We start from the raw sequence: 57,406 nt of genomic DNA on the forward strand, positions 1-57,406 counted from the left end.
CCTCTCCCCCGGGCAGGGGGAGAGGTGGCCCGAAGGGCCGGTGAGGGGGTGCTCACAAGCTGAATTCGCAACAACTACCTGGGTCGGTGACAGCAGATGCTGACGATCTCCGATCTCCACGTGAATTACGGCAACATCGTCGCCCTGCGCGGCATCTCGCTGGACGTCGCCGAGGGCCAGATCGTCGCGGTCATCGGCCCCAACGGCGCCGGCAAGTCGACGCTGCTCTTGACCGCCGCCGGCATGGTGCGGTCGCGCTCCGGCAGCGTCACCTTCGCCGGCCACAATTCGGGCCAGATGCAGCCGGAGGCGCTGGTCGCCGCCGGCCTGTCGCTGGTGCCGGAGGGACGGCACATTTTTGGCTCGCTCAGCGTCGCGGAAAATCTCGCGCTCGGCGCCACGGTGCGGCGCGACCGCGCGGAAATCGCCCACGACATCGACCGCGTGCTGACCATGTTCCCGGTGCTGAAGGACCGCTATCGCCAGCGCTCCAACAAGCTCTCCGGCGGCGAGCAGCAGATGCTGGCCATCGGCCGCGCCATGCTGGCCCGCCCTCGCCTGCTGCTTCTCGACGAGCCGTCGCTCGGCCTTGCGCCGATCGTCGTCGCCCAGGTCTACCAGGCGATCCTCGACCTCCGGGCCTCCGGCGTTACCGTGCTCGTCGTCGAGCAGAACGCCTCGCGCGCGCTGTCGGTCGCCGACCGCACTTATGTGCTGAATTCCGGCGTCATCGCCATGTCAGGAACCTCCGGCGAGTTGAAGGGCACGGCGGCCTTCGACGCCGCCTATTTCGGCGTGTCCGCCGGAGCAGGCGCGCCATGAATTTCCTGCAGAACGCCATCGACGCCATCAGCCTCGGCGCGGTCTACGCGCTGGCCGCCCTCGGCATCGGCCTGATCTTCTCGATCATGCGGCTGATCAATTTCGCCCATGGCGAGCTGATCATGGCCGGCGGCTTCACGCTCTACACGCTGGCCGGCCAGCCGCTGCTGGTGCTGATCCTCGCGGCACTGATCGTCACCTCCATCCTGGCACTTGGCATGGAGCGCGTCGCCTTCCGGCCGCTGCGAAACGCCAACCCGGCGACGCTGCTGATCGCCTCCTTCGCCGTCTCCTATTTCGTCCAGCATGTCGTGCTGATGGCGTTCGGCTCGCGCGCCATGGGCGTGCCGTTCCTGGCCGACCTCGCGACCAGCGTCGAATTCGGCGGGCTCAGGGTGCCGCGCCTGCAGATCGTCACCATCGTCGTCACGCTGCTCCTGATGGGCGGCCTCGTCGCCTTCTTCCGGCTGTCGCGCATCGGCCTGCAGATGCGCGCCGCTGCGGAAGACTTCAACATGGCCCGGCTAGTCGGTGTGAAGGCCAACCGCGTCATCGCCTTCGCCTTCGCCATTTCCGGCGTGCTCGCCTGCATGGTCTCGTTCTACCTCGTCGCCCAGACCGGCAGCGTCTCCTACAAGATGGGCGTGTCGATGGTGCTGATCGCCTTCGTGTCGTCGGTCGTCGGCGGCATGGGCTCGATCGCCGGAGCCGCGCTCGGCGGCTTCCTCGTCGGCATCATATCGGTCTCGCTCCAAGCCTACCTGCCGGTCGACCTGCGGCCCTACCGCGACGCCTTCGTGTTTCTCATCTTCATCCTGTTCCTGTTCTGGCGGCCCGACGGCCTGCTCAAGAGCCGCGCCGACCGGGAGCGCGTATAGCCCATGCTCCACAATCCCGCCTTCCGCCCACTGCAAACGGCCGCCGTCCTCATTCTTGTCCTTCTTACTGTTGCACTGCTCGCAATGCTCACGCCGCCCGCCATGCAGCGCACCATCGTCGAAGGCATGATCAAGCTGGTCGTCGTCGTCGGCCTGTTCGTCTTCGTCGGCAATTCCGGCGTGTTCTCCTTCGGCCACGTCGCCTTCATGGCGATCGGCGGCTACATGTCGGCGATCCTGACGCTGACCCCTGCGCGCAAGGAGACGCTGCTCGACCTGCCCGGCTTCCTTGAGACGCTGCAACTGCCATGGCCAGTGGCGCTTCTCGTCGTCATCGCCGCGGTCGGCCTGCTGGCCCTGCTGATCGGGTGGCCGCTCTGCCGTCTACGCGGTATCGCCTTGCCGATGGCGACCTTCGCCGTGCTGATCATCACCTATGTCATCGCCTCCAACCTGAAGGAGGTAACCGGCGGCCGGCAGGCGCTGGTCGGGCTTCCCCGCTACACCGGCCTGTGGGTCGCCTTCGGCGGCGCGTCACTGGCGATCCTCGCCGCGGCACTCTACGGCATGACACGTCATAGTCTCCTGCTCAGATGCTCGCGCGAGAACGAGGTGGCCGCCGCCGCGACCGGCATCGACCTGGAGCGCGAGCGGCTGATCGCCTTCGTGCTCAGCGCCATGATCGTGGCAGCCGGCGGCGTGCTGTTCAGCCATTTCATCGGCACGATCACCGCCAACACATTTTATCTCGACCTCACCTTCGTCACGCTGACGATGCTGGTCGCCGGCGGCATGCGCAGCCTCACCGGCGCTTTCGTCGGCGTGGCGCTGGTCTCGATCGTGTCCGAACTGTTTCGCGGCATCGAGCGCGGCTTCACCGTCGGCGACACGACAATTGCCGCGCCGCCGGGCCTTCAGGAAATCGCGCTGGCTGTCATATTATTGGCGATCCTCGTCCGGCGGCCGGCCGGCCTGCTCGGAGACTTCGAGATCGGCCTGCCGCGCCGTCGCGCATCGGGCGCGGCCGAATCCGTCGCACAACAAGGATAACGAGAAAAATGTTCGTCGCCTGCATCGATATCGGCGGAACCTTCACCGACCTCGTGCTCCATCGCGAGGGCGCGGATCTCGAGATCCACAAATCGCCGACCACGCCCGGCAAATTCGAGCGCGGTTTTCTCGACGTGCTGGAGGTCGCCGCGAAAAGCCACGGCCTGACGCTCGCCGATTTTCTAGCCAGGACCGACATGATCGTCCATGGAACGACCGTGTCGACCAATGCGCTTGTGGAAGGAAAAGTCGCGCCGACCGGGCTGATCTGCAATGCCGGCCACCCCGACATCCTGACCCTGCGCGAATCCCCGCGAAAACGCGCCTTCAACATCAAGATCGATTTTCCGCCGCCCTACATCCACCGCAGCCGCACCTGCGAGGTGCGCGGCCGCATCGATTCCATGGGCAACGAGATCGAGCCGATTTCCGACGAGGACGTGCGCGCCGCCGCGAAACACCTGAAAGCGTGCGGCGTCGAGGCCGTCGCGGTCTGCCTGCTGTGGTCGATCGTCAACCCGTCGCACGAGCGGCGGGTGCGCGAGATCCTTGCCCAGGAATTGCCAGGCATCCCGGTGACGCTCAGCCACGAGCTCAATCCGATCCCGCGCGAATACCGACGCACCATCTCGACCGCCATCAACGCCTCGCTCTATCCGATCGTCAGCGATTATGTCGGCAAGCTCACCAAGGCGCTGAAGGGCGCCGGCTACGGCGGCGAACTGCTCATCGCCAACTGCGTCGGCGGCATGATGCCGCCCGAAGAAATCGTGGCGCGGCCGATCTACAGCGTCATGTCCGGCCCGACACTGGCGCCGATCGCCGCGATAAGCCTGACCACGGCGCCGAACGTCATCGTCGTCGACATGGGCGGCACCACTTTCGACGTGTCGGCGCTGCGCAACCGCCATCTGGTCGTCACGCCGGAAGCGACCTTCGGAATGGAGATGCTGGGCATCCCGAAGATCGACGTACGCTCGGTCGGCGCCGGCGGCGGCTCGATCGCCTGGGTCGATGCCGGCGGCCTGCTGCGCGTCGGCCCGCACAGCGCCAGCGCCGTTCCCGGTCCCGCCTGCTACGGGCGCGGCGGCACGGAGCCGACGGTCACCGACGCCAATGTCGTGCTCGGCATCATCGACCCGGACTATTTCCTCGGCGGCCGCATAAAACTCGACCGCGCCAAGGCCGAGGCGGCGATCGGCAAGATCGCGAAAAAGCTGGGACTCAGCCTGCTCGAAGCCGCCTACGCCATCTACACCACCACCAACCACAACATGATCGGCGCGATCGAGGACATCACCGTCAACGAAGGCATCGACCCGCGCGACAGTTTTGTCGTCAGCGGCGGCGGCGCGACCGCCTGCCACATCAGCGACATGGCGCGCATCCTGGGCGTCAAGAGTTTCATGATCCCGCGCTTCGCGGCCGGCCTCAGCGCCTATGGCGGCCTGATCTCCGACGTGCGCTGGGAAGAGACGGGCACGCTGAACACCACCGACAAGAATTTCGACCTGGCCGGCGTCAACAGGCTGCTCGCATCGCTGAAAAAACGCGGCGCGGCTTTTTTGAAACGCTCGGGCGTGGCGCCCGCCGCGCAGCGTTTCGAATTCGCTTTCCAGGGCCGCTATCTCTACCAGTCCTGGGACATTGAGGTGCCGTTCGACATGGCGGACGGCAAGCTCGGCAAATTCTCTTTACCGAGGCTGACGACGGCTTTCCACGACCAGCACGAGCGCATCTACACGATCAAGGACGAGGCCGACACGGTCGAGTTCACCACCTGGAAGGTGCGCGCCATCGGCGACACCGGCGGCAGTTTTCGCCAGGGCGCGGTCCTCGAAGGCAAGCGCGCAAAACCGCGCGAAAAAGCGCGGCGAAAGGTGTATCTTGGACGGCAACTTCGCGACCTGCCGGTCTATGACATCGACGGCCTCGGAGCCGGCAGCGAGATTGCCGGCCCTGCCCTGCTCGAAATGCCGACGACGACGATCCTCCTCGTCGAGGGCCAGCGCGGGCAGATGGACACCAAGGGAAATCTGCTCGTCGAAGTCGGCGGTTGACGGCGACGGGCATCAGGAGGGCAGTCAGCGACTGATGCATTCGGACAGCGCGTATCGCGGCTCGGCCGCGGAAAATACGCGCCGGCCATCTCGGCCGTAGTGGCTTAAACGCCGGGGAACCTTCATCGCCGCCACGCCCGTATGCTTTTCCGGTTGGCCGCTAACATTCTGGAATGTTTGGCTTTTCGAGACCGGCAGGGCCGGCCGCCGCGCATCATGACGTGTCGCGGCGCCTCGGCGGCTCCAGCGCGTAGTACGCCATCGCATTGGCATGCGCCAGAATCTCGTCGACCTCGCGGATGTTCTTGCGTTTCGGAACATCCGGGTCGAAGCGCGGCAATCTTCCGCCCGGCGGACGCCCGCGCCGCAGCGGCGAAAAACGCCGGAACCGGACCGGACCCGGCTCGCCGCCTGCTGCCGCGGCGTCACGGGCCGCCCTATCGCGCGCAAGGCCTGCGTCGTTGCGCGCCTTCCAGCGGGCGAAGCGTTGTGCCTGGCCGGGAAGATCGTCGAGCGCCCGGCCGAGCGCATCCAGCCTGAGCGTCAGCTTTGCCGCGCCGATTGGATCGTTCTGCGACGGCGGCGGCAGGGGGATGCGTGGCGCATCGTCGTCGAGCGACCGGATGCGCGGCACGGCACGCGCCGGAACATATTTGCGGCGGATGCGGAACGGGTATTTCAGAGGATCGAGCAGCGAAAGGTTTTGTCCACGCGGCCTGGCAGTGCGCCGTTCGGCGGCTTTCCGCTCGGCCTCAAAGCGAGCAAAGTCTTCTCTCGACAGGGTGACGGCAAGGCCAAGGCGGCGCATGGCGGCCACCGTGTCGGAAATTTTTGGTTTGAGCTTTCGCGGGCGGAACGGCGGCAGTACCACCACGATGCCTTGCGTCGCCGCGATGATCAGCCGCCGCGCGGCGGATTCGGCGGGGCGCAGCATAAGAAGAATGGCGCGGTAGAGGTGGCGGGGCAGGCAGAGCGCCGCGGGCGGTTTGTTCCGCCCCGTCCTCCCCGCTCGTCCTGGCCTTGGCGCGACAGCGGCTTCCCCGAGCACCAGCGACAATGGCCTGCCAAACCCCATCTCGGCCATGCCGACCAGCATCAAGAGGATATGCTTCAGCGCGTCCCGGTATCCCTCGATTATCGTACTCGCGTCTCCAAACTCCACCGATGCCACCTCCAGACAAGGCCGGCATCCAATATGGAACATATCGTGAACATATGCAAGGACCCTAAGAAAATAATCCTTGACGACCGCGCCGCAGCGAGGCTGACATCACGCCCCTTGCACAACACGTTGAAAAGGCTTGAGTTTTTTGGAAGCAGCGGTCCGCATCAGGGCTTTCCAGCCTGGGCGCAGGGCCGGCCGAAAACAATGTCATGCTTGCAAAGCCAGGCGAAAACAGAGACTTAATCGGAACCAGCGTGGATTTTCGCGCAACAAGCATGACCAAGCGGGCTGACAAAAGCCGCGATCGGGACAACCCGTGGCGCCGGGCATCGCGTATGACAAGCGGCGGCTTCCGTCGCCTCTTACCATCCCCGCCCTTGCCCCGGTCATGTTCACGCATCCTGGATTTTGGCTGCGGCTCGCCGGTCGGTAGATTCCGCACCGGTTTTGTAGCTTCGAGTGCGAGGCAAGGATTCCCGACGCTCTCTGCTCGCCCTCCGGCCCTTCGCTTTCGCTCCGGGCGTTCGTCGCTCGAAAAGCCAGGTCATTGGCTTTTCGTTCGCTTCGCGAACCGCTCCTCACCGCTCACGAGGTCGAAAATGACGACATCATGAGCCGTTTCAGCCAATCGTCGACGTCTTGTCTCAGCCAATCGTCAACGTTGGAGATCAGCCGAAGCAGACATCTTCATTCGTAAAGCGGGAGAAGAATCGCTGCCGATTTCTCCAACAATGCCGAAACAGCGCCGTCATCGCGGCCACGGGGCGATCCATGCCCGGCTCCCGCCGTCAGCACGCCACCAGCCGGCGCGCCTCGCGGACAAGCGACGACCATTCGGCGCCCATGGCCACGACGAGATTGCGCGCATCGTTTTCTCCAATGCCGGTTTCGCGAACCAGGCGACGAATTGCGTGCGAAAGTCGGGAAACATCAAATTCGCGGTACATCTGCCCCATCTCCGTTTGATGCCGATGTATTTGCTCAGCGTATCGGGAACATGCCGCGCGGCGGTTTTTGTGAAACAACGAACACAACCTGTTGTACCCTGCGCAGTTCCGATCGAGGAGACGCCTTGACAATGCGGCGTCGGCGCATGCCGCGACCGACCTCAGGTGAAAAGCGACCCGGCGAGGGCAGATCATTCACCAAGTCGCGTTATAGTTGACTGCGGCTCGTATGATAAAATGTAGATCAAAATGCCTTGTGGTCGTTCGGCGAATGGAACTGAGCGGGGCTCACAAGATTTTATCCCATATCCTATTATAATAGTACGCTATAGCCGTGATTGAGGATGCCGAATGGGAAATCGAATAGCGATCGATCCGCGTACCGCGCAACGCATCAACCAGCTCTTGTTCGACGGGCTGGGAGATGAGTTGTTCCTAACCCTGGCCAAGCATGTCCGCGAATCCGGACTCGAAGTCAGCGAAGTAGCGCTCGGGGAACTCGACGCTGCTGTCAGGAAAGCACGGAATCCGCAACGGGACGGGACAGCCACTTCGTTGAAACCCCACGGCAAGCTCTAGGGACCGTCACCCGGCGAATTCAACCGCCGCAGCACGTCGCCGGATTCAAGATAAGCCATTTCAAGGAGATGAGCGAGGAACTCACAGCGCTCCCCTTTTGCGATCTGACCGAGTTCCCGAACAATACCGTGCAGGTGAAGCATCTTGCTTTTCAAGCGTTCCCTGGCTGCCGTTTGGGTCGCTGGGGCCACGATAGATTCTCCCAAGTTAAACCTTGCCCTAACCGGAATGTCTCAGAGGGAAAGACGTTCCGCTCAGTCGCAGGTTCGCTGATCCAGGTTACTCAATACTTTATATCATGCGCGAAAGCTCTAGGACTCAAGTGCAATTTAAAATATAAACTCGGTTGATGTTTGCATATGTCAGCCGCATTGGAGAAGGTTATTGCTTTAGCCGCGACGAAATTCATCAGCGGCATTTGTCTTCGCGAATGAAGCATCCTTCCAACGAGCGCGCCACGCGAAGAAACCTCGCAGGGACCAGATTATTGACGATCGACGGCAGCTTGAAAGCGGAAATTCAAATCGAGCCATCATTCGCCCTTGACTGCCCGCGCCCGGACGATAGGCTGAATTTCGAAAATACCGGCCCCGGATGCCGGACGGCAATCGCGCCTCGTTAGCCCTGCCCCGTTCGGGCGGCCGGCTCGCGGGGCGTTTTCATTTTTGGAATTGGTCTTGAAGCGTCGCGTCGAAATCGGCCTGCTTTATTCCCGGTCGGGCACCTACCGGCTGATCTCGGAATCCTGCCGCCTCGGCGCCTTGCGAGCCATCGCCGATCGCAACGCCGATCCGGCGTCCTCAATCGAACTGGTGCCCGTCGAGCGCGATCCGCAGGGGAACACCGACCGCTACGCCGTGCTTTGCGAGGACATTCTCCGCAACAGCAAGGCTCGCCACGTCCTGGGCTGCACTACCTCGTGGAGCCGCAAGGAGACCATTCCGGTCCTGGAAAAACTCGGCGGCACGCTGTGGTACGGCTGCCCCTATGAAGGTTTCGAGGCCAACGACCATGTCGTCTACATGCATGCCTGCCCGAACCAGCATCTGGTTCCGCTGCTGGCGCATGTGGTACCGCGCTTCGGCGCCAACGGTTTCCTGCTCGGTTCCAACTACATCTGGGGCTGGGAGACCAACCGCGTCGCCCGCGACCTGATCGCCGACGCCAGCGGCAAGGTGCTGGGAGAACGCTATTTGCCGATCGGCGAGACCGACGTGGCGCGGCTGATCGACGAGATCCGCGCCACGCGGCCGGATTTCGTGCTGAACAATCTGATCGGCACCTCGTCCTACGCCTTCATCGCCGCTTATGCCGAGCTTGGGCTCGAGGATCCGCATTTCCGCCCCGATCGCTGCCCGCTGCTGTCCTGCAACCTCACCGAATGCGAGTTGCCGGCGATCGGCGAGGCTGGCGATGGGCATATTTCGGCGGGGCCGTATTTTCGGCGTCGCGCCGGTCGTGTCGAACTGGGAACTCCGCAGCCATTCAGCCATCCCGCCTCCTCCTTCGAAGCCTCCGCCTATGCCTCCGTGCAGGTGCTGGCGAAAGTGCTCGCGATCAACCCGGACGCGACCTTCGGCGATCTGCCTACCATCTTCGCGGCTCGAAAATTCGAGACCATCCTCGGCGAGATCGCCATCGATCCGCGCACCCAGCATGCGACCTTGCCGGTCGAGATCGGCCGTATCGCTTCCGGCAACAGCTTCGAGGTGATCAGCCGCAGCGAGGGCGTGGCGCCCGATCCCTATCTGTCGCATTACGACCGCGCCGCGACCTTCAGCCATCCGCGCCTGAAGGTGGTGTCGTGAGCCGCGCCTTGCGCATCCCCAATCTCGGCGGCGCGAAAGCCTTCGTGCTGCACCGGCCGCATGCGACGGTGACGGCCATCGCCCGCCAGCTTGCGGCGATCGGTCTGGACACCGTCGAGTGCTGGCCCGAACTGCCGCCCGAGGCGCTGGCCGCCGACTTCGTCTTCTTCGACGCCGATCTCGGCTTCGACCAGCAATTTCCATGGCCGCCCGGCGCGGCGCCGATGCCGACCGTGGCGCTGATCGGTTCGGAGGCTCCCGGCCGTATCGAATGGGCGCTGTCGCAGAACGCCGACGCGCAATTGCTGAAACCGGTCGGCAATGCCGGCGTCTACAGCGCCTTGCTGATCGCCCGCCAGAGTTTTGAGGCGCGCCGCCGGCTGACCAGCGAGATTTCCGCCCTGCAGGCGCGCGTGGCGGAGCGGCAGACGATCGTGCGGGCGGTAGCGGCTTTGTCGGCGCAGGGCATCGACGACGACCGCGCCTACGAACAGCTTCGCTCGCTGGCCATGAGCTGGCAGATCAGCATCGAAGAGGCGGCGCGCCGTGTCATGGCAATGATGGGCGAGGAGAACGATGACCGTTCCCATCGCGCCTGATCTCGCGGCACCCGCCATCATGCCGGCAAGGCCGCGCGCCGGCGTCTGGCGCAGGCTGCTCAAGCGCAGGCTGGCCGTGCTCGGCCTGGTCATCATCGTGCTGACGGTCGCCGGCGCGATCCTCGCACCCTGGCTCACCGCCTACGACCCGAACGAGCAGATGTTCGACGGGCTCACGCTTGAAGGCGCGCCGCTGCCGCCCGACGCAAAATTCTGGCTGGGGACGGACCTGCTCGGCCGCGATCTCGCGACCCGCATCCTCTATGGCGCGCGCACCTCGCTGGTGATCGGCATCGTCGCCAATGGCGCGGCACTGCTGATCGGTACGCTGGTCGGCATGATCGCAGGTTATTTCAAGGGCTGGATCGGCAGCGCGCTGATGCGCTTCACCGATTTGATGATGGCCTTCCCCGCCCTGCTGCTCGCCATCTGCCTTGCCGCCATATTGCAGCCCAGCCTGTGGATCGTCGCGCTGGTGATCGCGCTGGTGAACTGGGTGCAGACGGCCCGCGTCATCTACACCGAGACCAGTTCGCTGGCCGAGCGCGAGTTCATCGACGCCGAGCGCACCATCGGCGCCGGCACCGGGCGCATCTTGTTCCGCCACATCCTGCCGCATCTGCTGCCGACCATCATCGTCTGGGGCACGCTGGGCATTTCGACCACGGTGCTGCTGGAGGCGACTCTCAGCTATCTCGGCATCGGCGTGCAGCCGCCGACGGCGTCGTGGGGCAATATCATCTTCGAGAACCAGACCTATTTCCAGGCGGCGCCCTGGCTGGTGTTCTTCCCCGGCGTCTCCATCCTGGCGCTGGCGCTCGCCTTCAATCTCGTCGGCGACGCGCTGCGCGACATATTGGACCCGACGCAGCGGGGGCGGGCATGATCGCCTATCTCGGCCGCCGCCTGATCCAATCCGCGCTGATCCTGCTCGGCGTCTCGATCATCACCTTCGCCCTGCTCTATTTGCTGCCGGCCGATCCGGTGCGCCAGATCGCCGGGCGGAGTGCTACGCCGGAGACAGTGGAGAACATCCGCCGCCAGCTCGGCCTCGACCAGCCCTTCTTTGTCCAGTACTGGCGCTACCTGGTGAACCTTCTGTCCGGCGATCTCGGCCGCTCCTACATCCAGCGCTCCGAGGTCACCGAGCTGATCGTCTCGCGCCTGCCCGCAAGCCTGCTGCTGATGCTGGGTGCCATTTTGTGCGAGGTGTTGATCGGGCTTACCATGGGCATCATCGCCGCCGTCAGGCGCGGCAGCAGGACCGACCAGGCGCTGATGGTCGGCTCCTTCATCGGCGTCTCGGCGCCGCAATTCGTCGTCGGCCTGCTCCTGCTCTACGTCTTTGCGGTCAGGCTCGGCTGGTTCCCAATCGGCGGCTACGGCACCTGGCGGCACATGGTGCTGCCGTCGCTGACGCTCGGCATCCTGGGCGCCGGCTGGTATTCGCGCATGATGCGCTCGTCGATGATCGACGTGCTGCGCCAGGACTATATCCGCACCGCCCGCGCGAAGGGTCTGGCGCGCGGCGCGATCCTGTTCCGCCACGCGTTGCCCAACGCCATCCTGCCGGTCATCGCCATGATCGGCATCGACGTCGGCATCTTCATGGGCGGCATCGTCGTGGTCGAGAGCGTGTTCGGCTGGCCGGGCATCGGCCAACTCGCCTGGCAGGCGATCCAGCGCGTCGACATTCCGATCATCATGGGCGTCACGCTGGTCTCGGCCTGCGCCATCGTCATCGGCAACCTGCTGGCCGACATCGTAGCGCCATTCGTCGATCCCCGCATAAAACTGCGGTGAGCAAAGAGAAGTATAATGAGAAAGGGAACACTGGCATGAAGAACTATCTGGCATCCACCGTGGCGGCATCGGCGCTGGCGCTGATGCTTGCCCTGTCGCCGGCCGCCGCGCAGGAGGAAAAACTCGATCCCAACGCCAAGCCGGGCGGCGAGATCACCATCACCTACAAGGACGACGTGGCGACGCTCGATCCGGCCATCGGCTACGACTGGCAGAACTGGTCGATGATCAAGAGCTTGTATGACGGGCTGATGGACTACGAGCCGGGCACCACCAACCTCCGCCCCGAACTCGCCGAGAGCTACGAGATCTCGCCCGACGGCAAGACTTTTACCTTCAAGCTGCGCAAGGGCGTGAAATTCCACAACGGCCGCGAGATGACGGCCGAGGACGTCAAATATTCGCTCGACCGCGTCACCAATCCGAAGACACAGTCGCCCGGCGCCGGCTTCTTCGCCTCCATCGCCGGCTATGACGACGTCGCCGCCGGCAAGTCGGAAAGCCTGTCGGGCGTCACCGTCGTCGACCCGTCCACCGTCAAGATCGAGCTGTCGCGACCCGATGCCACCTTCCTGCACGTCATGGCGATCAATTTCAGCCACGTCGTCCCGAAGGAAGCGGTCGAGCAGTACGGCGCCGATTTCGGCAAGAACCCGGTCGGCACCGGCGCCTACAAGATGGCGGAATGGACGCTCGGCCAGCGCCTCGTCTTCGAGAAGAACCCCGACTACTGGCGCAAGGGCCTGCCCTACCTCAACAAGATCACCTTCGAGATCGGCCAGGAGCCGATCGTGGCGCTGCTGCGCCTGCAAAAGGGCGAGGTCGACGTGCCCGGCGACGGCATTCCGCCGGCGAAATTCCAGGAAGTGATGAACGATCCGGAGCAGAAGGCGCGCGTCGTGGTCGGCGGCCAGTTGCACACCGGCTACGTCACCATGAACACCACCATGGCGCCCTTCGACAACGTCAAGGTGCGGCAGGCCGTCAACATGGCGATCAACAAGGACCGCATCGTCCAGTTGATCAACAATCGCGCCGTGCCCGCCAACCAGCCGCTGCCGCCGTCCATGCCGGGCTATGACAAGGCCTACAAGGGTTATGCCTACGATCCGGGGAAGGCCAAGGCGCTGCTCGCGGAGGCCGGCCATGCCGACGGCTTCGAGACCGAACTGTTCGTCATGAACACCGATCCCAACCCGCGCATCGCCCAGGCGATCCAGCAGGATCTTGCCGCGATCGGCGTCAAGGCGAACCTGCAATCGCTGGCGCAGGCCAATGTGATCGCCGCCGGCGGCGACAAGGCCGGCGCGCCGATGATCTGGTCGGGCGGCATGGCCTGGATCGCCGACTTCCCCGATCCGTCCAACTTCTACGGCCCGATCCTCGGCTGCGGCGGCGCGGTGCCGGGCGGCTGGAACTGGGCGTGGTACTGCAACGAGGACCTGGACAAGAAGGCTGCCGAGGCCGACTCCATCGTCGATCCCGCCAAAGCCGAGGAGCGCTACAAAATGTGGAGCGCGATCTACGGTAAGATCATGGAGGACGCGCCCTGGGCGCCGGTGTTCAACGAGCAGCGCTTCACCATGAAGTCGCCCCGCATGGGCGGCGCCGACAACCTCTATGTCGATCCCGTCCATATCCCGATCAACTACGATTATGTGTACGTGACCGATGTGCAGTAACTGCGACTACACCATCCACGGACGCCACCATCATTTCGGCTGGGACAATTCGTTTGTCCCGGCCGAGCGGGTGGCGCCCGGCTCGACTATCGCGTTCAACTGCCTCGATTCGTCCGGCGGGCATTTCGATGCGGAGAGCCACGTCGGCGATGTGGCGACCCTCGACTTCTCGAAGGTCAATCCGGTCACCGGGCCGATATTCGTGGAGGGCGCGGAGCCCGGTGACGCGCTGAAGGTGACGATCGAGCAGTTCAAACCGTCCGGCTTCGGCTGGACGGCGAACATTCCGGGCTTCGGCCTGCTGGCGGACGATTTTCAGACGCCCGCGCTGAACGTCTGGAAATACGACGCGTCGTCGCTGGAGCCTGCCCTGTTTGGCAAGAACGCGCGGGTGCCGCTGAAACCGTTCGCCGGGACGATCGGCAACGCGCCGGCCGAGCCGGGGCTGCACTCAGTGGTACCGCCGCGGCGCGTCGGCGGCAATCTCGACATCCGCGACCTCGCGGCGGGAACGGTGCTTTATCTGCCGGTCGAGGTGGCGGGCGCGCTGTTCTCGGTCGGCGACACGCACGCCGCGCAAGGCGACGGCGAGGTCTGCGGCACGGCGATCGAGAGCCCGATGGATGTCGTGCTGAAGCTTGACCTGGTCAAGGACGCTCGGCTGAAAATGCCGCGCTTCACCACGCCAGGGCCGGTGACGCGCCACCTCGACGCGAAGGGTTACGAGGTGACCACCGGCGTCGGCCCGGACCTGATGACGGGGGCAAAGGAAGCGGTGTCGCAGATGGTCGATCTGCTCGCCGGGCGTTACAACATGGATGCCATCGAGGCCTACATGCTGTGCTCGGTCTGCGGCGATCTCCGGATCAGCGAGATCGTCGACATGCCCAACTGGGTGGTGTCGTTCTATTTCCCGCGCGTCGTGTTCGAGTGATGGCGGTGGCGTCGGACGTGAATCGTCATCAATGATTGACCAACCGCGATCCTTCGCACCCCCCTCTGTCCTGTCGGACATCTCCCCCTCAAGGGGGGAGATTCGCCGGCCGCTTGGGCTTCGCCAATCACCAACGTCGACGGAGAGGCGAGCCAAGCGAAGCTGCCAATCTCCCCCCTTGAGGGGGGTGAGTAGCGGTCCGCGCAGCGGACGAAAAGCCAAAGATTTGGCTTTTCGAGCGACGAACGCCCGGAGCGAAAGCGAAGGGCGGACGACAGGACAGAGGGGGGTGCGAAGGAACTCCATCCTCGACGGCCGGCCTTCACGATGACCGCCTCCCCTATCCTCACCGTCTCCAGCCTCGCCGTCTCCGTCCATGGCGAGGACGGCGAGAGCGAAGTCGTGTCCGATCTCTCCTTCGCACTTCGAAAGGGCGAGACACTGTGCATCGCCGGCGAGTCCGGCTCAGGCAAATCGATGACGGCGCTGGCCATCATGGGCCTGCTGCCGCAGCCAGGTGCGCGCATTTCGGCCGGCTCGATAAAACTCGACGACCTCAACCTCGCCACCCTTTCCGAAAACCGGATGCGGACGATCCGAGGCGACCGCATCGCCATGATCTTTCAGGAGCCGATGACCTCGCTCAATCCGGTCCTGTCGATCGGCCGCCAGCTCGTCGAGGCGATCGAGGCGCATACGACGCTGTCGGGCGGCGAGGCCCGCCGGCGCGCGGTCGAAGCGCTGAAGGCCGTACGCATCCCCGAGGCGGAAAGCCGGCTAAAGCAGTATCCGCACGAGCTTTCCGGCGGCATGCGCCAGCGCGTCATGATCGCTATGGCGCTGGCGCTGAAACCCGACGTGCTGATCGCCGACGAGCCGACCACGGCGCTGGACGTCACCGTGCAGGGAGAGGTTCTGGAACTGCTGCGCGATCTCCAGCGCCAGACCGGCACCAGCGTCATCCTCATCACCCACGACATGGGTGTCGTCGCCGAGATGGCCGACCGCGTCATCGTCATGCGCCACGGCCGCATGGTGGAGGAAGGTTTTACCTCCGCCATTTTCGCCAGCCCGCGCGACGACTACACGCGCGAGCTTCTGGCGGCGGTGCCGAGGATGGGCGCCGGGCGAACCGAAGTTTCCAAAGCGAACTCAGCGGATGCCCCCTCACCCGCCCTCCGCTTCGCTCGGGCGACCTCTCCCCAGAGGGGAGAGGAGATCGGCGAGGCAGGCGCTGCGCTGGATATCAAACACGAGCTTGGCGCGAGCGTCGGCAAACCTCCTCTCCCCTCTGGGGAGAGGTCGCCCGAGCGAAGCGGAGGGCTGGTGAGGGGGCAAGACGATAGCCCCACCACAGCGCCCGTCGCCCTCGTCCGCAACCTCACCGTCCGCTTCGACCTCACCGGTGGTTTCTTCGGCCGCGTCGACCGTCGCGTGCATGCGGTCGAAGGTGTCAGCTTCTCGATCGCACCGAACGAGACGCTCTCACTGGTGGGCGAATCCGGCTGCGGAAAATCGACCACGGCGAAGGCGATTGCCGGCCTCGTGCCCTACACCGGCACGATTGCGATCGGCGGCCGAGACCTCGCTGCCCTGAACCGCAACGACCGCAAGACAATCCGCCGCGACGTGCAGATGATCTTTCAGGATCCCTACGCCTCGCTCGACCCACGCATGCGCGTAGGCGAGCTGGTCGCCGAACCGCTGTTGATCCACGGGGTATCCTCTGCCAGGGAGCGCCGTGACCGCGTCGCCGCCCTGTTCGAGCGCGTCGGTCTCTCCGCCGACCAGATGGAACGCTACCCGCACGAATTCTCCGGCGGCCAGCGGCAAAGAATCTGCATCGCCCGGGCCTTGGCGCTTAGGCCAAAACTCATCATCGCCGACGAGAGCGTCTCGGCGCTCGACGTTTCCGTCCAGGCCCGCGTGCTGAAACTGCTGAAGGACCTGCAGCGGGAGTTCGGCGTCGCCTACCTGTTCATCTCTCACGACATGGCGGTGGTGGAGAACATCTCCGACCGGGTGGCCGTCATGTATCTCGGCCGCATCGTCGAGATCGGAACGCGCGACCAGATTTTCTCCAGTCCGACGCATCCCTATACGCGGCGGCTGATCGAGGCGGTGCCGGTTCCCGATCCGAGCCGGCGGCGGCCACGCTTCGCGCGGCTGGACAGCGAAATCCCCAGTGCGGTCCGCCGCGTCGGCGACGAGCCTACAACTGTCCATCTCCGCGATGTCGGAAACGGCCACCTGGTGTCCGAACTCGCCCTATGACTTCGCTTGCGGCGCCGCGACGCCAGCACCACTTTCCGGCACCCGCCGACGCGAGCTACCGCGTATGGCGAGCGTCACCGGAAGCGTGATATCGGGCGGCGGCGTGCCGTTTTCGATTGCGTCGAAGAGCGCGCCGGCCGCCGTCTCGCCGAGCAGGTCGGCCGGCTGGATGACAGTGGTCAGCCGCGGATTGGAGATCGCGGCGAAAGGAATCCCGTCGAAGCCGGTGACCGCCAGATCGTCCGGCACCGAAACCTCTTCACGGCGCAGCGCATCCAGCATGTTGAGCGCCATCTTGTCGTCGTAGCACAGCAGCGCGTCGGGCCTCTCACGCGCCACCAGACGCGCCACGGTCTCGAAATCGGCCTGCTCCTCTCCCGTCGAATATTCGCGGATGCGCGGCTCGATGCCGAGCGCCTCCAGCGACCGCAGGATTGCGTTGCGGCGCAGGCGGTTGGAGGCGATGTCTGGCCCGTTGACATAGGAGAACCGCTGCTTGCCGAGAGCGAGCAGGTGCTCGATCATCAACCGGATACCGTGTTCGTCGTCGGCACGCATGCGCCCCAGCGGCGTCTCGCTCGGCGATAAGGCGTCGGCGCCTTCATGCATGATGAACACCGCGTGGGCCGGACGGATCTCTTCGATCGCCTCGCGCATTGGTATCGGCGTGCTGCAGAAGGCGATGCCTTCCGCCTGATGCTCGATCAGCGTGCGCAGGCTCCGGGCGCGCCGCGCCTCGTCGCGCGAGCCGTCCATGACGATCACCGTATAACCCCGGCTGTCGGCGGCGCGGCCGAAGCCTGCGACGATGAGCGCGTGGATCGGGTCGGTCACGTCGGGCACCAGCAGACCCAATGTCCTGCTGGTCTGCCGCGCCAGGCTGCGCGCCGCCGCGTTCGGCACATAGCCCAGTTCGCGCGCCACCCGGCGGATCGCCGCCCGCGTCTGCTCGCTGATCTCCGGACTGCCGCGCAACGCCCGCGAAACCGTGGCTTCCGACACGCCGAGCGCCCTGGCGATATCCGCCAGCGTCGGCCGTCCGGTTCGCCTGAGGTCAGGCTGCTCGATCATGATCTGCGCATCCCGATCGGCCCTGACGTTCTCATATCCAACCCCCCGCCCCAGCAGACAGACGTCTATAGGGCCTACGCTACCGGCCAGCGCAACCGCTTGCAAGGTTTGCGCTCGTCACCCAATGACCCACGATTACATCAGTTCGGGGTATTGGACACGAGAGCCAATCGCTGGGGACAGTTTACTTAATTCCGCCTGCATCAACCTTGAAACGCCGCATCTTTCTGCGGAATTAAGTAAACTGTCCCCTGTGGTTCCCCTTCCGGCATCCGCCTCGTGCCAACAAATTTCGGATTCCGGTGAGTTGAGCATAAACCGCAAAAAATCAATTGGCCTTAGGCGAAACAAATAGGATCACGAGAGGTCTCCGCCATCTGTGCAAGCGATTACGGATAGAAGGCGCCAGGTTTCATTACCCCTGCAAGGTGGGGGAAGTGACCCGAAGTTCCGAAGCGGCGCTGCCGAATAGAGCCGCTTGCCGGGAACGATTTGGACGCGCTTGCGGCATCTGGCGGAAATTGCCACCATCGGCGGATGCAACTCGACCTGGAAAACTTTCTTCCCTACCGGCTGCATCGCATCGCCGGCACGCTGTCGAAGCAGGCACGCGACGTTTATCGGCGCAAGCATCGGCTGACGGTGCCGGAATGGCGCGTGCTGGCCACCATCGGCCAGTTCGGGAAGATCACCGCCAGTGGCATCGGCGCGCATTCGGACATGCACAAGACCAAGGTGAGCCGCGCGGTGGCGGCACTTGAGGAGAGACGCTGGCTGGTTCGAGAGACCAACGAGGCGGATCGCCGCGAGGAATTTTTGACACTGACCCGACAGGGCCGGCGCGCCTATGAGGAGATCGTGCCCGACCTGACCGGCTTCGAGGACCGGCTGAAGAAAGAATTGGGAGCGGCTGCCTCCGGGCAATTGCTGTCAGCCCTGGCAAGGCTGGAGGCGGTGCTGCTCGATCGGGGCGGAAAGTGAGCGGGCAACGTTCGTCGACCGATCGAGGATGACGGCCGCGCCTCAGGCAAAATCCTCTCACTCCGCGTCCGGCTGGTTTTCCGGCGCGGCGTCGCGGAAGGCGGGCAGCGCGGCGCAGGCATCGGCCACTGAAACGATTTTTGGAAAGGCGTCGAGCGGCACCGAGAAGCGGCGAGCGTTGTAGACCTGCGGCACGATGAAGAGGTCGGCAAGGCTGATGGCTTCGCCCATGGCGAAGGGTTTTGGATCGATCATCGTTTCGATTGCTGAAAAGCCTTCGCTGATCCAGTGCGTGTACCAGGCGTCGATGGCCGGCTGGTCGCAGCCGAGGGTCTGGCGCAGATATTTTATCGTGCTCGTATTGTTGAGCGGGTGGATGTCGCAGCCGACGATCGAAGCGACGGCGCGGCAGCGTACCCGGCTAAACGGATCGGCTGGCAGCAGCGACGGTTTGGGAAAAGTCTCCTCCAGCCATTCGAGGATGGCCACCGACTGGATGAGGATTGTTCGATCCTCCCCGACCGCCAGCGCCGGCACGCGGCGCTGCGGATTGATGGCACGGTAGTCTTCCGACAGATGTTCGCCGCCGCCGCGCACGAGGTGGATGGGGACCTGGTCGTAGGAGAGGCCCTTCAGCCTGAGCGCGATGCGGACGCGATAGGCGGCGGAGGAGCGGAAATAGTCGTAGAGGGTGAGTGTGGGCTGCGCGGGCATTGATCTATTTCCTTTGTGCTTGCAGGGGGGTGGCAGTGGCGATCCAGTTCCCTCTTTCACACCCCCAGATACCGGTCCTGCAGTTCGGCCGTCAGCGCGGCGGGCGAGCCGGAAAACACGGTGGCGCCTTTTTCCAGCACGAAGCAGCGGTCGGCGACCGGCAACAGTTCGGACAGGGTCTTGTCGACCACCAGGATGGATTGCCCCCTGCCCTTCAGCGTACGGATCGCCGCCCAGATATCCTGGCGGATGACCGGCGCGAGACCCTCTGTCGCCTCATCGAGGATGAGCAGGCGCGGGTTGGTCATGAGTGCCCGGCCGATGGCCAGCATCTGCTGTTCGCCGCCCGACAGGGTGCTGGCGTATTGGCCACGCCGCTCGCCGAGGCGCGGGAAGAGATCGACGATGCGAGGGACCGTCCAGTCGCCGGGACGGGCGGCCGCGACGAGGTTTTCCAGCACGGTGAGGTTGGGGAAGCAGCGGCGGCCTTCCGGCACGAGACCGATGCCGAGCCGCGCGATGCGATGCGGCCGCATGCCGGTGATCTGCCGGCCGTCGAAGTGGATCGTGCCGGCGCGCGGCCGCTCCAGGCCAAGGATGGAGCGGATGGTGGTGGTCTTGCCCATTCCGTTGCGGCCCATCAGGGCCACGACCTCACCCTCCTGAACCTCTAGCGCGACGCCGAACAGCGCCTGCGAGGCGCCGTAAAAAGTTTCGAGACCGACGACGCTGAGCAATATCATGCCGCGTCCCCGAGATAGGCGCGGCGCACTTCCGGATCGCGTCTGATATCGTCGACCGAACCAGTGGCGATGACGCGGCCATAAACCAGCACCGACACGCGGTCGGCGAGCGCGAAGACGGCATCCATGTCGTGCTCGACCAGCAGGATCGGCGCTTCATGGCGCAGGCCGTCGAGGAACCTCGTCAGGCTCTTCGATCCCTCGGGACCCATGCCAGCCATCGGCTCGTCGAGCAGAAAAATCTTCGGCTCGAGCGCCAGCGCGACGGCGATCTCCAGTTGCCGGCGCTCGCCATGCGACAGTTCTGCGGCGGGCACGTCGGCGCGGGCACCAAGCCCGACACGCTCCAGCATGGCGCGGGCCGGTTCGATCAGCGTCCGGTCGCCCATCACCGACCGGAAGAAGCGGAAGCTCGAGCCCTGCCGCGCCTGCACCGCCAGCATGACATTGCGCAGCGCCGAGAATTCCGGGGCAAGCGAAGAGATCTGGAAGCTGCGGCCGAGGCCGAGCCGCGCCCGCCCGGCCATGCCGATGCCGAAAAGATCCTTGCTGAGCAGACGGATCGTGCCGTCGTCGGGCGGGATCGAGCCGCAGATCTGATGGATCAGCGTGCTTTTGCCGGCGCCGTTGGGGCCGATGAGGGCGTGTATCTCGCCGGGCCGCACGTCGAGCGTAACGCCGTCGGTGGCCTTCAGCGCGCCGAAATTTTTGCGCAGGTCGTGGATTTCCAGCACTGGCTCAGCCATTGCGTGGCCTCCCCGCCAGCAAGCCGAGCAGCCCGCCGCGTGCGAACAGCACGACGCCGAGCAGGATCAGGCCGAGGAAGAACTGCCAGCGCTCGGTGAGCCCGCCCAGCGTGTATTCGAGGAAGACATAGAGCATCGCGCCGGCGAGCGGCCCCAGCAGCCGGTCCTTGCCGCCGAGCACGATCAGGACGATGAGCTCTCCCGACATCTGCCAGGACAGCATGGACGGGCTGGCGAAGCGGTTGAGATTGGCGAACAGCACGCCAGCCAGCGCCGCAACCGCCGCCGAGATGACGAAGGCGGCGAGCCTTATGCCGAAGGGCGAGATGCCAACGGCGGCGAGCCGCGTCGCGTTCTGCCGGCCGGCCTGCAAGGCAGCGCCGAAACGCGAGCCGCGGATCAGCCAGAACAGGACAAGGGCAGCGGCCAGCACCGCGAGGCAGACGAGGAAGAACGGTAGCGGTTTTGCCGTGTTGACCAGCGGAAAAGCATTGCGCAGCGCCATCGGCAGGCCGTCCTCGCCGCCATAGGCCGGCCACGAGACTGCGAAGAAATAGATCATCTGCGCGAAGGCAAGCGTGATCATGATAAAATAGACGCCGGAGGTGCGCAGGCTGATGGCGCTGATCGGCAGCGCCACAAGCGCCGCGACGGCCACGGCCACCACAGCGATGACCGGCATGGATTGCGTGGCCGGCAGGCCGAAGACAAGCGGCTCCATGTTGAGCGCATGCGCGGCAAAAATGCCGACGGTGTAGCCGCCGAGGCCGAAGAAAGCGGCATGGCCGAACGACACCAGCCCGCCGAGGCCGAGCGCGATGTTGAGCCCGGTCGCCGCCAGCGCCAGGATGACGATGCGGGTGGCGAGCGTCAGGTGGAAAGGCTCGTCTAACAGCACTGCCCCCAGCGGAATCGCCAGGAACAGCGCGACGATAAGCACGTTGGCGAGAACCTCGCGGATAGACACGGCGGTGGACATGGCGGCGCTCATGCGCGGGCCGGAAACAGGCCGCTCGGCCTGAGCGCGAGGATCAGCGCCATGACGATGTAGATCAGCATCGATGCGAGCGCCGCTCTCGCCATGCCGGCCTGCGCGGCGGGTAGCATCAGCGCGAGCAGTTGTGGCAGCAGGAAGCGGCCCATCGTGTCCACCACACCGACCAGAATCGCGCCGACCAGCGCGCCCTTGATCGAGCCTATGCCGCCGATGACGATGACCACGAAGGCGAGGATCAGCACGGGCTCGCCCATGCCGACCTGCACGGATTGCAGAGCGCCGACCAGCGCCCCGGCGAAGCCGGCAAGTGCGGCCCCCAGCGCGAACACCACGGTGTAGAGTGTCGAGATGTCGACGCCGAGCGCGCCGATCATCTCGCGGTCCGACTCGCCGGCGCGGATGCGCATGCCGAGCCGGGTGCGGGCGATCAGCCAGTAGAGGCCGATGGCCACCAGCACGCCGACGCCGATGATGGCCAGCCGATAAAGCTGGTACTGGCCGCCGCCCGGCAGCGGCACCGCACCCTGCAGAAGCGGCGGGATATCGAGATAGAGCGGGAACGAGCCGAACAGCCAGCGCGTGCCTTCCGACAGGATGAGGATCAGCGCGAAGGTGGCGAGCACCTGGTCGAGGTGGTCGCGGTCGTAGAGCCTTCGGATGACGGCGACCTCCAGCAGCGCGCCGGCGGCGGCCGCGGCGGCGAGGCTGGCGGCAAGCCCGATCCAGAACGAACCGGTGGCGGCCGCGACCGAGGCGCAGGCAAAGGCGCCGATCATGTAGAGCGAGCCGTGGGCGAGGTTGATGAGGCCCATGACGCCAAAAATCAGCGTCAGCCCCGCCGCCATCAAAAACAGCATGACGCCGAGCTGCAGCCCGTTGAGGAGTTGTTCGAGAAGGAGGGCGAGGGACAAGGGCGCGGCTATCTCAGAGCGCCTTGCCGCGAAGGCGGCCATTTCTGCGCGCCATGGAGCACGCGCAGGAGAACGACAACGCCGTTCGGGGAGTAGACGACGATGTAAGGCGTATTCGCAATCACCAACTCTCTCGTTCCTGCCAGGCGACCGGCGCGCCCCAACATTGGAAATTCCTCCAGCCGCCGAACCTGGCGCTCGATTTCAAGACCGGTGTTCTTCGCAGCCTGGGGACTTTGCCGTGCAATGTGTTCGAAAATGTTGTCGAAATCGTCCCGATATTGACTGCCGCGGATCAGACGCACGCTCTACCGACCACTGTTCGCGGCACGGCGTTCGAGAGAAGCGATTTTCTCCGAGAACCAATCGTCCCATTCAGCTTCCTCGATCGGTCGGTTCGTCCCATCCTTGATCCCGTCCAACGCCTCCTGGACCTGAGCCCGGAACCATGCATCGTGCTCCGCCGCTTCGCGCAACTGGCGCTGGCGTTCGGCGGTATCGGGACGGGCGCGATCCATCGCGGCGGGATCGTGCTCAGCCATGTCGATCTCGAAACGCTGCACGCCGAGTTCGTCGCGAACATAAGCGGCGGCCGTATTTAGGTTGCGCCAAAGCCGGACACGCCGCGAGCGTTGGGCCGCGATGGCGCGTTCCTGAGAGCCATAGCGCACAACCACCGCGAAGCCTCCGGGCTGCCCCAGCACCAGTGCGCTGCGGATTTCCTTGGCCTCGACCAAATCTTTGACGGCCCTGCCGTTGATGATGCCGTGCGATTCCTTTGGAGCATTTGCCATGGTGCGACCCCAGCCAGCGATGCGCGATTATCAGATAATCGCGCATCGCTGTCCAGCCTGGAAACTCACATCTTGCACTGCTCGGCGTAGGCGTCGCCGTGTTTCTCGAAGGCGGTGGCGATGATCTTGTTGGTGAGCGTGTCGCCCTCTTTCACCACCTCGCGCACATAGATGTTCTGGATCGGGTGGTTGTTGGTGTTGAAGGAGAACTCGCCGCGCACCGATTTGAAGTCGGCGGATTTCAGCGCGGCGCGGAAGGCTTCCTTGTCCTTGACGCTGGCTTTTGCGAGCGCCGACAGGATGAGGTTGGCCGTATCCCAGCTCTGCGCCGCGTAGATCGACGGCAGGCGATTGTATTCGGCGGTGAAGGCCGTGACGAACGCCTTGTTGGCCTCGTTGTCGAGATCTTTTGCCCAGCTGGCGGAGTTCTTCACGCCGACAGCCGCGTCGCCGATCGCCGGCAGCACGTCCTGGCTGAAGGAGAAGCCTGGCCCCATCACCGGGATGCCGACGCCGGACTGGGCATATTGCTTCATGAAGGCGATGCCCATGCCGCCGGGCAGGAAGAAGAACACGGAATCGGCGCCCGAGGCGCGGATCTGGGCGATCTCGGCGGCGTAGTCGGTCTGGCCGACCTGGGTGTAGAGTTCGCCGGCCAGCTCACCCTTGTAGTAGCGCTTGAAGCCGGTCAGCGCGTCCTTGCCGGCAGGGTAGTTGGGGGCGAGGATAAAAATCTTCTTGTAGTCCTGGTTGGCGTACTGACCCATCGCCTCATGAAAATTGTCGTTCTGATAGGCGACGTTGAAATAATTGGCATTGCAGCCGGCGCCGGCCAGCGCCGAGGGGCCAGCGTTGGGCGACAGGTAGATGACGTCCTGCGCCACCGCGTTGGGCACAACGGCCATCGCCAGGTTCGACCAGATGATGCCGGTCAGCAGGTCGACCTTGTCGCTCTGGATCATCTTGTCGGCGATCTGCACGGCCAGTTCCGGCTTCTGCGCGTCATCCTCGACGACCAGCTCGACGTCCTTGTTGCCGGACTGTTTTATCGCCAGCGTGAAGGCATCGCGCATGTCGTTGCCAAGGCCCGCGCCTCCGCCCGACAGCGTGGTGATGACGCCGATCTTCACCGGCTCGGCCTGCGCCGCCACGGACAGCGAGAGGCCGAGAAGACCGGCCGCCAGGATTCTTTTCATCAAATGCTCCTTCCGAAATGTTCCCCGCGCGCGTTCGGCGCGTCTTGGTGAGGTGAATTTTTCAGAGAACGGGCGGGAGTTCAACCGGGAGCGACGAACCTTTCAGGTCGCATCACCCACTCACCCTCACCGTTCCGGCCGCGCCACCGGGGGCACATAATTCTCAAGATCAGGAATCGGGAAATGCACCGTCTGGCCGATCTCGGCGGATCGGTAGAGGCCGATCAGCATCTCGATAACGGCGAGCCCGTCATGAAAGGTCTCCAGCGGCGTCTCGCCCTTGCGGAAACATTCGACCATGTGGCGGTTCTCGTCGGTGTAGCCGTAGACACCGGCCTCGTCCTCCAGCACCGGCATCAGGCCCTGCTCGGCGTTCTGCTTCTCGACGAGGTCCTCGCCTTCGGAGCCGGTCACCGCGCGCGACATGAAAATCTTCAGACCGGTGCCGAGCGAATTGAACTCCATTGCGTATTCGGGGCCGAGCAGTTCGAGCTGGATGCGCAGCCCCGCGCCGACATAGGCCCAGGAGGTGGTTGCCTCGATCATCAACTCCTCGCCGTTCTCGTCCTCCAGCGTGATCGTGCCGCGCGCAAAGTCCTCGGACGGGCGCTTCAGATAGTCGACTTCAGCGCCGAAGCGCTCCCTGAGCTGGGCCGCATAGGCGGGCCGCGTCCATTTGAGGTTGGCGACGGTGCCGTTGACCGACTTGATCTTCAGCGAGTTGCGCGCCGCGCCCGGCGCGGTGAGCAGGTGCCGCGCCACCTCGACCGAATGGCACATCATGTCGGAGAGCACGCCGCCGCCCTGCTTGTCGCCCTGCCAGAACCAGGGCTCGTGCGGGCCGGAATGCTCTTCCGCCGCGCGCGCCAGATAGGGCCGGCCGGTGGTCGAGGCGGCGCGCCGCCAGACGATCTCCTTGCCGCGCAGCACCGGCGTCGAAAACACCTGGTTTTCGAGATAGCCATGGTTCAGCCCCGCGTCCTCGGCCAGCCGCAGCATCTCGCGCGCCTCGCCAATGGTGCGCGCCAACGGCTTTTCGCAGGCGACCGCGAAGACCTTGCTGCGGCCTGCCTTCACCTCGGCATGGATGACGCGCATCGTGTCGAGGCGGGTGTAGTTGGGCGAAAGGACCCAGATGGCGTCGACGTCATCAGCCTGGAGCAGCGATTCCAGGCTGTCATGGGTGCGGCATGAGCCGAGGCCGAGATCGGCGACGGCGGCGGCGAAACGTTCGCGCTTTTCAGCGCTGCGGCTGAACACGCCGGTGACGTCCGCATTGCGCACGCCGACCAGCGACTTCAGATGGAAATGCGCGATGAAGCCGCTGCCGACGAAGCCGATGCGCAGGCGCTGTTTTGGCGGATTTGTCATGGCTTCCTCCCCATATGATATTGAAACTGCAAATCTTGACTGTCCGCGCCGCCCCTCATCCCCCTGTCGGGACCTTCTCCCCGTAAAACGGCGAGAAGGAAGGCTAACGGTCCTCGATGATGCGCAGATAGGCGGCGGTGACAAGCAGCACGATCGCGCCGAAGAGGATGCGGCGGGCGCCTTCCGGCATCTGCAGGATAGTGAGCAGCGTCGTCAGCACGGTGAGGATCAGCGCACCGATGATGGTGCCGGTATAGCCGCCGCGTCCCCCGAAGATCGACGTGCCGCCGATGACGGCGGCGGCGACCGATGGCAGCACGAGCGGTTCGGCCAGCGACAGCGACGGGGCGCGGATCAGGCCCATGTAGAGCAGGCCCATGATGCCCGCCAGCACGCTGGAGAACATGTAGAGGGCGAGGATGACCTGCCAGTACTGCACGCCGGAGAGCCGCGTCGCGCGTTCGTTGTCGCCGACGGCGTAGAGAAGGCGGCCGAAGCCGGTGCGGCGCTGGATGAAGATGAGCAGCGCGGCGACGGGGATGAAGAGCAGCAGCGCGTTGGGAAAACCCGCGGTCACGCCGGTGCCGAGCCAGATCAAAAAGTCCGGGACCTTGGCGCCGGAGCCGATGACGGTGCGCTGGTAGACCTGGAGACAACCGACGCCGATCAGGCTGGTGCCCAGTGTCATGATGAGTGGGTGGACGCGGAAGACGCCAACGCCGATGCCGTTGGCGAAGCCGATGACGATTGCGGGGATCAGCGCGATCAGCATGGCGACGGGCGCCGGATTGTCGACGCCCTGCGTAGCGACGATGAAGGCCGCCATCGTGGCGACGGTACCGACCGACAGGTCAATGCCGCCGGTCAGCATGGTCATGGTCTGGCAGCCGGCGAGCAGCGCGAGCGGGATGGCGAATTTGATGGTGTTGGCGATCCAGCGCTGGTTGACGATGCCCGGCTGCATGATCTGCAGCACGACGACCAGCAGGGCGAGCAGGATGAGCAGCGGCACGAGCGGGTAATCGCCCATGAAACGCTTGATGCGGCGGCCTATGGAGACCGGCTGAGGTGCTGTTGCGCTGATGCTCATGACGAGCGGCTCCGCATGACGATGAAGGCGCCGAACATGACGACCGCGACCATGATCGTGCCTTCCACGATCGCCGTGACGTTCGGATCGATGGCGAGCAGCGTGAGGTCGGTGCGCACGAGGCGGAGCACGAAGACGGCGACGATCGGGCCGAGCAGGCCGCCCTTGCCGCCGCCGAGCGCGACGCCGCCCAGCACCACGGCGGCAACGCTGGCCAGCAGATAGGGACCTGGGATCGGCGCACCGATTCCCGTGCTCATCGTCAGCGACAGGCCACCCATGGCGCCGAACAGGCCGGCAATGGCGTAGGCGAGTATCTTCGTGCGGGCAACCGGAACGCCGCTGCGGAAGGCGGCGAGCTGGTTCGAACCGATCGCGTAGATGGAGAGGCCAAGGCGCGAGCGCATCAGCGGGACCCAGACGATGCAGAGAAGCACGACCATCAGCACAAGTGCTTTGGGTATCCAGGCAGTGAAGCCGCCCGGAACGCCCGGCAACGGCACTGTGCCAATGATGAGGTTCTTCAGCCATTCGGCGGCGCCGCCGCCCGGCGCGCCGAGCACGAGAAGTGCGGCGCCCTGCAGCATGAACAGCGTCGCCAGCGTCACGACGATGTCGGGCACGCGCGTGACGACGATCAGGATGCCGTTGAGAGCGCCGAGCGCGAAGCCGAGCGCCAGCACGAAGGGCACGACGAACAGCGCATATTCCTCGCTGGCGCCCGCCATCATCGAGGCGGCGGTGACGCTGGTCAGGGCCATCATCGAGGCGACCGACAGGTCGATGCCGCCGGCGATCACCACCACCGTCTGCGCGGCGACCGCAAAGGCGTAAGGCAGCACGGCGCGAACCAGCGAGCCGAAATCGCCGGCGCCGTAGCTGGGCTGGATGATCTTGGTCAGGATGAAGAGCATGACGAGCAGCGCAAACAGGCCCGCGACCCAGCCCTGCTGGCGAAGGAGGCGCATCACGGGCGGGCTCCCTCGCTCGACGCGGTCTCCGCCAGGATGCCGACATCGGCCTTGGCGTCGCGCGACAGGCCATAAGCCGCCCGCGTCAGCGCCGGCTCGTCGGCGATTTCGACCGGAAGGATGTCCACGACCTTGCCGCCGAAGATGACGATGGCGCGGTCGCAGGCGAGCTGAATCTCCTCGAGCTCGGAGGTGTAGAAGAGCACGGATTTTCCCTGCGCGGCGAGTTGGCGCAGCAGCCTGTAGATCTCCTGCTTGGTGCCGACGTCGATGCCGCGCGTCGGATCGAAGCACAGGATGGTGCGCGCATCGGCGGCGATCCAGCGGGCGATCGTCACCTTCTGCTGGTTGCCGCCGGACAGCCGCTGCACCTCGCGCTGGGCGCGGGTGTCGATCTGCAGCCGCTCGATGGCGCTCTGCACCGTCGCGCGCTCCTGCTTCATGCGGATCGGCCCCCAGTTGCGGAAGGCCGCGCTGAACGGCAGGGCGATGTTTTCCCGCACCGACTGCTGCATGGCCAGCGCTTCCGAACGGTCGCCGGGCACATAGGCGATGCCGGCCCGCACCGCGTCAACGGGGTGCGAGAACCGGACCTGCCGGCCATCGACCTCGATCGTGCCGCCGGAGGGTTTTGTCGAACCCGCGAGTGCCGCGAACAGCTCGTCCTGGCCTTGCCCCTCAAGTGCCACGACGCCGGCCACCTCGCCATTTTTCAGATCGAAGGACACGTCCTGGAGTTTCGTGCCGACGCGCAGATTGCGCACGGCGATGCGGGTGCCGGCCTCGCCATGCGCGCTGGCTTCGGTGGCCTGCCGCTGCGCGGCGCGCGCCTTCTCGATCTTGGCGCCCAGCATCAATTCGACGATGCGCTCCTCGACGCCCGGGCCGATGTCGACCACGCCGACAGTCTCGCCGTCGCGCAGCACCGTGGCACGGTCGCAGAGCGCGGAAATCTCGACAAAACGGTGGGAGATGAAGATGACCGAACGGCCCGTCCGGCTCTGCCGCTTGACGACGTCCAGCACACGCTCGGCCAGATTTGCCGGAAGTGCCGCGGTCATCTCGTCGAGCAAGAGCACGTCAGGTTCGATCGCCAGCGCACGGGCGAGATCGAGCACGCGCTGGATTGCCAGCGGCACGTCACGCGCATTGTCGCGCATGTCGAGGTCGGGCACGCCGAGTTCGCGCACCCAGTTGCGGAAGGGTTCCACCGGCGTCTGGGTGAGGCGCAGATTGGCCAGCACGTCGAGGTCGGGGATGAGCGACGGCTCCTGATAGACCGAGACCAGCCCGGCGCGCCGCGCATCGGCCGGCGAGCGCACCAGATGCGCCTTGCCGCGCACCAGGATCGTGCCGCGGTCATGCCGGATCGCACCGGTCAGGATTTTGACCAGCGTCGACTTGCCGGCACCGTTCGCGCCCATGAGCGCGTGCACCTCGCCCGGCAGAACCGACAGCGACGCGTTCTTCAACGCGGCGACCGCGCCGTAATTCTTGGCCACACCGGTGGCTTCGAGGAGAGATGAGGCGCTCAATGTCTACCGCGACGGAAATTGGTATTCGAATGGCGGCCCCGGGTTTGGATCGATATGTCTTCGATCCCGCTCCGCCGCGCTTGATGCGCCCCCTCCACCACGCTTCGCGTGGTCCCCCTCCCCCGCTTCGCAGGGGAGGAACCAGCGTCGCGGCCGGCCGCGCCGTTGATCCTCCCCCGTTTACGGGGGAGGGGGACCGCCGAAGGCGGTGGAGGGGGCGATCCAGAGATCATCAGGACGAAAACTTATTCGCCCGGCCCCTTGCAGGCGACGATCTGGTCCTTGGTGTAGGTGGTCCAGTCCGGAATCGAGATGGAGACCGGCCATTCCGGCGACAGCGACGGATCGGCGGCCGCCTTGAGCTGTGCCTTGCCGGCGTCGGTCACGTTTTCCCACAGCGACGGCTCGACCAGCACGGTCTGCTGCGCCGGTTTCTTGCCGTCGAGGATCTGCAGCGCAAGCGTCACACCTGCGCCGCCGATCGAGCCGGGGTTGGTGACGGCGGCGCCCTTCAGGCCTTCGACCGAGTTGAGCTGGCCGACGAAGCCGGCATTGTCGGCACCGACGACCGGGACCAGCGTCGCCTGGCTCTCGACCAGGGCGTCGACGATGACGTTGTCGATACCCGAGGTCCAGATGCCGTCGAACGGCACGCCGGTGGCGATGTAGTCGAGGATCTGCTGCTTGCCCTGGTCCTGCTGCCAGCCGGTGAACGTCTCCTGGGCGACCTTCACATCCGGGAATTCGGCGAGGGCCTTCTTGAAACCCTTGTCACGGTCGCTGTCGGCGGAAGCGCCGGCGGCGCCGCGCATGTAGACGACGTTGCCCTTGCCGCCCATCTGCTCGAACAGCCATTTTGCGCCGAGATAGGCATACTGCTCCTGGTTGTTGGAGATGATGTAGGCCGATGGCTCGGTGACGGCCTGATCGACGGCCACCACGGTGATGCCGGCGGCGGTGGCTTCCGCGAGTGCGGCCTGGATGCCGGCCGGATCGGCCGGGTTGACGACGATGGCGTTGACCTTGGCGCTGATCAGGTTGCGGATGTCTTCCGACTGGCCGGCGGCGTCGGTGTTGCGGTGGGCGATGTTGAGCTTCGCCACCTTGCCGGAGGCAAGCGCTTGCGCCTTGATCGCGCAGATCATCTCTTCACGCCAGCCATTGCCCTGCACGGTGTTGGATACGCCGATCGTATAGGTGCCCTGCGCCATCGCGGTGCCGGCGAACAGGCCGGCGGCCATGGCGGCGAGGCCGAATTTGGCAAACATTCTCATGAAACTCCTCCTGGTTGTGCTTCTGCCTGTTTGTAGTGCTTCTGCATACAGCACGGATGGCAATCCGTAGCTGATCGGGTGCTCACGCCGCAAGCGTTATCCATGTGCCGTCTGCCTTGTGCGAATCCACAGCGGCCTCGATGAAGCGCATGCCCTTGAGGCCGTCATGGACGTTGGGGACCGAGGCGACGAGTGCTGCGTCCGGCGTCTGGCCGGCGCGCCGCGCCGCAATCAGCGCGGCGGCGTCGCGGTAGAGATTGGCGAAACCCTCGACATAACCTTCCGGATGCTCGGCCGGCATGCGCGACACGGCCGCCGCGGCAGCGCCGACGCCCGGCCCGCCGCGGACCAGCGTGCGGGTCGGCTCGCCGAAGGGCGTGAAATGCAGCACTTCCGGCTCATGCGCGAACCATTCCAGGCCGGCTTTCTCGCCATAGATTTTCAGCGACAACCGGTTGAGGTTGCCGGGCGACACCTGGCTGGCGATCAGCACGCCGCGCGCTCCGCCGGCATAGCGCATCAGCACATGGGCGTTGTCGTCCAGCCGGCGGCCGGGCACGAAGGTCGTGAGATCGGCAGCGATCCTTTCCGGCACCATGCCGGTGACGAACTGTGCCAAGCTGTAGGCATGGACGCCGATGTCGGCGAGGCAGGCCGAGCGGCCGGCGCGTGCCGGGTCGGTGCGCCATTCGGCCTGCTTGTGGCCGTCCGCATCGATCGGCAGCGTCAGCCAGTCCTGGATATATTCGGCCCGCACGATGCGGATCTTTCCGAGCGCACCCGAGGCAACCATGGCGCGCGCCTCGCGCACCATGGCGTAACCGGTATTGTTGAGCGTCACGGCGAAGACCAGACCGGATCGATCCGCCAAATCGGCCAGTTCCTCGGCCTCGGCCAGCGTCGCCGACAGCGGCTTGTCGCAGATCACATCGATGCCGGCCTTCAGGAAGGCGCGCGCGACCGGCGCATGCAGATGGTTCGGCGTGACGATGATGACCGCCTCGATGCCGTCGGCGCGGCTTGACTCGGCGTCGGCCATTTCCTGGTAGCTCGAATAGGCGCGGTCCGGATCGATGCCGAGATCGGTTGCCGAGAGCTTTGCCCGTTCCGGATCGGATGACAGCGCGCCGGCGACCAGTTCGATGCGGTCGTCCAGCCTGAGCGCCAGACGGTGCACGGCGCCGATGAAGGCGTCACGCCCGCCCCCGATCATGCCAACCCGCAGTTTTCGCGCGCCGACGCCGTCGCTGGTTGCATAGACCATGGCGTCAGCCCTTCATGCCGAGCAGTTGCCGGCTCATCGTCAAGTCTACGCCGGTCGCCATGAAATCGTCGAACACCCGGTCGGTGACCTCGATGATGTGGTCGGATATGAATTTCGCACCGTTGCGGGCGGCGACCTCAGGATGCTCCAGGCAGCATTCCCACTCATAGACCGCCCAGCCCGCGAAATCGTACTGCGCGAGTTTGGAAAAGATCGCACCAAAATTCACCTGACCGTGGCCGAGCGAGCGGTCGCGCGCGGCGCGCTCCAGCCAGCCCTTGTAGCCGCCGAAAACGCCCTGTTTGGCGGTGGGGTTGAACTCGGCATCCTTGACGTGAAACATCTTTATCCGCTCGTGATACACGTCGATGAAGCCGAGATAGTCCATGCCCTGCTTGATGAAGTGCGACGCGTCGTAGTTGATGTTGCAGCGCCTGTGGCCGGCGACGGCGTCCAGAAACATGTCGAACGTGTCGCCGTCGAAAACGTCCTCGGTCGGATGGATCTCGAAGCAGAGGTCGACGCCTTCGTCCTCATAGGCGTCGAGGATCGGCTTCCAGCGCCGACCCTGCTCGGCGAAAGCTTCCTCGATCAGGCCGGCGGGGCGCTGCGGATAGGGATAGATGTATGGCCATGCGAGGCTGCCGGTGAAGCTGACATGCTCGGTCAGGCCGAGCTTTCGCGAGACCTTTGCGCATTTGCGTACCTGATCGGCGGCCCAGTGGCGGCGGCCCTCCGGATTGCCCTTGAACTCGGGCGGGCACTGGCCGTCGAACATCAGATCGTAGGCCGGATGCACCGAGACCATCTGGCCCTGGAAATGGCTGGACAGTTCGGTGATGACGATGCCGATATCCTTCAGTCTGCCGTTGATCTCATCGCAGTAGGTGTCGCTCTCATAAGCGAGATCGAGGTCGAAGAACCGCTTGTCGACGCTCGGCACCTGGATGCCGGCATAACCGTAGTTCTTCGCCCAGCGAGCAATCGATTCCAGCGAGTTGTGAGGCGCGGTATCGCGCGCGAACTGCGCCAAGAACAGGCCCGGTCCCTTGATAGTGCGCATTGTTCCCCTCCCTGCTGCCGCTCTCCCGGAGCGGATACTGCACGACAATTTCCACTAGTCAAATTCTGAAATTCTCTGTCTCAACTTCGTGATCACGCCGCCTCCGAAGCGAGGAAATCACGTACCACCTCGCGCGACGGGCGCCTGCCGAGATCGGCGACGAGGTCGGCCAGCCTATCCTTGACGAAGCCGTTCTGGGCAAGATCAGTCCCGAAGATCGGCTCGATGGAAAGCATGCCGCCGACCAGCCGCGCCGCATCGCCGCCGCTTGCCGCGGCGATGGTTTTCGTGCGCTCCGCGAAGGGGTCGAGCACCTCCAGCGCGGTGCCGGCGCTGTCGACGCCGCTGGCATATTTCATCCAGCCGGCGATGCCGATCAGCAAACCGTCCCGAGGCGTGTCCGCCTTCAACGCGGCCCGCAGCGGCTCCAGCAGCCGCTGCCTGATCTTTTGGGAACCGTCGGTGGAAATCTGCGAGGTCCGATGTTTTAACGCAGGGTTCTTCAGCCGGCTAATGGTCTCGGCAACATAGGCGGAAACGTCGATGCCGGGCACGGCAGGCAGGTGCGGCACGACCTCCCGCGAAATCGTGCGCAAGGCGAAGTCGCTGAACACATCCTCGGCCATCACGTCGGCCATGAAATCGATGCCGGACAGCACGCCAAGCTGGCAAAGGTTCGACTGGATGCCGTTGACGACGCGCATCTTGAGGATCTCGTAGGGCGCGACATCCCTCACGAACATCGCGCCGGCGCGGTCCCAGGCCGGCAGCGGGCCGCCAAAACGGTCCTCCAGCACCCACATGCGGAACGGCTCGCCGACGACGAGGCCCAGATCTTCGACACCGGTCGCGGCGGCGAAGGCGGAAATATCCTCGGGGCGCGTCGCCGGCACGATGCGGTCGACCGTGGTGTTGACAAAACACGCCTCGCGTTCGAGGCGCTCATGCAGGGCCGGATCGATCTTTTCCGCCAGACCGAGCACCGAACGGCGCAGCGTGCTGCCATTGTCGGGAACATTGTCGCAACTGATCAGCGCCGGCAGCGATTGGCCTGCGGCAAGGCGAATTGCCAGCGCACGCAGCACAAAACCTGGCGCCGAGACTGGCTTCTCGGGATTGGCGATATCGTGGCTTATGTCTGGGTGGTCGAGGTCGAGTTCGCCTGTCGCCGGAATGTGGCAATAGCCCTTTTCCGTCACCGTCAGCGTGATTGCGCCGATGGTCGGGCTCGAAGCGATGCCCAACGCCGTGGTGAGCACGAGCCGTTGCGGGTCCCCGTCCTCGGGAACCACCGAAATCGTCTCGACCAGCGCGCCGATCAGTCGGCGCTCGACGTTACGGTGGTTGCGCAGTTCGCGGCAGTAAAGATTTTGCTGCACGCCGAGCGTCGGGGAAAGGTCGGGCGCCCGCAGGTTCACGCCGACGATGCCCCAGGGGCCGAACGCCGCCTCCAGCGCGTCGTCGGTGTATTCGGCCTGGTGGCAGCGATGGAAGGCGCCGACGCCGAGATGCAAAATGCCGGGCGTCAGTTGCGTCCGATCGTAGCCGCAGCGGCGGACGTTTGCCGGCAAACGGTCTATCGTGGCGAGGCCGAGGCGAGCGGCCGTCGCGATGGTCTCGCTTTCGCCCATCAGCCCATTCCGCGTGGCGGCGCGCCGAGCACGACCTGTTCGAGATCGGTGAGCGTGCCGGTCATCAGGCCGGAGGCGTCGCTGAGCAGGAAAAGCGTGAACCGCGCGACCTCGTCCATGGTGAGCAGCCGGCCAAGCGGCATGCCGGCGGCCGCCTTCCGATCCCAGTCGGCTCCCTTACCGAGAATCTCGCCCTGCATGATGTTTTCGCTCGGGGTGGCCACCCAGCCCATATTGATGCCGTTGACGCGGATGCGGTCGGCGACATGGGCGTTGGCAGCATTGCGGGTCAGTGTCGACAGTGCGCCCTTAGTGGCGGAATAGATGGCGAGTTCGGGCGCGCCGCAATGCGCGTTGATAGACAGGATGTTGACGATGGAGCCCGGCGCGCGCCGCGCCTTCATGTCGGCAGCCGCCGCCTGCATCAGGAAGAAAGGCGCGCGCGCATTGACGGCGAACAGCCGCTCCCAATCCGCCAGCGTGCCGTCGATGAGCGCCGCGCGGTCCGTGAGAGCGGCAGCGTTGACGAGGCAATCGACCCGCCCGAGTTTTACGATGGCCTCGGCCATGACGGTCACCGGCGCATCGGGCTCGCCGAGTTCGGCCTGGATGAAATGCGCCGGGCAGCCCAGCGCCTCGATCGCTTTGGCGACGCCCGCTCCGCGCTCGGCATTGCGCCCGACGAATGCGATGCCCCCCGCGCCGCTTGCCGCCGCCAGCCGGCAAATGGTTTCGCCGAGCCCCAACGTACCGCCGGTCACCACCAGGGTCTTGCCGTCCAGACCAACGTTCAATTCATCCTCCCGAAACTGAAATTTTCAGTTTCTAAATATTAGAATTGCATTTCCAGTTTGGGCTTGTCAATCGACGCCGAAGCGCAGTTGCGCCACTTTCCGCCGCTACCGGCCAATATGGCTGCCGAGGCTGACGATGATCGACTGGCAGAGCACCATGGCCGGCACCTGCGAGCGGAAATGGCCAAGCCGCGCTTCCTTGACGTAGAGCGTGTGCCGGCCGAGCTTTGCCACCGGGCTGAGTTCGTTGTCGGTGATGACCAAAAGCGTTCGCCCGCGCTTGTGTGCGGCTGACGCCAGTTCGATGGTTTCCGGCGTATAATCGTCGAAGGTCAGCACCATCAGCACATCGTCCGTCGCCATTGCGGCAAGCTGCTGTTCGCGCATGGCGCCGAGATTGTCGATCAGATGCGCGCGTTTGCCGATGCGCGAAAATCCGTAATAGGAATAGGCGCCGACCCCGAAGGCGCCGCGCGCCGCCGCGATATGCACCGCCCCGGATTGCCGCAGCGTCTCGACAAAGCCGCTCAGCGCTTCCGGCTGCACGTCTTCCCGCAGGCGCAGCAGCGCATCCATCGCGGCCAGCACGAATGTGTCGAAGACGACATGCGGTTCGTCGAGTTCCAGCCCGGGGGCAGGCGCCTTGCCCGGCCCTTCCGACAGCGCCTTCATGCGGTCGGCATAGGTCATTTTCGGCCCAACCAACCGCTGCCGGAACACGCCTTGGAGTTCGGCAAACCCCTCGAAGCCGAGTTCCTTGGCGAAGCGCGAGATGGTGGAAGGGTGCGTGCCCGCCTGCTTGGCGAGTTCGACGATCGTATAGATCGCCACGTCCTCGGGATTGTTCAGGAAGAACTGCGCTACCTGCTGTAGCCGCTTGCTGAGTTTTGCCTTGCGCACGGTGAGCATCGCGACAAGGCTGCCATAGTCCTCGGCCTGACCTGACGCCATGTGCTCTCCTCTCGGGCAGCAAGCCGGCCGGTTCGCCGCGGAAGCACAATTGCATATTCGAAATTCTGGAAAACTCAATTGCAAGGGCGCGTCGCATCGTCCTGCCGTCCAGCCGCCCAGTCGGTGGAGCTCAGCCATTCTCGGCCTCGGAAGCAGCAAAAACTTCATTTTGATGCTTCATTTTGAAGCTAGTGCCGAAGAGCAGTTCAAATCAATGTCGAAGACATAGAACAATGCCTCTCCTGCGCGGGAAATACCAAACACCGAGTCACGAAACGCGCAAACCGACATCTCAACAACGACAGAAAACCTCATTTTGAGGTTTTCTCATTGACCGGCTCGCTGCTCGGTCCTACTGTCAGCCCGCGATGGGCCAATCCGAGGGGGACTGTTGAGCGACGCGCGGCCGAAGATGGAGCAGATCGCCCGCGCCGCCGGCGTGTCCAAGGCGACGGTCGACCGCGTGCTCAACAATCGTCCCGGCGTGCAGGAACACACGCGCAAGCATGTGCTGGCAATCGTCGCCGGCCTTGCCGGTACGCATTCCTCCGACGCTGGTCCAAGCCGGATCCGCCTGGATTTCGTGCTGCCCGGCGGCGACAACGCTTTCATCAGCGATCTGGCGAGCGAGATCGAACGGCAGGTCGAGCTTCGCGGCGACGTCGATATCGAGATCCACCGGCTGAGCGGCATCACCCCGGAGGAGATCGCCGCAAAACTCGGCAGCCTGCGCCCGCAAACGCAAGGCGTCGGCCTGATCGGGTTGGATAGTCCGTCGGTGCGCGAAGCGGTGCGCAGGCTGGTGGCGGCGGGCGTTCCGGTGCTGACGTTGGTTTCCGACATCAGCCATGTCGGCCGGGTAAATTATGTCGGCATCGACAACCGCGCGGCCGGTCGGCTGGCGGGTTATCTGATCGGCCGCTTCCTGCCCGGCTCCGCCGGCAAGGTGGCGCTGATTGCCGGCGCACTCGCCTACCGCGGCCACGAGGAGCGCGAAATGGGTTTCCGCCACGTGCTGCAGGAGAGTTTTCCGCGCCTCAACATCGTCGCGGCACGCGAGGTGCAAGAGGATGCCGGCCGCGCCTATGACGAAGTGCAGACTCTGCTCACCGAACACGCCGACCTTGTCGCCATCTACTGCATCGGCGCCGGCCACGAGGGCATCGCCCGCGCCCTGACCGAGGCAGGCCGCGAAAACTCGATCATCTTCATCGGCCACGACCTGACCGAGGACACACGCCAGTTTCTTCTAAGCGGCGTAATGGACGCTGCTATCGACCAGAATGCCCGTGTCGAGGCGCGCGAGGCGGTGGACCGGCTGGTCCGCGCCATCCGCAACGAGAGCAACATCTCCACCGCCACGGTTCGCATCCAGTCTGTGTTCCGTGAAAACATCCCCAACGACCCCTGAGTCACATTTCCGAACGGAAGAGATCATCCGATGGACAGAATCGCCGCCGACGGCATCACGGTCGCCTTCAACCCCCAGGGCGGCGTTATCGACGACCTGCTGATCGAGCCGGCGGGCGGCGCGCCGTTGCGGCCGCTGCACAAGGCGCCCTGGGTGCGCGACGGCGAGGTGCTGCCCGACCACGTCGCGCCGGTGGAGCGACGGCTGGCCGGCGATTTCTTCTGCGCGCCGTTCGGGCGGCGCGGCGACGGCCTGCCGATCCATGGCTGGGCGGCCAATGGCGAGTGGGAGAGCGCAGGCATGGAGACCGCCGCGGGCGGCACGGTGACGGCGACGTACCGCCTGCAGCAGGATGTCGACGGGGCGCGGCTGACCAAACGCATCAGCCTGCATCCCGGCCACCCGGTCGTCTATCAGGAGCATATGTTCGAGGGCGGCAGCGGCCGCCTGCCAGTCGCCCACCACGCCATGCTCCATGTGCCCGGCGGCGCGCAATTAAGTTTTTCGCCGAAGGTCGGCGGCGGCACGCCCGCCGCGGCTCTCGAACCGGACCCTGCAAGAGGCCGGTCGGTGCTGGCCTATCCGCAGACATTTGAAAACCTGTCGGCGGTGCGCCGGGCCGACGGGAGAAACGTCGATGCGAGTTTCTATCCCTTCGACCAATCGCACGAGGATCTGGTCGTGATGTCCGAGACGGCAGGCGCAAAACTCGGCTGGTCGGCGGCGCTTGCGGCAAAGGACGGCTTTCTGTTCTTCGCGGTGAAGGATGCGGCGCTGCTGCCGCAGACGGTTCTGTGGATGAGCAATGGCGGCCGCAATTATGCGCCGTGGAACGGCAGGCACCGCGCCGTTGTCGGCATCGAGGAGGGCGCCGCGGATGTGGGGGTTCCCTTCGGCGCGAAAGGCAGCGAGCCGTCCGGCGTGACGCTCGAGCCCGGCAAGATGACCGCCATCCGTTACGCCTTCGGCGCGATTTCCGCTCCGCCCGGCTGGACGCGCATAGGCGACATTGCGGTCAAGGTGGGCAAGATCACGCTGACGGACGAGAGCGGCGACAGCCGGACGCTGGCGTTCCTCGGCGATCACTTTTCCGATGCCGTATAGCATTGATCGGGCTGGTGTCCGGAGTGGTTCGATCGAGAGCACCTCAAAATGAGGTTTTCTACCGTGCGCTGCTTAAAAATCGTTCACGGCAGCGGATGTCGCAAGCTTCGTGCAGTCGACCCGGCCTCACGAAACACGACCGGATGCGGCTTGACTCCCCTTCCCGCTTCCTAATAGCATTCCGAAGCATCAAAATGAGGATAGAACCAATATCATTTTGAGCAAACCGACAACGAAAATGCGCCGACGACGCCTTGCGCGGCGCTCGACCGGTCGAGCTGGAGGAGCGCGGCCGGTACACGAATTTCGGGTAGTGGATTGGAGGGGCCGAACCGATCGGTCCCGTTTGAGGAGGAGGATTAGAAGTGCTGAGACGTACATTCATGTTCCTGTCGGCGGCGCTGGTGGCGGCAAGCCTCGGCTCGGTGTCGACCGCCTATGCGCAGGCGAAGAAAACCTACTACTGGATTTCGCATGGCGGACCGGCCGATCCGGTCTGGACCTACTTCCTCGCCGGCGCCAAGCAGTGGGCCGACGACACAGGCAACGCCGTCAACACCTCGTTCCACAATGGCGATGTGGCGTCCCAGCAGGAGGCCGTCCGCGCCGCGATTGCCGCCAAGGCAGACGGCATCGTCACCACCAGCCCCGATCCGGGCAGCCTGATCGAGATTGCCGCGGAGGCCAACGCCGCCAAGATTCCGATCATCAACTTCAACACCCCCGACCCGAAGGCCAGCTTCGACGCCTATGTCGGCGGCGACAACGTCACCTTTGGCAGGAACTGGGCGCAATATCTGGTCGACAAGGGTCTGGTGAAGAAGGGCGATTTCGTCTGGATGCCCGTCGAAATCCCTGGCGCCACTTACGGCGTCCAGGAGGAAGAAGGCATCAAGAGCGTCTTCGAGCCGCTCGGCATCACTTATGAAATCACCGAAGCCACGCTCGACCAGGCCGAAGCCATCAACCGCATGGTCGACTACGTCACCGCCAACCGCACCAAGATCAAGGCGATGATCGGGCTCGGCGATCTAGTCACCGGCTCGGTCAAGCGCGTCTGGGATCAGGTCGGCATCAAGCCGGGCGAAATCCCGGTGGTGGGCTGGGGCAATTCGCTCGACACGACGCAGGAAGTGCTGAACGGCTACGTCAATGCCGGCCAGTGGCAGGACCCGCAAGCAACCAGCTACATGGCGCTGTCCATGGCGGCGATGGCCTCCAGCAAGATCCCGCCGGGCTTCAACATCATCACCGGCGCGCTCTACGAGAAGGACACCGCCCAGATCTACGACGACATCCTGTCGGGCAAATAATCCTCGTCCGGACTTTCATCTCGATCCTTCACCCGGCTTGAGCCAGATGCTCGAGCCGGGTGATTTCCTCTGACGGCGGCTTTTCATGCAGCAACACTCCATTCTGCAGCGCTTCATCGCAAAACCTGAATTCGGCCCGCTGGTCCTGCTTGTGCTGGAACTCGTGGTGTTCTGGTCGCTGAACCCGAGCTTCCTGTCGCCCCAGAACATCGGCAACACGCTGGCCTTCACGGTCGAGCTTGGCCTCATCGCGCTGGCGATGACGTTGCTTATGACCTCAGGCGAATTCGACCTGTCGGTCGGCTCGGTCTTCGGTTTCTCAGCGGTGCTGATGTGGACGCTCTTCAACGCCGGCCTCGTCTCGCTGGAGATCGCATTCCTCATCGCCATCGCCGTCAGCATGGTCATCGGCTACGTGAACGGCTGGTTCGTCACCCGGCTGAACATACCGTCCTTCCTGGTCACGCTCGGCATGCTGCTGGTCGTGCGCGGCACGGCGCTCTACGTTACCGACGGCTTTCCGCAGCGCACCTGGAGCGCCGAGGGTTCGTGGCTGGCCAGCGCGCTTGTCGGCAGCGTCACGATAGGCGGCCTGCGGCTCTACATGTCGGTGGTCTGGTTCGTGCTTGCCGCGATCGGCACCCACTATCTGCTCACCCAGACCAAGGCCGGCAACTGGATCCAGGCCTCCGGCGGCAACCCGAACGCGGCGCGCGCCCGCGGCGTCAATGTCAGCCGCACCAAGGTCGCGCTGTTCATGTTCTCGTCGGCCATGGCGGCGCTTGCCGGCATCATCAGTTCGATACGCACCTCCGCCGCCAACCCCAACAGCGGCACAGGCTACGAGCTTGAAGTCATCGCCATGGTAGTCATCGGCGGCACGGTGCTGACTGGCGGGCGCGGCACCATCATCGGCACGGTGATCGGCATCTTCATCCTGCGCATCATGCGCAACGGCATCGTCATGATCGGCGTGCCGGGGCTCGCTTACAACATCTTCATCGGCGCGATCATTCTGGGCATGATGGCGCTGCATTCCTGGCTCGAACGCCGCCACAATGCGGGGACCTGAGGTCATGACCGAAGAACTCGTCCGCATGGAGAACATCAACAAATTCTACGGCCGCATCCATGCGCTGCGCGACGTGAGCTTGCGGATAAATCGCCACGAGGTCGTCGGCCTGCTCGGCGACAACGGCGCCGGAAAATCGACGCTGATCAAGGTGTTGTCGGGTGCCGTGCCTTTGACCAGCGGCGAAATTTTCGTCAAGGGCAAGAAGGTCGAGATCAAGCGCACGACCGACGCCATCGCCAACGGCATCGAAACGATCTACCAGGATTCGGCGCTGGTGCCGCAACTCTCCATCGCCCGCAACCTGTTCCTCGGCCGCGAGCCGGTGAAGGGGCCGGCCTTCCTCAACCGGCTCGACCACGAGACGATGGGCGCGGTGGCGCGGGAACTCTTGAAGAAGGTCGGCATCACAAAAGACATTCCGCCGGAGACACCGATCACCGCGCTGTCGGGCGGTGAGCGCCAGGCCGTGGCGATAGCGCGGGCCATGCAGTTCGACAGCGACCTGATCATTCTGGACGAACCGACCAACAATCTGGGCGTCGCCGAGACGCAGGGCGTGCTGCGCTTCGTACGCGAGGCGCGCGACACAGGGCACTCCTGCATCTTCATCGCTCACAACATCCACCATGTCTTTCAGGTAGTGGACCGCATCATGGTGATGCGCGGCGGAAAACTGGTAGCCGATGACATCGATCCGAAGCAGACCACGATCGAGCAGGTCGAGCGCGTGATTACCGGAGAGCATCTGCTACATTAAGAGTTTGAGGTCTCAAGCCGCCTTGCACTGCGCGCAGGTGCCGCGCATTTCAATGATCGTCTTTGACAGCTTGAAGGCGTGATCCCTAGACCAGCCGCTCAGCCGGGCCTCGACCGTCTCGTCGGAGAACTCGTCCACTTGCCCGCATTTTTCGCAGATGGCGAAGGCGATCATGCCATGGGCGTGGTGGTCATGCGGATGGGCGCACGCAACGAAGGAGTTGAGGCTCTCCAACCTGTGCACAAGCCCATAGTCGATCAGCTTTTCCAGTGCACGATATACCTGCAAGGGTGCGCGGAACCCATGCTCGCGCAACTGGTCGAGCAGCGAATAGGCGCTGAGCGGCCCGTCCTCGCGCGACAGCGCGTCCAGCACCAGCCGCTGGTTTTTCGTCAATTCCGGCGCATGCATCATCTCGGCATTCCAGTTTCCGGCCGATTTTCATTTGCCATCTTGCGGCCATCATCGATGTAGATGTAATAACATCACACAACGATCCCATTCAAGGATCGGCGGACCCTATCACGGAATCATCATCGCCGATGGCCGAGGCCTGCATCACATTTAGCGACTTCACGCTGGGCTACAACAGCCATCCGGCCGTCCACCATTTGAACGGCGCGGTGAAGAAGGGCTCGCTGACCGCGGTGGTGGGCGCCAACGGTTCTGGAAAATCGACGCTGATGAAAGGCATCGTCGGCGTACTTAAGCCGATGGCCGGCGCCTGCGCGGTGGCAAGCGGCACGCGCATCGCCTACCTGCCGCAGCAGTCGGAACTCGACCGTTCCTTTCCGGCGCGCGTCGTAGACCTGGTCTCGCTCGGCCTCTGGCCGAAGCGCGGCCTGCTCGGCCGGCACCGGCAGGAAGACCGCGAGGCGGTCGCAAAAGCGATCCAGGCGGTCGGGCTGGAGGGGTTCGAGAAGCGCCCGCTCGACACGCTCTCCGGCGGTCAGTTGCAGCGCGCCCTGTTCGCCCGCGTGCTGGTGCAGGACGCCGACCTGATCCTGCTCGACGAGCCTTTTAACGCCATCGACGCCAAGACGGTCACTGATCTCGTCGCGCTGATAAAACGCTGGCAGGGCGAGAACCGCACGGTCATGGTGGTCGTGCACGACCTCGACCTGGTGCGCGCGCATTTTCCGGAAGCGCTGCTGCTGGCGCGCCGGCCAATCGCCTGGGGCGACGCGCGGGCGACGCTGGCACCCGAAAACCTGCTGCGCGCCCGCCAGTTCCACGAGGCCTGGGACGAAAACGCCCCCTGGTGCAGTCCCGAGGCGGAAGCCGGCGGCCACGACCCTGACCACGCGCATGGGCACAATCATCACCACCACGACGATGACATTCACGATCACCAGCTTGGTCATCACAGCCACGGCGATCACAGTCACGCGCACCATCATACGCATCCCCACGCCAAGCCGGCGGTCGCCGATGCCCGTCAAGCCCACGGGGACGCCGCCTGATGGATTTTTTCTATCAGTGGCTGGTCGCCCCCTTCGCCGAATTCGGCTTCATGCAGCGCGCGCTGGCGGGCTCGCTGCTCTTGTCGGTCAGTTCCTGTCCGGTCGGTGTCTTCCTGATGCTGCGGCGCATGAGCCTTGCCGGAGACGCCATGGCGCACGCCATCCTGCCGGGCGCCGCGGTAGGTTTCCTGCTGTTCGGGCTGGAGATCGTACCGATGACCGTCGGCGGGCTGATCGCCGGTATCGTTGTGGCGCTCGGCGCGGGCGCCGTGTCGCGCCTGACGGTGCAGCGGGAAGACGCCTCGATGGCCGCCTTCTATCTGATCTCGCTGGCGCTCGGCGTGCTGATCGTGTCGCTGCGCGGCTCCAGCGTCGACCTGATGCATGTGCTGTTTGGGACCGTACTGGCGCTGAATGACGAGGCGCTGGGGCTGATCGCGTTGATCGCCGCCGTCACGCTGGCCGGGCTGGGCATCTTCTGGCGCGCGCTGGTCGCCGAATGCCTCGACCCGCTGTTCCTGCGCTCGGTGTCGCGGCTTGGCTCGCCGGTGCATTTCGTTTTCCTGGCGCTGGTGGTGCTCAATCTCGTCGGCGGCTTCCAGGCGCTCGGCACGCTTCTGTCGGTCGGGCTGATGATGCTGCCCGCCGCCGCCGCCCGTTTCTGGACGGTACGGGTCGAGCCGATGTGCCTGCTCGCCATCGCCATCGGCGCGGCCTCCTGCGTGGCCGGGCTGCTGCTCTCCTACCACGCCGCCCTGCCCTCCGGCCCGTCCATCATCCTGTCGGCCGGCGTCGTCTACGCGGCCTCGATCATCGTCGGCACACGCGGCATCATCGCCACGCGCCTGCGCCCTGCCTCCCACAGAACCGCCTGATTTCAAAGGAGTTTTGAGCAATGCTGAAGACAATGAAACTCGCCACCGCGATGATTGTTATAACATTAACCTCGGCGGTAACCGCGCCAGCTTGGGCAGACCCGCTAAAGGTGGTTGCCAGTTTTTCGATCATCACCGACTTCGCCAAGAACGTCGGCGGCGACAGGATAGAGATCACCACGCTAGTCGGACCAAACGGCGACGCGCATGTCTACGATCCGAAACCGACCGACGCGGTGGCCATGTCCAAGGCAGACGTGGTGCTGGTCAACGGCTTGCATTTCGAAGGGTTTTTGACCCGTCTGGTCGAGACCAGCGGGAGCAAAGCCGCGGTGGTTGAGCTGACCAAAGGTGTCAAACCATTGAAGATGAAAGCGGAATTCGCCGAGGAAGAGGAAGGCGAAGGTCATGCAGCCGAGGCATCGGAAGCAGATCACGATCACACGGCGGAAGCGGTAGGTGACCACGACCACGGCAACATCGACCCGCATGCCTTCCAGTCAGTCGCCAACGCGGAAATCTATGTGAAGAATATCGCCGACGCCTTCTGCCAGGCCGACGCAGCCTCGTGCGAAACCTATAAATCCAACGCGGCCAGCTACTTAGCGACGCTGCACGCGCTGGACGCGGAAGTGAAAGCAGCAGTAGCGTCAATCCCGCAGGACAAGCGGACGATCATCACCTCGCACGACGCCTTCGGCTATTTCGAGCATGAATACGGCCTGACCTTCCATGCGCCGGAAGGCATTTCGACGGAGGCCGACCCGTCGGCGGCCGACGTGGCGAAACTGATCCAGCAGATAAAACAGGACAAGGCTTCGGCTATCTTCGTGGAAAACATCACCAATCCGCGCCTGATCGAGCAGATTGCCGGTGAGACCGGGCTGAAAGTCGGCGGCGAACTCTATTCCGACGCGCTTTCGGACGAAGGCGGTCCGGCGGCAACCTATGTCGACCTGATGCGGCACAACATCGCCACCATCAAGGGCGCCATCGGTGGAAGCTGAGCGCGTATTGCAGGCAGGTTTAGCCCCGTTCTTGCCTGTTATGATGCCCTCGGGCTCGCCACCGACCGGCGCTCGACGATGTGGCAGGCAAGTTCCACTCGGCGGGGCGGCATCGAGAGGCCGCCGAGGTCGTCGAGCAGCAGGTTGAGCGCGGCGGCACCGATCTCGCGCATCGGGATGTGCATGGCGGTCAGCGGCGGATTGTGAAAAGCCGCCTGCGGCAGGTCGTCCATGCCCATCACCGAGACGTCGTCCGGCACGCTGTAGCCCAGCCGCTCCAGCCCGATTGCGGCGCCGACGGCGAGGCTGTCGCCGGCGGCGAGGATAGCGGTGAAGTCGAGTCCGTTTCTGCGCACTCGCTTCTCGATCGCCTCGGCACCGAGTTCCGGCAGCCAGTCTTCGACCTCGACGGCGAGGATTTCCGGCTCGAAGGCGCCCAGCCTGCGCATGGCGTCCTGCCAGCCCTCGAAGCGCCGCTCGATGGTGCGCCGGCCGCGCCGCATCAGGAACAGGATGCGGCGGTGGCCGTGGCCGATCAGATGCTCGGTCGCCAGACGCGCGGCGGAACGGTTGCAGGGCGTGACGCTGGAGAGCCGCATCGACGGGTCGTCGCCGTTCACCAGCACGATCGGCTTCGGGAAGGACGAGGTGAGCGTCAGCATGTCCTCGTCGTCCAGCGTCAGGAACAGGCAGCCGGCGACCTCGTCATTGTCGTGCGCCTCCTCCAGCACACGGATTTCCTCGGCGCGGCTGGAGATCGGCCGCGTGAGAATCTCGACGCCAAGCGACTGGGCGCGGGCGTTCAGCCCCTCCAGAACGTAGAAAGTGAACTGGTTGCGGATATAGTCGACCATGGCGACGCTGCTTGCCGCCAGGATCACCTTTCGGTCGGCGATCGAGGCGGGAATGGCATAGTTCAGCGTCTTGGCGGCGTCCAGAAGTTGGGCACGGAGGTCGGCCCGCACGCCTTTGCCCCCCGCCAACGCCCGCGACGCCGTGCTGACCGAAACGCCGCATTGCCGCGCCAGATCCTCCAGCCGCACCCGGCGGCTGGGTTTGCCGCGTTTGCCCTTGGTCCGCATGGGTCAGGATTCCTCCTCTGGATGGCAGCCGGATACGATTGATGCCTAGCCGGTTGCTACGCCCCACGGGGCGCGGGCATACCCACACTCTGCAAAATATTTTCAGATTGCGCAAATTTTCATTTCATGGGACGAAATTTGCAAGCAAGATTTTTGGGAGGAAGCTTGTTGCCAGCCGCCGGCGAAATTTTGCGCCAATGCCTCGACCTTCTGGTTGCGGGCATCACGGAGCTGCGGCACGACGGCCGCTTTCACGAGCCCAATCTCGACGGCACGCCGGGCGACTATATCAGCTTCGATGCCTGGGAATGGCCGCAGGGCGTCGGCCTCTACGGGCTGGTGCGGCTCTGGCAGTTCAACGGCGACGCGGCACTCCGCCGCACCATCGAGGACTGGTACCAGCGCCACATCGACCACGGCCTGCCGCCGCTCAACATCAACACCACCGCGCCGATGCTGGCGCTTTCGGTGCTTTGGAACGAGACGCGCGACCCGCGCTGGACGCCGGTGCTCGACCGCTGGGCCAACCGGCTGGTGGCCGAGGCGCCGCGCACTTTTGGCGGCGGCTTCCAGCATGACGTGTCGGACAAGATCAACGATCATGAGCTTTGGGACGACACGCTGTTCATGGCGGCGCTTTTCCTCGCCAGCTACGGCAAGACGTCGGGGCGCACCGAACTGGTGGAGGAGGCGGAAAAGCAGTTCCTCGTCCACGCGCATTATCTGGCGGACCGCGAGACCGGACTGTGGTTCCACGGCTGGACCTTCGACGGCGCGCATAATTTCGCCGAGGCGCGCTGGGCGCGCGGCAATGCCTGGATAACCGTCGGCATACTCGACCTGATGGAACTGGCGCATATCACGCCGTCCGTTCGCGATTTCCTGCTCTCCATCCTCGAAAGCCAGATCGAGACCCTGCTGCGGCTGCAGGCGCCGTCCGGCGCATGGCGCACCTTGCTGGACGACGAGACCTCCTATGAGGAGATTTCGGCGACCGCCGGCTTCGGCTACGGGCTGCTGAAAGCGTCGCGGCTGGGCATCGGCCCCGACGGCTGCCGCGAGGCGGGCTTGAAGGCGCTGGCCGCGGTGATGAACAGCATCGACGCCAACGGCACCGTCGCCAACGTGTCCTACGGCACCCGCATGGGCCACGATCTGCAATTCTACCGCGACATACCGATCCGCCCGACCGGCTACGGCCAGGCGCTGGCGATGCTCTGCCTGGTCGAGGGCCTGCGCCATGTGCCCGGACTGGAGGCAGCGGCATGACCATGCGCCACCTCTATGGAGCCGGACCGGGCGACATCGCGGCCTACGACACCGACCGGCTGCGCGCCGAATTTTTGGTCGAGGGACTGTTCCGTCCCGGCGAGTTGAACTTCGTCTACACCCATGTCGACCGCATGATTTTGGGCGGTGCCTGTCCGACCGATGCGCCGCTCGGTTTCGGCGACGGTGGGGAAATCGGCACCGAACATTTCCTGTCGGCGCGCGAGATGGGTATCGCCAATCTCGGCGGCGCAGGTTCAGTGACCGTCGACGGGCAAAAATTCCGGCTGGAGAACCGCGACGTGCTTTATGTCGGGCGCGGTGGGCGGGAAATCACGCTCGCCAGCGACGATCCGAAAAATCCGGCATGGTTCTACATGAACTCCGTGCCGGCGGGGGCGGACATCCCGCACCGGCTGGTCACGAAAACCGAGGCAAAGCCGCTGGAACTCGGCGAGGAGCGGCGCGCCAACAAGCGCACCTTGCGCATGTACATCCATCCGCAGGTCGCGCCCTCCTGCCTGCTGCTGATGGGCATCACCGATCTGGCGCCCGGCAGCATCTGGAACACCATGCCGCCGCACCTGCATGAGCGGCGCATGGAGGCGTATCTGTATTTCGACCTCGCCGCCGAGGACCGCGTCGTCCATCTGATGGGACGGCCGGAGCGGACGCGTCATCTGATGGTCGCCAATGGCGATGCAGTCTTGTCGCCGGCCTGGTCGATCCACATGGGCGCCGGCACCGGTCCCTATGCCTTTGTCTGGGGCATGACCGGCGAGAACCAGGCCTATGGCGATGTCGACCCCGTATCTGTTGCGAGCCTGAGATGAGCAGCGCGGAATTGGGCACGAAGCACGATCTCTTCCTGCGCCGGCCGCTGCCGGCTGGCGCACCGGTCACCTACTGGCAGCTCGGCGAGACCGTCGAACAGCGCTACGACGTTCCGGACCAGCCCATGCAGGGCGAGATGGACCCGTTCTTCTTCCTGACCAAGCACAAGAATTTCATCCCGCACGAATATCCCTGCCGGACGATCTTCGGCCAGGAACGGCGCGGCAAGCGGCCCGAGCCGACGGGCGAATTCGCGCCGGTGCGCAACTGGCTGCCCTTTGGCGCGCCACGGATCGACCTGTCGGGTTTCTGGTTCCGGCCAACGACGCTTGGCACCTGGGCGCGCACCGTGCTGGTCGCAGACAGCGCCGGCAAGGCAACACTGAAACTCGGCACCTGCGGCGGGGCGATCCTGTTCGTCAATGGCAAGGAAATCGGATGGATGGCGGACTACGTCCGCAATCTGGAAGCCAAGCGCGAGTTCGAGATCGAGCTTGCCCCCGGCGAGAACGAGCTGAAAATCTGGTTCGACGACCTCGCAGAGCGCGACGCCCGCTATTTCTTCCAGCTCGACTATGTCGGCGGTCCTGAGGTCTCACAGGCTCTGCCGGTTCCGGTGGACGGCCGGATTGCAGCCGCCGTCGAGGCCGCACTTGACAACATGCATTTCGAGAAACCGGTCTACAAGGCCGGAAGCGTAGCGCTCCTGACAGGCGCACCTTTGCCGGCGGCGGCCGATGTTTCGGTCAAGATCGCCGGCGACTTCATGTCGTCCGAAAGCCTGACGCTGCGGACCCGTCTCGAAGCCGGCGCGGCAAGGCTGCCCCTGGCCGAAACCGAGGACCTGCCGGCGGACTTCCGGCATTTCGAGGTGACGCTGGATGTCGGCGGGTTTACCGCGGCCAGAGTGTTCGGCGTCGAGATATGCCACGCGGAACGGCAAGGCAGGCGGGCACCCATGGCGCTCGACGCACGCATCGTGGAAGCGCTCGACGAAGTCTCGGAGCATGCCGAAGCAGACACTGTGCGGGCGCTGGCGCGGCTTGCGTTGGGACGCGCCGGAGCCGAGACCGACCGCATGATCCTCGACATGCTGCCGGCGATCGAGGATTGCCACGACTGCGCCGATTTCATCCTCGTGCCGCTGCTGTGGTGCCGCAAAGCTTTTTCGGACGGCATCGCGCTGGACGTGCTTGCCCGCATCGACGGCGCAATCCTCGGCTACCGCTACTGGATGGACGAGCCCGGCAACGACGTTCAGTGGTACTTTTCGGAAAACCACGCGCTGCTCTTCCACACCGCCGCTTATCTCGGCGGCGCGATCCTGCCCGACGCCCGCTTCGTGCGGTCGGGCCGCACCGGGACCGAGCAGTCGAAGGTCGGCCTCGAACGCGTGCGCGCCTGGCTGGACCATTTCGAGAAATGGGAGATGGCGGAGTTCAACTCGGCGCCTTATTTCCCGATCGATCTCAAGGGCTTGACCGCGCTGATGGCGCTGGCGCCTGACGCCGACGTGCGCGAGCGGGCAAGCGCGGCGATCGTCCGGCTGCTGGAGATCGTCGCCCGCTCCGCCCATCACGGCGTGCTGACGGGCGCACAGGGCCGCTCCTACGAGCACACTTTGCGCGCCGCCTCTTCGCTGGAACTGTCCGGTATCGCCCGCATGCTGTGGGGGGCAGGCTATTACGGGCGGCGATTCCACGCGCTGCCGCAACTGGCGCTCTGCCTGCGCGACCATGGGCTGGACCTGCCGGTGGAATTGCAGGCGATCGCCGCGTACAACCGCGCCGACGCGCAGGAATGGTGTTTTGCCCAGGGCCAGGACCGCATCGCAAAGCTCTATCACTACAAGACCAGCGACTACGCGATGGGCACGGCGGCGCATTACCGCTGGAACGAGTGGGGCTACCAGGAAACGGTGCTCCACTTGCGGCTGGGCGAGAATCCCGACGCGCAGATCTGGATCAACCATCCCGGCGAGACGATCCATTCCGGTTATGGGCGGCCGTCCTACTGGGGCGGGTCTGGCACCTTGCCGCGCGTGCATCAATATCGCGGCTTGGCGGTGATGCTGTTTGCCTGCGCCGCGGAACAGCCGGATTTCACGCATTGCTGGTTTCCACGAATAGCGTTTGACGCCACACGGATCGACGGGCGCATCGCCCTGGCGCGGAACCGGACCGGGCTGGCCCTGCTCAAAGGCAGTGTGCCGTTCGAGCTGGTCGCTGAAGGCCCGACCGCCAACAACGAGTTGCGGCTGCCCGGCCGCCGCACCGACTGGATCGTGCGGCTGGGCGTCCTCAACACGGACGGCGAGGACGATGAGTTCCTGGCGCGCTACGGCGCAATGGAGATCGAGGATATCGGCGGCGGCTCGCTGCGTGTCATAGACCCGGAATACGGCGCGGTGATTTTCCATGGCGACGGGCGCATGGAGGCCGAGGGCCGCACGCTTGATCCGGCAATTTGGACGGTGCGAGGCGAGGCGATCCGCCTGCCCGACGGGCCGCTGGTGGTGCACCGGATGTAGATTTGACAACCGCCGCGGGGAGGACGGCTGCGGCAAGAGCGTGGGAAAACAACCGGACGGAAGACCGTTCATCCTGGGAGGAATGTGATGACCAAGGCCAAGAAAATGCTGCTGGCGACCCTGAGCGTCGGGTTGCTGTCGACCACCGCCGCGCTCGCCGGCGACGTGCGCATCATGTGGTATTCGGACGGCGTCGAGGGCGAGGTGCTTCAGGACCTGATCGACCGGTTCATGAAGGACAACCCCGACATCAAGGTGACGATCGACAACGTCTCCTATTCCAACATCCGCGAGCAGCTTCCGGTGCAGCTCGAGGCCGGCGGCGGGCCGGACATCGTGCGTGTTACCGACCTCAAGGTGCAGTCAAAACACTGGCTGGATCTCACACCCTACATCAAGGACCCGAAATACTGGCAGGACAATTACGGCGAGCAGGCCGACTGGATGCGGCCGGACGGCTCCAGCCAGATCAGCGGGTTCATGACGCAGATCACGCTGACCGGCGGCTTTGCCAACAAGACGCTGTTCGACCAGGCCGGCGTGCCGCTGCCGGACGCCAAGGCAAGCTGGGACGACTGGGCGGCGGCGGCGAAGAAGGTGGCGGAAAGCCAGCAGGTGCCCTACCCGCTGGCGCTCGACCGCTCCGGCCACCGCATCAGCGCGCCCAACATCTCCTTCGGCGCCAACTATGTCGCCGCCGACGGCATGCCGGCGCCGCTCGACCAGGGCGCCAAGGATTTCATCGCCAAATTCGTCGGCTGGAACAATGGCGGCATCGCCAACAAGGACGTCTGGGTGTCGGCCGCCGGCACCACCTACCGCGCCGCGGCGGAGGATTTCATCAACGCCCAGCTCGTCTATTATTATTCCGGCTCGTGGCAGATTCCGAATTTTGCGACCAAGATCGGCGACGCCTTCGACTGGGTAGCGACGGGAAGTCCCTGCGGACCGGCGGCCTGCAGCGGCATGCCCGGCGGCGCCGGCCTGGTGGCGGTTAAATATACCAAGAACCCTGAGGATGTCGGCAAGGTAATGGATTTCCTGGCGAGCGAGCCGGTGGCAAAAGAGTTCGCCGAGCGCACGCTGTTCCTGCCGGCCAACGAGGCGGTGATCGCCGGCGGGCTCGACTTCAAGTCGGACAATCCGCAGGTGAAGGCCGCGCTCAACGCCTTCGTCGCGGCCTCTTCGACAACCGCGCCGGCGGCGCTGAAGATGCCGGGCTGGAAATGGTCGGACGCCTATTACAGCGCGCTGGTCGGCCGCGTCAGCCAGGCGGTGGCCGGTGAATTGTCCCTGGACGAGGCCTACCAGCGCATCGACCAGGACGTCGCCGACAAGGTCAAACAGGCCAAGTAGGCCTTCAGGGAAGGCGATGGCCGCCCAAGAGTCCTCCCCCCACCCGGCGCCATCGCCCGGCCTCACCGGCGCGTTGTTCGCGCCGGTGAGGCTGCTCATGCGTTTGATCGACGCGCCGCTGCGCGCCTGGCAGAAGGCGACGGGGCTGACCGGCATGGCGGGTTTCTTCCTGCTGCCGAACATGGCGATCTTCACCATCTTCGTGCTTTTGCCGCTGGTCATCAATTTCGTCTATTCGATGAGCGGCGGCACGGCGATCTTCCTCGCCGACCGGTCCTATGTCGGCGCGGAACAATATCAGCGGCTGCTGACCTGTGGCAGTTTTCTGGACCCCGGCACCTGCGCCGAGGACCGGTTCTGGGTCGCGGTGCGCAACACCGGCTGGTTCCTGGCCGTGCAGGTGCCGATGCTGCTTATCGTGGCGCTGGTGACCGCGCTGGTGCTCAACCGCGACCTCAGGGCGCGCGGTTTTTGGCGCGCCGTCTTTTTCTTCCCCGTCCTGCTGTCGCCGGTGGTGGTCGGCCTGATCTGGCGCTGGATTTTGCAGCGGCAGGGCCTGCTCAACCTGCTGCTCTACGAGACCGCCGGCGCCGATCCGCATAGCTGGCTGAGCGATCGCTTCTGGGCCTTCGCGGCGGCCGTCGGCGTGTCGATCTGGGCGCATGTCGGCTTCTACGCGCTGATCCTGCTCGCCGGCCTGCAGGCGATCCCCAAGGACATCTACGAAGCCGCCGAAATGGACGGCACCAGGCCCACCCGCGTCTTCTGGCGCATCACCTTGCCGCTGCTGATGCCGAACCTGCTGGTCGTGCTGGTGCTGGCGCTGATCCGCGCGGTGCAGGTGTTCGACGAGGTCTATGTGCTGACCGGCGGCGGGCCGGGCACGTCGACCATGTATCTTATCCAGTACATTTTCGAGACGGGGTTCGCCTCGCAACTGCGCAATCCCGGACTGGCGGCGGCCGCCTCGATCCTGATGGGCATCGTGCTGGTCGTGCTGACGCTGGTCCAGCTCGGCGTGTCGCGTAAAAGCGAAAAGCGGGGGCAGCGATGAGCGCCGTCGCCGAATTCCTGTTGCGCCGGCGCGGCGGCAAGGGGTGGCACTGGACGGACGTCGTCACCTGGGCCTGGCTTATAGGCGGACTGATCCTGATGTTCGGCCCGGCGCTGTGGCTGGCGCTGTCGTCGTTCAAGACGCCGGCAGCACTCGCCGCCTTCCCGCCCTCACTGCTGCCCTATGTGACCCAACAGACTGTTGTCGAGGGTTATGAAAAGCCGCTGCCGCTGTTTACCGTGACGATGGAGGACGGCAGCACGAAAACGCTGGCCGAGGTGCGGCGCATCGGTACGGTGGCGCAGATGGTCGATCCGGCCGCGCCGGCGGAGATCATCAAGGTGCCGATTTCCCAGCGAAAACCGCTGGAGACGATCGAATTCGCGATCTCCAACTATACCGAGCCGTTCATCCACTTCGATTTCCTGCGATATCTCTGGAACTCGGTCTTCGTCACGACCATGGCGACGCTGATCACGCTGATTGTCAACTCAATGGCCGCCTTCGCGCTGTCGAAATACAGATTCCGCGGCCAGTCGACGATCATGATGCTGATCCTGGCGACGCTGATGGTGCCGCTCGGCGTCATCATGGTGCCGCTCTATTCGATCGTCAGCGCGCTCGGGCTCACCAACAATCTGTGGGGCGTCATCCTGCCCACCGTGGCGACGCCGACCGGCGTCTTCCTGCTTCGGCAATACATGCTCACCATTCCCGACGAGCTGATCGACGCGGCGCGCATGGACAAGGCGTCGGAGTGGCAGATCTATTGGCGCATCGTGCTGCCGCTGGCGGCGCCCGCGCTCGCCGTGCTCGGCATCTTTTCGGTGATGTGGCGCTGGAACGATTTTCTGTGGCCGCTGATCGTGCTGTCGCGCAAGGAGCTTTATACCTTGCAGGTCGGGCTCAACATCTACTCGGGCGAGCTCAACGTGCAATGGCACTTCATCCTCGCCATGACGGTGGTGACGATGATCCCGGTGGTGCTGGTGTTCATCTTCCTGCAGCGCTTCATCACCACCGGCATCGCCGGCACCGGCCTGAAATAGGGGATTGTCGTGAGCAGGATCACGGTCGAAAAGCTGTCGAAATCCTACGGCGCGGTGAAGGTGCTGAAGGAGATCGACCTCGATATTGTCGACGGCGAGCTGATCGTCTTCGTCGGCCCGTCCGGCTGCGGGAAATCGACGCTGCTGCGGCAGATCGCCGGGCTCGACCGGCCGACCAGCGGCGAGATCCGCATCGACGGCAAAAGGGTCAACGACGTGCCGGCCGCCGACCGGGGGCTGGCGATGGTGTTCCAGTCCTACGCGCTCTACCCGCATATGAGCGTGCGCCAGAATCTTGCCTTCGGCCTCGAGAACGCAAAGATGCCCCGCGCCGAGATCGATCAGCGTATTGCGGAAGCCGCCCGCATGCTGGAGATCGGAAAACTTCTGGAGCGGCGGCCCGGCCAGCTTTCCGGCGGCCAGCGACAGCGCGTAGCGATCGGCCGGGCGATCGTGCGCAACCCGACCGCCTTCCTGCTCGACGAGCCGCTTAGCAATCTCGACGCCGAGTTGCGCATTTCGACGCGCGCCGAGATCGCGGCGCTGCATGCGCGGCTGAAGGCGACGATGGTCTACGTCACCCACGACCAGGTCGAGGCGATGACACTGGCGCACCGCATCGTGGTCCTGCGCGACGGCCGCATCGAGCAGGTCGGCACGCCGCTCGACCTCTACAACCGGCCGGCCAATTTGTTCGTGGCGGGTTTCATCGGCGCGCCACGCATGAATTTTCTGCCGGCGCGACTGGAGCCGGGTGCGGACGGGAACGGAACGCTGAAAATCGCGGGCGGCCCCGCGCTGGCCCTGCCGGCCGGAACGTCGCCGGCATCGGCCGAGGCGGACGTCACGCTCGGCATCCGCCCCCAGCATCTGAAACCGGCGGACGCTGGTTCCCGGGGCATTCCGGCTCAGGTCACGCTGGTGGAAGCGCTGGGCTCGGAAACCGTGGTACATACGTTGATGGAAGGCGGCCAGCGCCTGTTGGTCGTGCTGGAGGGGCAGCACAGGGTCGCGGTCGGCGACAGGCTGACGCTCAGGCCCGACATGGCGCAGGCGCATGTTTTTGGTGAGGATGGGAAGCGGGTGAATTGATGATCGGAGAGTGCATCGGTTGAGTTCTGGCCACGATCGGAAACCGTCATGACTGTTCTCGCTACTTGCAGCGTCCTCAACGGGCGCAAGCAGACCTTCCGGCTATGCTGGCGGTTCGAGCGCTCGAAGCGTCTTTGTGACCATCGCGGTGAGGCTATCCGCAAGGCGAGGTGGCGTAGCGGGCGAACACGTTAGAACAAGCGCCGTTTCCCCAAGTTGTGGAAGGGTTGTATCCGGCAACTGCCTGACCCCACCGGTGATCGTGCATTTCGGCAGGACGCCGACAGCGAACCCCGCCGAGATGGCCGCCCGAATGCCGGCGACGCTTTCGCTGGTGCAGACGATCTCGTAGTCCAGGTCGGCTTTTTTCAGCAGATCGAGGCAGCGTTCCCGCCACCAACACGCCCGATCAAACAACGCCACAGGCAACGGACGGCGGTGCTCGACCTCATGGAAAGCTGACCCCGCCCAAATGGCGGCTTCACGGTGAACAACGATATCGTCAGCCGCGACATTTTCGGGAGCATGCAGCGCGATATCCAGTTCGTCAGCCGCGAGCGCGGACGGAAACGCGACACTTGAGCCGCAACGCAAGAGGATGCGAGCGCTGGGCTGCTCTTGCGAGAAATTAGCTAGGATCGCCGGAAGCAGAGTATCGCTGTATTCTTCGGGTATGCCGAAACGGATTTCGGCTTTGGCATCCGGCGCTCGCATGGCGATGACCGCCTGATCGAGGGCTTCAACGACCTGACGCGCGATCGGCAGCAATTGCTCGCCGCGTGCCGTCAGGGAAACGCCGCGGCCATGTCGATCGAACAGTTGTTGCGCCACGATTTCTTCGAGCTTTTGCACTTGGAGGCTGATGGCGGATTGCGTTCGCAGGAGACGCGCCGCGCCGCCACTGACGCTGCCGGCCTTGGCAACGGCCAGGAAGCTGCGCAGCAGGTCGCTGTCAAGCTGGGGCAGCAAGATATCGTCTTGGCTCATATCGGATATTTATTCTATTCGTTTCTTCAATGGAAGTGCTGGCCGTAGAATGCTCTCAAAGGATGATAATTATGAGCATTGCGCTTCCGAACGTGCAAAAGCCGATCATGTGGACGACGGCTGCTGTCCTGACAGTCGTTATCGCCCTCATGTGGCCGCAACGGGCACAGGAGACGCTTCATTTCGTCTTGCAGAGCTTCATGGATGTGGCGCTGATGATTGCGATCGGGCTGATCATTTCGGCATGGGTCGCGGCCAGCGGAGCGGCGACCATTACGGCACACTGGTTTAAGGGTCGTCCTATCGCAACTGTTGTTATCGCATCGGGAATCGGCACTGTGACACCTGTATGCGGCGTAACGGTGCTGCCGCTTACGACTGGATTTCTTGCATCTGGCGTTCCGCTCGCGCCCATTATGGCATTTTGGCTTTCCTCGCCTGTTACCGGTC

General features: G+C 64.6%; 54 protein-coding genes (1 of these 54 cut by a window edge). 29 read left to right on the top strand and 25 right to left on the bottom strand.

Going from position 1 to position 57,406, the window contains the following annotated elements; translation table 11 throughout:
- Positions 1-96: 96 nt before the first annotated feature.
- The 4 genes from ACH196_RS18950 to ACH196_RS18965 are packed head-to-tail and all read left to right on the top strand — an operon-like array spanning position 97 to position 4,810.
- Positions 97-822, top strand: a complete 726-nt coding sequence (locus ACH196_RS18950; RefSeq protein ID WP_396648481.1) for an ABC transporter ATP-binding protein — start codon at positions 97-99, stop codon at positions 820-822.
- Entirely contained in the window at positions 819-1,700 is an 882-nt protein-coding gene (locus tag ACH196_RS18955; protein ID WP_396648482.1) for a branched-chain amino acid ABC transporter permease, read from the top strand. The genes ACH196_RS18950 and ACH196_RS18955 overlap by 4 nt, the downstream gene beginning before the upstream one ends.
- A 3-nt stretch (positions 1,701-1,703) precedes the next feature.
- A complete protein-coding gene (locus ACH196_RS18960; RefSeq protein ID WP_396648483.1) occupies positions 1,704-2,750 on the top strand; it encodes a branched-chain amino acid ABC transporter permease in 1,047 nt (348 codons plus the stop codon).
- Between the two features lie 8 nt (positions 2,751-2,758).
- Entirely contained in the window at positions 2,759-4,810 is a 2,052-nt protein-coding gene (locus tag ACH196_RS18965; RefSeq protein WP_396648484.1) for a hydantoinase/oxoprolinase family protein, read from the top strand.
- Between the two features lie 214 nt (positions 4,811-5,024).
- On the opposite strand, the gene ACH196_RS18970 is transcribed toward ACH196_RS18965, so the two are convergent.
- Both ACH196_RS18970 and ACH196_RS18975 read right to left on the bottom strand, forming a co-directional pair.
- On the bottom strand, positions 5,025-5,972 hold the full coding sequence (locus tag ACH196_RS18970; RefSeq protein ID WP_396648485.1) for a hypothetical protein: 948 nt from the start codon (positions 5,970-5,972) through the stop codon (positions 5,025-5,027).
- A 791-nt stretch (positions 5,973-6,763) separates the two neighbouring features.
- A complete protein-coding gene (locus ACH196_RS18975) occupies positions 6,764-6,931 on the bottom strand; it encodes a hypothetical protein (RefSeq protein WP_396648486.1) in 168 nt (55 codons plus the stop codon).
- Between the two features lie 342 nt (positions 6,932-7,273).
- Between ACH196_RS18975 and ACH196_RS18980 the strand changes: the two genes are divergently transcribed.
- The gene (locus ACH196_RS18980) at positions 7,274-7,501 is read left to right on the top strand and encodes a hypothetical protein (protein WP_396648487.1); all 228 of its coding nucleotides are present in this window, start codon (positions 7,274-7,276) and stop codon (positions 7,499-7,501) included.
- Here the strand turns inward: ACH196_RS18980 and ACH196_RS18985 are convergent.
- Entirely contained in the window at positions 7,498-7,692 is a 195-nt protein-coding gene (locus tag ACH196_RS18985; RefSeq protein WP_396648488.1) for a hypothetical protein, read from the bottom strand. The genes ACH196_RS18980 and ACH196_RS18985 overlap by 4 nt on opposite strands.
- Before the next feature lie 486 nt (positions 7,693-8,178).
- Here ACH196_RS18985 and ACH196_RS18990 point away from each other — a divergent pair, with 486 nt between their 5' ends.
- The 7 genes from ACH196_RS18990 (at position 8,179) to ACH196_RS19020 (ending at position 16,601) form a co-directional block, all read left to right on the top strand.
- The gene (locus ACH196_RS18990; RefSeq protein ID WP_396648489.1) at positions 8,179-9,309 is read left to right on the top strand and encodes a transporter substrate-binding protein; all 1,131 of its coding nucleotides are present in this window, start codon (positions 8,179-8,181) and stop codon (positions 9,307-9,309) included.
- Positions 9,306-9,908, top strand: coding sequence for an ANTAR domain-containing response regulator (locus ACH196_RS18995; protein ID WP_396648490.1), 603 nt, complete (start codon positions 9,306-9,308; stop codon positions 9,906-9,908). The genes ACH196_RS18990 and ACH196_RS18995 overlap by 4 nt, the downstream gene beginning before the upstream one ends.
- 19 nt (positions 9,909-9,927) lie before the next feature.
- Entirely contained in the window at positions 9,928-10,794 is an 867-nt protein-coding gene (locus tag ACH196_RS19000) for an ABC transporter permease (RefSeq protein WP_396648584.1), read from the top strand.
- Complete coding sequence (locus tag ACH196_RS19005; protein WP_396648491.1) at positions 10,791-11,711, top strand: ABC transporter permease; 921 nt, start codon at positions 10,791-10,793, stop codon at positions 11,709-11,711. Before ACH196_RS19000 ends, ACH196_RS19005 begins: the two co-directional genes overlap by 4 nt.
- Before the next feature lie 35 nt (positions 11,712-11,746).
- A complete protein-coding gene (locus ACH196_RS19010; protein ID WP_396648492.1) occupies positions 11,747-13,393 on the top strand; it encodes an ABC transporter substrate-binding protein in 1,647 nt (548 codons plus the stop codon).
- A complete protein-coding gene (locus tag ACH196_RS19015; RefSeq protein WP_396648493.1) occupies positions 13,383-14,327 on the top strand; it encodes an acetamidase/formamidase family protein in 945 nt (314 codons plus the stop codon). The genes ACH196_RS19010 and ACH196_RS19015 overlap by 11 nt, the downstream gene beginning before the upstream one ends.
- 327 nt (positions 14,328-14,654) lie before the next feature.
- Positions 14,655-16,601 carry an ABC transporter ATP-binding protein gene (locus ACH196_RS19020; RefSeq protein WP_396648494.1) on the top strand — a complete coding sequence of 649 codons (1,947 nt, stop codon included), beginning with the start codon at positions 14,655-14,657 and terminating at the stop codon, positions 16,599-16,601.
- On the opposite strand, the gene ACH196_RS19025 is transcribed toward ACH196_RS19020, so the two are convergent.
- Positions 16,596-17,672: a LacI family DNA-binding transcriptional regulator gene (locus ACH196_RS19025; protein ID WP_396648495.1), complete on the bottom strand. Its 1,077-nt coding sequence runs from the start codon at positions 17,670-17,672 to the stop codon at positions 16,596-16,598. The two genes, ACH196_RS19020 and ACH196_RS19025, sit on opposite strands and share 6 nt — an antisense overlap.
- 537 nt (positions 17,673-18,209) lie before the next feature.
- Here ACH196_RS19025 and ACH196_RS19030 point away from each other — a divergent pair.
- Positions 18,210-18,653, top strand: coding sequence for a MarR family winged helix-turn-helix transcriptional regulator (locus tag ACH196_RS19030; RefSeq protein WP_396648496.1), 444 nt, complete (start codon positions 18,210-18,212; stop codon positions 18,651-18,653).
- Between the two features lie 57 nt (positions 18,654-18,710).
- Here ACH196_RS19030 and maiA read toward each other — a convergent pair whose 3' ends face one another.
- From maiA to ACH196_RS19120, 18 genes are all read right to left on the bottom strand, one after another.
- The gene (gene maiA, locus ACH196_RS19035) at positions 18,711-19,367 is read right to left on the bottom strand and encodes a maleylacetoacetate isomerase (RefSeq protein WP_396648497.1); all 657 of its coding nucleotides are present in this window, start codon (positions 19,365-19,367) and stop codon (positions 18,711-18,713) included.
- Positions 19,368-19,423: 56 nt separating this feature from the next.
- Positions 19,424-20,110, bottom strand: a complete 687-nt coding sequence (locus ACH196_RS19040; protein ID WP_396648498.1) for an ABC transporter ATP-binding protein — start codon at positions 20,108-20,110, stop codon at positions 19,424-19,426.
- Entirely contained in the window at positions 20,107-20,856 is a 750-nt protein-coding gene (locus ACH196_RS19045) for an ABC transporter ATP-binding protein (protein WP_396648499.1), read from the bottom strand. Before ACH196_RS19045 ends, ACH196_RS19040 begins: the two co-directional genes overlap by 4 nt.
- Entirely contained in the window at positions 20,849-21,835 is a 987-nt protein-coding gene (locus tag ACH196_RS19050; protein ID WP_396648500.1) for a branched-chain amino acid ABC transporter permease, read from the bottom strand. The genes ACH196_RS19045 and ACH196_RS19050 overlap by 8 nt, the downstream gene beginning before the upstream one ends.
- Positions 21,836-21,843: 8 nt before the next feature.
- Positions 21,844-22,764, bottom strand: a complete 921-nt coding sequence (locus ACH196_RS19055) for a branched-chain amino acid ABC transporter permease (protein ID WP_396648501.1) — start codon at positions 22,762-22,764, stop codon at positions 21,844-21,846.
- Between the two features lie 8 nt (positions 22,765-22,772).
- Complete coding sequence (locus tag ACH196_RS19060) at positions 22,773-23,069, bottom strand: type II toxin-antitoxin system RelE/ParE family toxin (RefSeq protein ID WP_396648502.1); 297 nt, start codon at positions 23,067-23,069, stop codon at positions 22,773-22,775.
- A gap of 3 nt (positions 23,070-23,072) precedes the next feature.
- Entirely contained in the window at positions 23,073-23,501 is a 429-nt protein-coding gene (locus tag ACH196_RS19065) for a hypothetical protein (RefSeq protein WP_396648503.1), read from the bottom strand.
- Positions 23,502-23,623: 122 nt separating this feature from the next.
- On the bottom strand, positions 23,624-24,754 hold the full coding sequence (locus ACH196_RS19070; RefSeq protein ID WP_396648504.1) for an ABC transporter substrate-binding protein: 1,131 nt from the start codon (positions 24,752-24,754) through the stop codon (positions 23,624-23,626).
- A gap of 126 nt (positions 24,755-24,880) precedes the next feature.
- Positions 24,881-26,125, bottom strand: a complete 1,245-nt coding sequence (locus ACH196_RS19075; RefSeq protein ID WP_396648505.1) for a Gfo/Idh/MocA family protein — start codon at positions 26,123-26,125, stop codon at positions 24,881-24,883.
- A gap of 103 nt (positions 26,126-26,228) precedes the next feature.
- Positions 26,229-27,215, bottom strand: a complete 987-nt coding sequence (locus tag ACH196_RS19080) for an ABC transporter permease (RefSeq protein WP_396648506.1) — start codon at positions 27,213-27,215, stop codon at positions 26,229-26,231.
- Positions 27,212-28,183, bottom strand: coding sequence for an ABC transporter permease (locus tag ACH196_RS19085; protein ID WP_396648585.1), 972 nt, complete (start codon positions 28,181-28,183; stop codon positions 27,212-27,214). The genes ACH196_RS19080 and ACH196_RS19085 overlap by 4 nt, the downstream gene beginning before the upstream one ends.
- Positions 28,183-29,721 (bottom strand): sugar ABC transporter ATP-binding protein, encoded by a 1,539-nt coding sequence (locus ACH196_RS19090; protein WP_396648507.1) that lies wholly within the window; start codon positions 29,719-29,721, stop codon positions 28,183-28,185. The genes ACH196_RS19085 and ACH196_RS19090 overlap by 1 nt, the downstream gene beginning before the upstream one ends.
- 245 nt (positions 29,722-29,966) lie before the next feature.
- Positions 29,967-30,989 (bottom strand): ABC transporter substrate-binding protein, encoded by a 1,023-nt coding sequence (locus ACH196_RS19095; RefSeq protein WP_396648586.1) that lies wholly within the window; start codon positions 30,987-30,989, stop codon positions 29,967-29,969.
- 88 nt (positions 30,990-31,077) lie between these two features.
- Positions 31,078-32,259: a Gfo/Idh/MocA family protein gene (locus ACH196_RS19100; protein ID WP_396648508.1), complete on the bottom strand. Its 1,182-nt coding sequence runs from the start codon at positions 32,257-32,259 to the stop codon at positions 31,078-31,080.
- Positions 32,260-32,263: 4 nt separating this feature from the next.
- The gene (locus ACH196_RS19105) at positions 32,264-33,322 is read right to left on the bottom strand and encodes a sugar phosphate isomerase/epimerase family protein (protein ID WP_396648509.1); all 1,059 of its coding nucleotides are present in this window, start codon (positions 33,320-33,322) and stop codon (positions 32,264-32,266) included.
- A 92-nt stretch (positions 33,323-33,414) separates the two neighbouring features.
- Entirely contained in the window at positions 33,415-34,953 is a 1,539-nt protein-coding gene (locus ACH196_RS19110; protein ID WP_396648510.1) for a mannitol dehydrogenase family protein, read from the bottom strand.
- Positions 34,953-35,747: an SDR family oxidoreductase gene (locus ACH196_RS19115; RefSeq protein WP_396648511.1), complete on the bottom strand. Its 795-nt coding sequence runs from the start codon at positions 35,745-35,747 to the stop codon at positions 34,953-34,955. Before ACH196_RS19115 ends, ACH196_RS19110 begins: the two co-directional genes overlap by 1 nt.
- Positions 35,748-35,852: 105 nt before the next feature.
- Positions 35,853-36,698: a MurR/RpiR family transcriptional regulator gene (locus ACH196_RS19120; RefSeq protein WP_396648512.1), complete on the bottom strand. Its 846-nt coding sequence runs from the start codon at positions 36,696-36,698 to the stop codon at positions 35,853-35,855.
- 412 nt (positions 36,699-37,110) lie between these two features.
- Between ACH196_RS19120 and ACH196_RS19125 the strand changes: the two genes are divergently transcribed.
- The 5 genes from ACH196_RS19125 to ACH196_RS19145 all read left to right on the top strand — a co-directional run bounded on the left by ACH196_RS19125 (position 37,111) and on the right by ACH196_RS19145 (position 42,358).
- Positions 37,111-38,109, top strand: a complete 999-nt coding sequence (locus tag ACH196_RS19125; protein ID WP_396648587.1) for a LacI family DNA-binding transcriptional regulator — start codon at positions 37,111-37,113, stop codon at positions 38,107-38,109.
- 30 nt (positions 38,110-38,139) lie between these two features.
- Positions 38,140-39,213, top strand: a complete 1,074-nt coding sequence (locus tag ACH196_RS19130; protein WP_396648513.1) for a hypothetical protein — start codon at positions 38,140-38,142, stop codon at positions 39,211-39,213.
- 365 nt (positions 39,214-39,578) lie between these two features.
- The gene (locus ACH196_RS19135) at positions 39,579-40,526 is read left to right on the top strand and encodes a substrate-binding domain-containing protein (protein WP_396648514.1); all 948 of its coding nucleotides are present in this window, start codon (positions 39,579-39,581) and stop codon (positions 40,524-40,526) included.
- Between the two features lie 85 nt (positions 40,527-40,611).
- Entirely contained in the window at positions 40,612-41,598 is a 987-nt protein-coding gene (locus ACH196_RS19140; RefSeq protein WP_396648515.1) for an ABC transporter permease, read from the top strand.
- A gap of 4 nt (positions 41,599-41,602) precedes the next feature.
- Entirely contained in the window at positions 41,603-42,358 is a 756-nt protein-coding gene (locus ACH196_RS19145) for an ATP-binding cassette domain-containing protein (RefSeq protein ID WP_396648516.1), read from the top strand.
- Positions 42,359-42,370: 12 nt separating this feature from the next.
- Here ACH196_RS19145 and ACH196_RS19150 read toward each other — a convergent pair whose 3' ends face one another.
- Positions 42,371-42,769, bottom strand: coding sequence for a Fur family transcriptional regulator (locus tag ACH196_RS19150; RefSeq protein WP_396648588.1), 399 nt, complete (start codon positions 42,767-42,769; stop codon positions 42,371-42,373).
- A gap of 131 nt (positions 42,770-42,900) precedes the next feature.
- Here ACH196_RS19150 and aztA point away from each other — a divergent pair, with 131 nt between their 5' ends.
- Genes aztA through aztC form a run of 3 tightly spaced genes read left to right on the top strand, consistent with a single transcriptional unit; the run spans position 42,901 to position 45,703 of the window.
- Positions 42,901-43,821 carry a zinc ABC transporter ATP-binding protein AztA gene (aztA, locus tag ACH196_RS19155; protein WP_396648517.1) on the top strand — a complete coding sequence of 307 codons (921 nt, stop codon included), beginning with the start codon at positions 42,901-42,903 and terminating at the stop codon, positions 43,819-43,821.
- Positions 43,821-44,696, top strand: a complete 876-nt coding sequence (gene aztB, locus ACH196_RS19160) for a zinc ABC transporter permease AztB (RefSeq protein WP_396648518.1) — start codon at positions 43,821-43,823, stop codon at positions 44,694-44,696. The genes aztA and aztB overlap by 1 nt, the downstream gene beginning before the upstream one ends.
- Positions 44,697-44,716: 20 nt before the next feature.
- Entirely contained in the window at positions 44,717-45,703 is a 987-nt protein-coding gene (aztC, locus tag ACH196_RS19165; RefSeq protein ID WP_396648519.1) for a zinc ABC transporter substrate-binding protein AztC, read from the top strand.
- A gap of 38 nt (positions 45,704-45,741) precedes the next feature.
- Here aztC and ACH196_RS19170 read toward each other — a convergent pair whose 3' ends face one another.
- Positions 45,742-46,785, bottom strand: a complete 1,044-nt coding sequence (locus ACH196_RS19170) for a LacI family DNA-binding transcriptional regulator (protein ID WP_396648520.1) — start codon at positions 46,783-46,785, stop codon at positions 45,742-45,744.
- Between the two features lie 168 nt (positions 46,786-46,953).
- On the opposite strand from ACH196_RS19170, the gene ACH196_RS19175 reads away from it, so the two are divergent.
- The 7 genes from ACH196_RS19175 (at position 46,954) to ACH196_RS19205 (ending at position 55,969) form a co-directional block, all read left to right on the top strand.
- The gene (locus ACH196_RS19175) at positions 46,954-48,054 is read left to right on the top strand and encodes a glycoside hydrolase family 105 protein (RefSeq protein WP_396648521.1); all 1,101 of its coding nucleotides are present in this window, start codon (positions 46,954-46,956) and stop codon (positions 48,052-48,054) included.
- Positions 48,051-48,887, top strand: coding sequence for a 5-dehydro-4-deoxy-D-glucuronate isomerase (gene kduI / locus ACH196_RS19180; RefSeq protein ID WP_396648522.1), 837 nt, complete (start codon positions 48,051-48,053; stop codon positions 48,885-48,887). Before ACH196_RS19175 ends, kduI begins: the two co-directional genes overlap by 4 nt.
- On the top strand, positions 48,884-51,418 hold the full coding sequence (locus ACH196_RS19185; protein ID WP_396648523.1) for a hypothetical protein: 2,535 nt from the start codon (positions 48,884-48,886) through the stop codon (positions 51,416-51,418). Before kduI ends, ACH196_RS19185 begins: the two co-directional genes overlap by 4 nt.
- A gap of 87 nt (positions 51,419-51,505) precedes the next feature.
- Positions 51,506-52,774, top strand: a complete 1,269-nt coding sequence (locus tag ACH196_RS19190; protein WP_396648524.1) for an ABC transporter substrate-binding protein — start codon at positions 51,506-51,508, stop codon at positions 52,772-52,774.
- A 16-nt stretch (positions 52,775-52,790) separates the two neighbouring features.
- A complete protein-coding gene (locus ACH196_RS19195; RefSeq protein ID WP_396648525.1) occupies positions 52,791-53,828 on the top strand; it encodes a carbohydrate ABC transporter permease in 1,038 nt (345 codons plus the stop codon).
- Positions 53,825-54,877, top strand: coding sequence for a carbohydrate ABC transporter permease (locus ACH196_RS19200; protein ID WP_396648526.1), 1,053 nt, complete (start codon positions 53,825-53,827; stop codon positions 54,875-54,877). Before ACH196_RS19195 ends, ACH196_RS19200 begins: the two co-directional genes overlap by 4 nt.
- A 9-nt stretch (positions 54,878-54,886) precedes the next feature.
- Positions 54,887-55,969, top strand: a complete 1,083-nt coding sequence (locus tag ACH196_RS19205; RefSeq protein ID WP_396648527.1) for an ABC transporter ATP-binding protein — start codon at positions 54,887-54,889, stop codon at positions 55,967-55,969.
- A gap of 102 nt (positions 55,970-56,071) precedes the next feature.
- Here ACH196_RS19205 and ACH196_RS19210 read toward each other — a convergent pair whose 3' ends face one another.
- A complete protein-coding gene (locus tag ACH196_RS19210) occupies positions 56,072-56,956 on the bottom strand; it encodes a LysR substrate-binding domain-containing protein (protein WP_396648528.1) in 885 nt (294 codons plus the stop codon).
- Positions 56,957-57,027: 71 nt separating this feature from the next.
- Between ACH196_RS19210 and ACH196_RS19215 the strand changes: the two genes are divergently transcribed.
- Positions 57,028-57,406: the 5' portion of a permease gene (locus tag ACH196_RS19215; protein WP_396648529.1), read on the top strand. It continues 641 nt past the right edge of the window; only the first 379 of its 1,020 coding nucleotides appear in the window; the start codon lies at positions 57,028-57,030; its stop codon lies off the right edge, out of view.

It is taken from the genome of Mesorhizobium sp. IMUNJ 23232, from assembly GCF_044326205.1.
GTDB lineage: Bacteria > Pseudomonadota > Alphaproteobacteria > Rhizobiales > Rhizobiaceae > Kumtagia.

Excerpts from the sequence above, each read along its gene's own strand:
- ACH196_RS19000 (WP_396648584.1), top strand. The coding sequence starts at position 9,928 with ATGCCGGCAAGGCCGCGCGCCGGCGTCTGGCGCAGGCTGCTCAAGCGC.
- ACH196_RS19110 (WP_396648510.1), bottom strand. The coding sequence starts at position 34,953 with ATGGGCGAAAGCGAGACCATCGCGACGGCCGCTCGCCTCGGCCTCGCC.
- aztC (WP_396648519.1), top strand. The coding sequence starts at position 44,717 with ATGCTGAAGACAATGAAACTCGCCACCGCGATGATTGTTATAACATTA.
- ACH196_RS19075 (WP_396648505.1), bottom strand. The coding sequence starts at position 26,125 with ATGACAAATCCGCCAAAACAGCGCCTGCGCATCGGCTTCGTCGGCAGC.
- ACH196_RS19080 (WP_396648506.1), bottom strand. The coding sequence starts at position 27,215 with ATGAGCATCAGCGCAACAGCACCTCAGCCGGTCTCCATAGGCCGCCGC.
- ACH196_RS19145 (WP_396648516.1), top strand. The coding sequence starts at position 41,603 with ATGACCGAAGAACTCGTCCGCATGGAGAACATCAACAAATTCTACGGC.
- ACH196_RS18950 (WP_396648481.1), top strand. The coding sequence starts at position 97 with ATGCTGACGATCTCCGATCTCCACGTGAATTACGGCAACATCGTCGCC.
- ACH196_RS19125 (WP_396648587.1), top strand. The coding sequence starts at position 37,111 with ATGGAGCAGATCGCCCGCGCCGCCGGCGTGTCCAAGGCGACGGTCGAC.
- ACH196_RS19040 (WP_396648498.1), bottom strand. The coding sequence starts at position 20,110 with ATGATATTGCTCAGCGTCGTCGGTCTCGAAACTTTTTACGGCGCCTCG.
- ACH196_RS19195 (WP_396648525.1), top strand. The coding sequence starts at position 52,791 with ATGGCCGCCCAAGAGTCCTCCCCCCACCCGGCGCCATCGCCCGGCCTC.
- ACH196_RS19025 (WP_396648495.1), bottom strand. The coding sequence starts at position 17,672 with ATGATCGAGCAGCCTGACCTCAGGCGAACCGGACGGCCGACGCTGGCG.
- ACH196_RS18965 (WP_396648484.1), top strand. The coding sequence starts at position 2,759 with ATGTTCGTCGCCTGCATCGATATCGGCGGAACCTTCACCGACCTCGTG.
- ACH196_RS19050 (WP_396648500.1), bottom strand. The coding sequence starts at position 21,835 with ATGTCCACCGCCGTGTCTATCCGCGAGGTTCTCGCCAACGTGCTTATC.
- ACH196_RS19185 (WP_396648523.1), top strand. The coding sequence starts at position 48,884 with ATGAGCAGCGCGGAATTGGGCACGAAGCACGATCTCTTCCTGCGCCGG.
- ACH196_RS19200 (WP_396648526.1), top strand. The coding sequence starts at position 53,825 with ATGAGCGCCGTCGCCGAATTCCTGTTGCGCCGGCGCGGCGGCAAGGGG.
- ACH196_RS19120 (WP_396648512.1), bottom strand. The coding sequence starts at position 36,698 with ATGGCGTCAGGTCAGGCCGAGGACTATGGCAGCCTTGTCGCGATGCTC.
- ACH196_RS19190 (WP_396648524.1), top strand. The coding sequence starts at position 51,506 with ATGACCAAGGCCAAGAAAATGCTGCTGGCGACCCTGAGCGTCGGGTTG.
- ACH196_RS18975 (WP_396648486.1), bottom strand. The coding sequence starts at position 6,931 with ATGGGGCAGATGTACCGCGAATTTGATGTTTCCCGACTTTCGCACGCA.
- ACH196_RS19095 (WP_396648586.1), bottom strand. The coding sequence starts at position 30,989 with ATGTTTGCCAAATTCGGCCTCGCCGCCATGGCCGCCGGCCTGTTCGCC.
- ACH196_RS19020 (WP_396648494.1), top strand. The coding sequence starts at position 14,655 with ATGACCGCCTCCCCTATCCTCACCGTCTCCAGCCTCGCCGTCTCCGTC.
- ACH196_RS19070 (WP_396648504.1), bottom strand. The coding sequence starts at position 24,754 with ATGAAAAGAATCCTGGCGGCCGGTCTTCTCGGCCTCTCGCTGTCCGTG.
- ACH196_RS19210 (WP_396648528.1), bottom strand. The coding sequence starts at position 56,956 with ATGAGCCAAGACGATATCTTGCTGCCCCAGCTTGACAGCGACCTGCTG.
- ACH196_RS19045 (WP_396648499.1), bottom strand. The coding sequence starts at position 20,856 with ATGGCTGAGCCAGTGCTGGAAATCCACGACCTGCGCAAAAATTTCGGC.
- ACH196_RS19105 (WP_396648509.1), bottom strand. The coding sequence starts at position 33,322 with ATGCGCACTATCAAGGGACCGGGCCTGTTCTTGGCGCAGTTCGCGCGC.
- ACH196_RS19170 (WP_396648520.1), bottom strand. The coding sequence starts at position 46,785 with ATGCGGACCAAGGGCAAACGCGGCAAACCCAGCCGCCGGGTGCGGCTG.
- ACH196_RS19015 (WP_396648493.1), top strand. The coding sequence starts at position 13,383 with ATGTGCAGTAACTGCGACTACACCATCCACGGACGCCACCATCATTTC.
- ACH196_RS18960 (WP_396648483.1), top strand. The coding sequence starts at position 1,704 with ATGCTCCACAATCCCGCCTTCCGCCCACTGCAAACGGCCGCCGTCCTC.
- ACH196_RS19030 (WP_396648496.1), top strand. The coding sequence starts at position 18,210 with ATGCAACTCGACCTGGAAAACTTTCTTCCCTACCGGCTGCATCGCATC.
- ACH196_RS19085 (WP_396648585.1), bottom strand. The coding sequence starts at position 28,183 with ATGCGCCTCCTTCGCCAGCAGGGCTGGGTCGCGGGCCTGTTTGCGCTG.
- maiA (WP_396648497.1), bottom strand. The coding sequence starts at position 19,367 with ATGCCCGCGCAGCCCACACTCACCCTCTACGACTATTTCCGCTCCTCC.
- ACH196_RS19010 (WP_396648492.1), top strand. The coding sequence starts at position 11,747 with ATGAAGAACTATCTGGCATCCACCGTGGCGGCATCGGCGCTGGCGCTG.
- ACH196_RS19100 (WP_396648508.1), bottom strand. The coding sequence starts at position 32,259 with ATGGTCTATGCAACCAGCGACGGCGTCGGCGCGCGAAAACTGCGGGTT.
- aztA (WP_396648517.1), top strand. The coding sequence starts at position 42,901 with ATGGCCGAGGCCTGCATCACATTTAGCGACTTCACGCTGGGCTACAAC.
- ACH196_RS18955 (WP_396648482.1), top strand. The coding sequence starts at position 819 with ATGAATTTCCTGCAGAACGCCATCGACGCCATCAGCCTCGGCGCGGTC.
- ACH196_RS19150 (WP_396648588.1), bottom strand. The coding sequence starts at position 42,769 with ATGCATGCGCCGGAATTGACGAAAAACCAGCGGCTGGTGCTGGACGCG.
- ACH196_RS19005 (WP_396648491.1), top strand. The coding sequence starts at position 10,791 with ATGATCGCCTATCTCGGCCGCCGCCTGATCCAATCCGCGCTGATCCTG.
- kduI (WP_396648522.1), top strand. The coding sequence starts at position 48,051 with ATGACCATGCGCCACCTCTATGGAGCCGGACCGGGCGACATCGCGGCC.
- ACH196_RS18980 (WP_396648487.1), top strand. The coding sequence starts at position 7,274 with ATGGGAAATCGAATAGCGATCGATCCGCGTACCGCGCAACGCATCAAC.
- ACH196_RS19130 (WP_396648513.1), top strand. The coding sequence starts at position 38,140 with ATGGACAGAATCGCCGCCGACGGCATCACGGTCGCCTTCAACCCCCAG.
- aztB (WP_396648518.1), top strand. The coding sequence starts at position 43,821 with ATGGATTTTTTCTATCAGTGGCTGGTCGCCCCCTTCGCCGAATTCGGC.
- ACH196_RS19140 (WP_396648515.1), top strand. The coding sequence starts at position 40,612 with ATGCAGCAACACTCCATTCTGCAGCGCTTCATCGCAAAACCTGAATTC.